The organism is Geodermatophilus sp. SYSU D00758 (assembly GCF_054049955.1).
This window is the reverse complement of record NZ_JBJGYK010000003.1, coordinates 57067-114737: the sequence shown is the minus strand read 5'-3', so window position 1 is coordinate 114737 and position 57671 is coordinate 57067. Positions and strand designations below refer to the sequence as shown.

Genomic DNA, 57671 nt, shown 5'->3' with positions numbered 1-57671 from the left:
CCCTGCTCGCCGTCGAGGCCATCGGCAGCGACGACCCGGCCGCGGCGTTCGCGCTGCTCGAGCAGGCGGACCGGCAGTTCGCCCGGGACGGCGACGCCTGGTGCGCGGCGCTGGCGGACTTCGTCCGGCTGGAGCTGCACGCCGGCTCCGGCGACCTGACCGCGGCCACCACCGTCGGGCACCGGGCGCTGCTGGCCTTCCGGGAGCTCGGCGACCGGTGGGGGGTGTCGGCCATCCAGTTCCACCTCGGCATGGCCCTCCACCGCGCCGGTCGGCTCGAGGAGGCGCTGGCCATGTACGAGGGTGCGCTGGCCGGCGTCCGCGACGTCGGCCCCGCGAACACCGTCCAGTACGCCCTGGCCGGTGCCGGGCACGTCACCCTGCTGCTCGGCGATCCCGACCGGGCCGCCGCGCTGTTGGCCGAGTCCCACGAGGTCGCCCACCGGCTCGGCGCGGACGGCAACCCCCGCGCCGCCGTCGGGGAGGGTCTGCTGGCCCGCGAGCGCGGCGACCTGGCGGCCGCGCGGGAGCGGTTCACGGCCGCGCAGCAGCTGCTGGCCGGGCTGGACGAGCCGGAGTGGACCGCCGCAGCCCTGGTCGGCCTGGGGCACGTCGCCGAGGCCGGCGGCGACCTCGACAGCGCCGCGCTCTCCCACGGCCGGGCGTGGCAGACCGCCCCGGGGCACGCCGCCGCGCTGGAGGGGCTGGCCTGCGTGGCCGCCGCCAGGGGGGATGACGCCGCCGCGGCGCGGTTCCTCGGCGCGGCGCAGGTCTGGCGGGAGCGGCGGCACCGGCCGGCCGACCGGCTGCAACGCGCCGACGCCGACCGGGCCGAGCGCTCCGCCCGCTGGAGGCTGGGCGACGCCGGGTTCGAGGAGGAGCGCCGCGCGGGCGCGGCCCGGCCGACCACGGTCCTCGACGAGGCGGACCTCGTCCCGGCGCGGCGCTGAGCGGGCCGGCGATGACCACGACCGGACCGCTGCACGAGGAGACCATCCGGACGCCGGACCAGCGGATCCGGGTCTTCGTCAGCTCCACCCTCGGTGAGCTCGCCGACGAGCGGCGCGCGGTGCGCGCCGCGATCGAACGGCTGCACCTGGCGCCGGTGATGTTCGAGCTCGGCGCCCGCCCGCACCCACCGCGCGAGCTGTACCGGGCCTACCTCCGGCAGTCCCACGTGTTCCTCGGCGTCTACCACCAGCGCTACGGCTGGGTGGCGCCCGGAGAGGCGATCTCGGGCCTGGAGGACGAGTTCCGGCTCAGCGAGGGCATGCCCCGGTTGCTCTACCTCAAGCGCCCGGCGCGGGCGGTCGAGCCGCGGCTGCAGGCCATGCTCGACGAGGTCGGCGAGCACGGCAGCGCCTCCTACCGGCACTTCACCGACCCCGCCGAGCTCGCCGCCCTCGTGGAGGACGACCTCGCCGCCCTGCTCAGCGAGCGGTTCATGGCACCGGCCGCACGCGCCGCCGAGCTCCCCGGCGAGCAGCGGCCCCGGCCCGCTGCGATGCCGGTGCCGCTGACGGCGACCGTGGGCCGGGAGGCCGACATCGCCGCTGTCGCCGACCTGCTCGGCGGCGACGTGCGGCTGGTGACGCTCACCGGACCGGGCGGGGTCGGCAAGACCCGGCTGGCCCTGGAGGTGGCCCGCGTGGTGGGCGGGCGCTTCCCCGACGGGGTCGCCTTCGTGCCGCTGGAGGACGTCCCCTCGCCCGACCTGGTGCTGCCGGCCCTCGCCGCCGCGCTCCGCGTGCCCGAGGCCGGCACCCGCCCGCTGCTGGACCGGCTGGTCGACGCGCTGACCGGCCGCCGGTCGCTGGTGGTGGCCGACAACATGGAGCACCTGCGTGCCGCCGGGCCGGACCTGGCCGCCCTGCTCGGCCGCTGCCCGCGGCTGGCGCTGCTGGTCACCAGCCGGCAGGCGCTGCGGCTGCGTGGCGAACGGGAGCACCCCGTGCCGCCCCTGCCCGTCCCCGACGGGGACGCGGAGGTCGACACCCCGGCGGCCGTACGGCTGTTCGTCGAGCGGGCGGCCGACGTCCGCCCAGGCTTCGCGCTCACCGAGGACAACCGCGCTGCGGTCGCCGGGATCGTGCGGCTGCTGGACGGGCTGCCGCTGGCCATCGAGCTGGCCGCGGCCCGGTCCCGGCTGTTCTCCCCCGCTGCACTGGCCGACCGGCTGACCGAGCGGCTGGACGTGCTGGGAGGCGGGGCCGACGACCTCCCGGCCCGTCAGCGAACGCTGCGGGCCACCCTGGACTGGAGCTGCCGGCTGCTCACCCCCGCCGAGCAGGCGCTGTTCGCACGGATGAGCGTGTTCGCCGGCACGGCGACCCTGGAGGCGGTCGAGGCCGTCTGCGGTGACGACACGGTCCGGGACGTCGTCGACGGGGTCTCCTCGTTGCTGGAGAAGAACCTGCTGGGCGCCGATGCGACCGACGACCCGCGGGTGGGCATGCTGCACGTCGTCCGCGCCTACGCTGTCGACCTGCTCGGCGAGCGCGGGGAGGCCGAGCGCCTGCGCGACCGGCACGCCCGCTGGTACGCCGACCTGATCGAGCCCGCCGACGTCCTCGACCACGACGACGCGCCCCGGCACTGGTCGCTGCTGCAGCGGGAGGCCGACAACCTGCTCGCCGCCGCCCGGTGGGCGGCGGCCCGCGGGAACGTCGGGGTCCTCGCCGCCCTCGCCCGGCGCCTGTGGCCGTGGCTGAGCTACACCGGCCGGGTCGGTGAGCTGCGGAACGCGGTGCCTGCCGCGAGCGACGCCGCCGAGGACGACCTCGAGGGGCGCGAGCGGGCGTTCCTGCACCACCTGGCCGCCTGCTACGCGCAGACGCAGACCGGCGACCACGCCGCCGCGCTGGCCTCCGCCGAGCGTGCCCTCCGCCTGGCCGGGGACACCTCGGACCGGGAAACAGCGCTGCTGGCCTCCGCGGTGCGACTGCTGCGCGGCGCCCTGCGCCTGTACCTCGGCCGGACCTCCGGGGTCGCCGACGACCTCGACGCGGCCCTGGCCACGGCCCGCCGGGAGGGCAACGCCTGGCTGCTGGGCCACGCGACCCTGCACCGCGGCGTCTGGCGATCGCTGACCGGCGACACCCCGGGGGCACGGGCCGACCTCGACGAGGCCGCCGCGGTCGCCACCGCGATGGGCCACGACGTCCTCCTCGCCCAGGCGGTCGGGCACCTGGCCGCCCTCGACCTGCTCGCCGGTGACCTCGCTGCGTCCCTGGGCCGCCTGCACGAGCAGATCGAGCACCTGCGGCGGGCCGGGAACCTGGAAGGCCTGGCCACCGCCCTCGACACGACCGCCGCGCTGGCGGCGCAGCAGGCCCGGTGGGCGGTAGCGGCCCGGGCCGCGACCGCCGCCGCGGCACTGCGCCGGCGCATCGGGTTGCCCGCCCGGCCGCTGACCCGGGACCTCCACGACGCCGCCGTGGCCGCCACCCTGCACCGCCTCGGCGACCGGGAACCGGCGATCCGGGCGGCGGCGACCGCCGCCGACCCGTGGGCGGTCGTCGACGAGGCGCTGACCGAACTCGGCGAGGACCCGGACGTCCGCCGCGATGGCTGACCGGGGTCTCGAAGCTGACGGACTGACGGCGAACCGGGTGAACCGGTGGTCCGCCGTGGCCGGGCCCCGGTACGGCCGGCCCCCGGTGGCGGCGCGGCGCGGCGCCGTCCGCGACGATCGACCCGGCCGCCCGGGGTCCCGTGGGGACGTCGGAGCCGCGACCCCCACCCGGATGCCGGAGGAGCCCTCGTGACCACCACCGCCCGCGACACCGCCCCCGGCCCGCCGGCAGCCCGGCAGCGGGTGATCGGGATGCTCGGCGGGATGAGCTGGGAGTCGACCGCCGAGTACTACCGGCTCGCCAACGAGCTCGTGCGCGACCGGCTCGGCGGTCTGCACTCCGCCCGGCTGGTCCTCAGCTCGGTGGACTTCGCCGAGGTCGAGCAGCTCCAGGTCGCCGGGGACTGGGACCGCGCCGGGCGGCTGCTGGCCGGGGAGGCGACCCGGCTGGAGGCGGCGGGCGCCGAGCTGCTGGTGCTGTGCACCAACACCATGCACCGGGTGGCCGACCAGGTGCAGGCGGCCGTGGGCATCCCGCTGCTGCACCTGGCCGACGCCACCGCTGCCGCCGTGCACGCCGCCTCGCTGTCCACGGTGGGGCTGCTCGGCACGGCCTTCACCATGGAGCAGGCGTTCTACCGCGACCGGCTCACCCGGCACGGCCTGCGGGTCCTGGTGCCCGGTGCCGACGACCGGGCCGCGGTGCACCGGGTCGTCTACGAGGAGCTCTGCCTCGGGATCGTTCGGGAGGAGTCCCGCCGGGTGTACCGGCAGGTCATCGACCGGCTCGTCGCGGCCGGGGCCGAGGGCGTGGTCCTCGGCTGCACCGAGATCGAGCTGCTGGTCGGCGCCGGGGACAGCCCCGTCCCGGTCTTCCCCACCACCCGGCTGCACGTCGAGGCCGCGGTCGCCGCCGCGCTCGACGGCGTGCCGGTGGGCTGAGCGGCGGCCCCGGTGGCACCCACCCGACCCGACCTGCTGGGCAGCGCGCTGCCCCTCGTCGCCGCCCCCATGGCGGGCGGCCCGACCACCCCCGGCCTGGCCGCAGCGGTCGCCGCGGCCGGCGCGTTCCCGTTCCTGGCCGGCGGCTACCAGACCCCCGAGGCCCTGGCCGCCGACATCGCGGCGGTGCGCGGGACGGGCGCGGCGTTCGGCGTGAACCTGTTCGTCCCCACGCCCTGCCCGGTCGACGCGGAGGAGTACCGCCGGTACGCCCGGGAGCTGCAGCCCGAGGCCGACCGCCACGGCCTGGACCTGTCCGCGGTCCCGCCGACGGAGGACGACGACCGGTGGCGGGGCAAGCTGGACCTGCTGCTCGCCGACCCGGTGCCGGTCGTGTCGGTGACCTTCGGGCTGCCCCGGCCGGCGGAGCTCGCGGCCCTGCGCCGGGCCGGGAGCCGGGTCCTGGTGACGGTGACGACCGTCGGCGAGGCCCGGGCGGCCGCCGAGGCCGGCGCCGACGGCCTGGTCGTGCAGGGCAGCGACGCCGGCGGCCACAGCGGCACCCACGACCCCCTGCGGCCCATCACGCCGGCTCCGACCGGGGAGCTCACCCGCGCCGTCCTCGCGGCGACCGCGCTGCCGGTCGTGGCCACCGGCGGCGTCGACGGCCCGCGGGCCGCCGCGGCGCTGCTGGCCGCGGGGGCGTCGGCCGTCGCCGTCGGCACGCTGCTGCTGCGCACCGACGAGAGCGGTGCCTCCCGGACCCACAAGGACGCCCTCGCCGACCCGGCCTTCCCCGGCACCGTGGTCACCCGCGCCTTCACCGGCCGCCCTGCCCGCGCGCTGCGCAACCGGTTCACCGACCGCCACGACGCCTCCGCCCCGGCCGGCTACCCGGCGGTGCACCACCTGACCCGGGGCCTGCGCCGGGCCGCCGCCGCGGCCGGGGACCCCCACGGCCTGCACCTGTGGGCGGGCACCGGCCACCGCAGCGCCCCCACCGGGCCGGCGCGCGCCGTCGTCGAGTGGCTGGCCGCCGGCCTCTGAGCGCCGGGGACCGGAGGCGTCCGGGCGGTCGGCCGCGCGTCCGGTGGGTACGGAGCGGGGGCCGACCGCAGGGCCCGAGCAGCGGAGGAGGGCACCCGATGCCAGTGACGACGTCTCCTGACGGGGACGGCATGACCGGGTTCGTCGCCTACCCGATGGTCGAGGAGGGCGAGGCCACCGGGGTGGTCGCCGGCGTCTACGCGCGACTGCTGGAGTCGATGCCCTTCGTCCCCAGTCTGTTCAAGTCGCTGGCCCTGTGCCCGGGCTACCTGGTGCTCGCCGCGGAGCAGGCCACCGCGGTGCTGCCCGACCCGTCCTTCGCGGAGGCCGCAGGGGACCTGGTCTCCTCCGCGCGCGACGCGGCCAGGCCCCCGGTGGACGCCGAGGTCCGGGAGGCGCTGTCCGGCTTCACGGGCCCGCTCGGCCGCATGCTGCTCCTGGCCGCCGGTCTCCGGCTGGCGCTGGACGGGGACCTCGACGTCCCGCCGGCGCCCGGGCGCGCTCCCCGGGCGCGACCGGTCGAGCCACGGGACCCCGCGCCGTCGCCGGCCGATGCGCCGGCGGCGGCGCTGTACGGGGACATCCGCGCCGCCCTCGACACCCCGGTGGTCAACAGCGTCTGGCGCTCCCTGGCCGGGCGCGGGCTGCTCGAGGCCGCCTGGGACGTCCTCGGGCCGCAGGCCGGGGCCACCCGGCCGGCCGCCGACCGGCTCCAGGAACGAGCGCTCGCCCGCGCGCGGCAGGTGCCCTGGCAGGTGGCGGCCGGCCCCGCCGCCCTGACCGCGTCCGGCCTCGACGACGCCCGCCCCGGCATCGCCGCCGTCCTCGACGCCTACGTCACCACCCTGCCGCGCGTCCTGGTGCTCGTCGCCTCGAGCAGCGACGCCGCATGACACCCTCTCCCGGTCCGCGACGGTCCTCGGCGCCGTCGACCGCCGGCCCGGGTCACGACCTGCCGACCGGCTCCCGCTCGGCCCCCTCGCCCTCGTCGGGCTCGCGCTCCTTGCGGCGCAGCAGCCAGGCGGCCACGGCGAGCAGCAGCACCAGCACCCCGAGGACGCCGATCTCGGTCAGCCGGTCGTCGAACTGGGACCCGCGGCCGACGGCGTCCGCGGCCTCCACGGACAGCACCACGATCTCCTTGATCGAGGCGATCACCCCGATGACGAGGAACGGCTCGGCGACCAGCTCGCGCCTCTCGACCGTCGTCCGGACGGCGAACAGCAGCTCGACCACGATGAACACCAGCAGCAGCACGTCGAGCAGCTCGATGACCGGCGTGGTCGTGAACCCGGTGACCACGTCCCAGGTCGTGCGCCCGGCGAGGGCGAGCAGCAGCAGCCCGGTGACCACCAGCAGCAGCGCGATGCCGGCGTAGACCACGTTCTCCGCGACCTCGAGGGCGCGGGTGCCCACCCTCCCGAAGCCGGGGGGTGCCACGCGCTGCTCGGGGTCGGCGCGCCGTCGCTGGGTCACCCGGGCATGGTCCGCCCACCCGGCGGTGCGGACCTCCCGGCGGCAGCCCATCCCACCCGAAGGGGGCGGACGCCGGCGCGCCGGAGCGGACGGCGCCGGCACCGCGGGTGGTGACGCGGACCCACCCCGGCTTCACTGACCCCGACGCCCGTCCCCGCCGTCCGGGACCCACCGCGGCGCCGGCCACCGAGAGGAGAGGACCCGATGCCCGACTTCATCGGCGCAGTTGACCAGGGCACCACCAGCACCCGCTTCATGGTCTTCGACCACGACGGGCGCGAGGTGGCCCGCCACCAGCTCGAGCACCAGCAGCTCCTGCCGCGGTCGGGATGGGTGGAGCACGACCCGATCGAGGTCGCCGAGCGCACGGAGTCGGTCATCCGCACGGTGATGACCCGGATGGGGATCACCGCGGCGGACCTCGGCGCGGTCGGCATCGCCAACCAGCGCGAGACGACCGTCGTGTGGGACCGGCGCACCGGCCGCCCGCTCTACAACGCGATCGTCTGGCAGGACACCCGCACCGACCGGATCGCCAGCCGGCTGGAGCGCGAGGGCAAGGGCGAGGTCATCCGGCACCGCGCCGGGTTGCCCCCGGCCACCTACTTCGCCGGCGGGAAGGTCCAGTGGATCCTGGAGAACGTCGACGGGGTCCGGGCGCTGGCGGAGCGGGGCGACGCGCTGTTCGGCACCATCGAGACCTGGCTGCTGTGGAACCTCACCGGCGGGACCGACGGCGGCATCCACGTCACCGACGTGACCAACGCCAGCCGCACCATGCTGATGGACCTCGAGACCCTCGAGTGGGATGACGAGCTGCTGTCCTTCTTCGGCGTCCCACGGGCGATGCTGCCGACGATCCGCCCGTCGTCGGACCCGGGCGGCTACGGGACCACCCGTGCCGCCGGGCCCCTGGGCGGCGAGGTGCTGCTCTGCGCGGCGCTCGGCGACCAGCAGGCGGCGACCGTGGGCCAGGTCTGCTTCGACGTGGGCGAGGCCAAGAACACCTACGGCACCGGCAACTTCCTGCTCCTCAACACCGGCGGCGAGCTGGTGCGCTCCGAGGCCGGGCTGGTCAGCACGGTCTGCTACCGGTTCGGGGACCAGCCGGTCACCTACGCCCTCGAGGGCTCGATCGCGGTCACCGGCTCGGCGGTGCAGTGGCTGCGCGACCAGCTCGGCATCATCAGCGGGGCCGCGCAGAGCGAGTCGCTGGCCCGCCAGGTGCCCGACAACGGCGGCGTCTACTTCGTGCCCGCGTTCTCCGGGCTGTTCGCGCCGCACTGGCGCTCCGACGCCCGCGGCGCCATCGTGGGCCTGTCCCGGTTTAACAACAACGCCCACATCGCCCGGGCCACCCTCGAGGCGATCTGCTACCAGAGCCAGGACGTCGCTGAGGCGATGGAGGCCGACTCCGGGGTGCACCTGGACGTGCTGAAGGTCGACGGCGGGGTGACCGCCAACGAGCTGTGCATGCAGCTGCAGGCCGACATCCTCGGCGTCCCGGTCAGCCGCCCCGTGGTCGCCGAGACCACCGCGCTCGGCGCGGCGTACGCCGCCGGCCTGGCCTGCGGCTTCTGGTCGGGGACCGACGAGCTGCGGGCCAACTGGGCCGAGGACCGGCGCTGGGAGCCGCAGTGGGACGACGCCCGGCGCGCCGCCGGCCACGCCGGCTGGCGCAAGGCCGTGCAGCGCAGCCTGGACTGGGTCGAGGTGGATTGACCGGAGGGCACCGCGACCGGGCACGCGGGGACGATGGACCCGAGCACGCCGGGACCGAGCCCGCCGGTCGTGCGGCCGAGGGACGTGGAGACGAGGGACCCGTGAACGCAGCAGACCTGTCCGACGCCGCCCGCAGCGAGGCGCTGCGCCGCATGTCCGAGGAGGGCGAGCTGGACGTCCTGGTGGTCGGTGGCGGGGTGGTCGGGTCCGGCTGCGCCCTCGACGCCGCCACCCGCGGGCTGCGGGTCGGCATCGTCGAGGCCCGCGACTGGGCCAGCGGCACCTCCAGCCGCTCCAGCAAGCTGGTGCACGGCGGCCTGCGCTACCTCGAGATGCTCGACTTCGGGCTGGTGTTCGAGGCCCTGCGGGAGCGCGGCCTGCTGCTCGAGCGGCTGGCCGCGCACCTGGTCCGGCCGGTCACCTTCCTGTACCCGCTGCAGCACCGGATCTGGGAGCGGCCCTACGTGGGGGCCGGCATCGCGCTCTACGACGGGATGGCCTCGGCGTCGGGACGGCGGGCCGGCCTGCCGCGGCACCGCCACCTGACCCGGCGGGGCGCCCGCAAGCTGGCCCCGGCCCTCCGGCCCGACGCGCTGGTCGGGGCGATTCGCTACTCGGACGCCCAGATCGACGACGCCCGGCACACCATGGAGATCGTGCGGACGGCCGCCGCCTACGGCGCCCTGGCCGCCAACCGGGCGCGGGTGACCTCGTTCCTCAAGGAGGGCGAGCGCGTGGTGGGCGCGACGGTGACCGACGCCGACACCGGCCGCGAGCTGGAGGTCCGCGCGCGCCAGGTCATCAACGCCACCGGGGTCTGGACCGACGACACCCAGGCCATGGTGGGCGAGCGGGGGCAGATCCGGGTGCGGGCCAGCAAGGGCGTGCACCTCGTCGTCCCCCGCGACCGCGTCCACTCCTCCACCGGGCTCATCCTGCGCACCGACAAGAGCGTGCTGTTCGTCATCCCGTGGGGCCGGCACTGGATCGTGGGCACCACCGACACCCCGTGGGATCTGGACAAGGCGCACCCCGCGGCGACCGCGGCCGACATCGACTACGTGCTCACCGAGGTCAACCGGGTGCTCGCCGTCCCGCTGACGCGGGAGGACGTCGAGGGCGTGTACGCCGGGCTGCGGCCGCTGCTGTACGGGGAGTCGGACAGCACGTCGATGCTGTCCCGCGAGCACACCGTCGCGCACGCGGCCCCGGGGCTGGTCGTGGTCGCCGGCGGCAAGTACACGACCTACCGGGTCATGGCCGCGGACGCCGTCGACGAGGCGGTGCACGGGCTCGACCGGAACGTCGGGCCCTCGGTCACCGAGAACGTGCCCCTGCTCGGCGCGGTCGGGTGGCCGGCGCCGTGGAACCAGCGGCAGGCCCTCGCCCAGCGCTCGGGTGTGCACGTGGCCCGCGTCGAGCACCTGCTGCGCCGGTACGGGGCGCTGACCGGAGAGGTGCTGGCCCTCGTGGAGGCCGACCCGGAGCTCGCCCGGCCGCTGCCGGAGGCCGACGACTACCTGGGGGCCGAGGCCGTCTACGCCGCCCGCGCCGAGGGCGCCCGCCACCTCGACGACTTCCTCACCCGCCGGAGCCGCATCTCGATCGAGAGCTGGGACCGCGGCCTGGCGGCGGCACCGGTGGTGGCCGAGCTGATGGGCGACGTGCTGGGCTGGTCCCCGGAGCGGCGGGAACGGGAGGTGCGGCACTACCGGGAGCGGGTGGCCGCCGAGCGGGCCTCGCAGGCACTGCCCGACGACGAGTCCGCCGATGCCGCCCGGCTCGCCGCGAAGGAGATCACCCTCACCGCGTGACCGCGGGCGCGAGCGGCTCATGACCTGCAGCACAGGTGCCGTGACGAATCGAGCAGGCGCGCCGGGGCGATGTCGACTTGTGCTCCTCCGATGCTCCGAGCTTTGGCGAGTGGGCGCAAGGGAAGCGCTGGTGATCGCTCGGCGCGTCGGCGGATCCTGACGAACGCCGCACCGACGCGGTCCGACGTCACGAAGGGATCTGCCATGACCCGCACCCGCACCCTCGTCGCCCTCGCCTCGGCCCTGACCGCGCTGGGGGTGGCCGCTCCCGCCGTCGCGAACGCCGGGACCGGCTGCTCGGTCGACTGGGGGTCGCTGCCCGAGCAGGTGGCGACGCACACCTCCGCACCGGTCACCGGCCTGCGCAGCGGTGAGCACGCGTGCTTCGACCGGCTGGTGGTCGACCTCGGCGCCGGCACCGGGGACGTCGGCTACCGCATCGGCTATGTCGACCGCGTGGTCCAGGACGGCTCCGGCACGCCCGTCCCGCTGCGCGGGGCAGCCGACCTGCAGGTCGTCGTCCTGGCGCCGGCCCACGACGAGGACGGCGACGCGACCTACGACCCGCGCCGCGACGCCGTGGCGCTCGACGTCACCGGCTACGACACCTTCCGGCAGGTCGCCTGGGCCGGCTCGTTCGAGGGCCAGAGCACGATCGGCCTCGGCGTCCGGGCGCGGCTGCCGTTCCGGGCGTTCGTCCTCGACGGCCCCGGCGACGGGCAGCGCCTCGTCGTCGACGTGGCGCACCGCTGGTAGGACCCGGCGGCGGCCGGCCGGTCAGCCCTGCGGGCGGTCCGGCCGGCCCTCGGGCCGCGGGGGCTCGATGGCCCGCGGCGCACGGCGGAGGGTGTCGAGCAGTTCCTGCCCGGGGCGCTGCTCCACGAGCTCGGCGGGGGTGTCGGGGACGACGACGGCCGGGGCGTCCGGCTCGTCGAAGCTGCGCGGCAGCTTCTTCAGGTGCCGCGACATCGACCGGACCAGCAGGGCCGTGGCGATGAGCAGCACGAGGATGAGCGTCAGCCCCAGCGGGCCGGACTTGCCGACGTCCTCCGGCAGCTGCTCGGTGCCCTGGGCGACGACGTCCAGCACGGTCATCGGACTCCCACCTCACTGCGCACGCCGGCGAACAGGTCGTCCTCCGGGACGGGCGCGTCGACGACCGACCGGGCCAGCTCGTAGTCCTCGGTCGGCCACACCTCCTGCTGGACCTCCAGGGGGCAGGCGAACCACCGGCCCTGGGGGTCGATCTGCGTGGCGTGCGCGATGAGCGCCGCGTCGCGGACGGCGAAGTAGTCCGAGCAGTGCACCTTCGTCGTCACCCGGTGCGACAGGTCGCGGTCGGGGTCCCAGTTCTCCAGCCACTCGGCGTAGGGCGACTCCTTGCCGGAGGCCAGGATCGCCTCGTGCAGCGCTCGTGTGCGGGGAAGGGTGAAGCCCATGTGGTAGTAGAGCTTCAGCGGCTGCCAGGGCTCACCGAGCCGGGGGTAGCGGTCCGGGTCGCCGGCCGCCTCGAACGCGTGCACCGAGACCTCGTGGGTCTTGATGTGGTCGGGGTGCGGGTAGCCGCCGCGCTCGTCGTAGGTGGTGATCACGTGCGGCTTGAACCGGCGGATCAGCTCCACCAGCGGGGCCGCCGCCTCCTCGGTGGGCACGAGCGCGAAACATCCCTCCGGCAGCGGCGGCAGGGGGTCGCCCTCGGGCAGGCCCGAGTCGACGAACCCGAGGAACTCCTGCTCGACGCCGAGGATCTCCCGCGCCCGGGCCATCTCCTCGACCCGGATCTGCGGCAGCCGCTCCCGGACGTCGGGGCGGTCCAGCGCGGGGTTGAGCACCGAACCGCGCTCACCCCCGGTGCAGGTCGCCACCATGACGCGGACGCCCTCCGCGACGTACTTCGCCATCGTCGCGGCGCCCTTGCTCGACTCGTCGTCGGGGTGGGCGTGCACGGCGAGCAGGCGCAACGGGTCTGCTTCGGTCACCGGGACATCATCCCCCGCCCCGGGGACACCGCGCCGCCGTCGGCGGCCACGAACGGGTGGACGTGGCGCGGGTCACGCGCCGATCCGGTACCGTTCCGTCCGCACCGCGGGGCGGAGCGGAACACCGACCCAGCGAGAAGTGTTACGTTGACCGTTCTGAACGAGGCCGTCCCCCACCGTGGGGGGCGGCCACCGACATTTCAGGAGCAACCACCGTGTCCACCCCCACTGACGAGCAGCCCCAGGGCGTCTGGCTGACCCAGGAGGCCCACGACCGGCTGAAGGCCGAGCTCGACCAGCTGGTGGCGGGCCGTCCGGCCATGGCCGCCGAGATCAACGCCCGCCGCGAGGAGGGCGACCTCCGCGAGAACGGCGGCTACCACGCCGCCAAGGACGAGCAGGGCAAGCAGGAAGCCCGCATCCGGCAGCTGGAGGACCTGCTGCGCAAGGCCCGGGTCGGGGACGCCCCGACGACGGCGACGCACGCGGCCACCGGCACCGTCATCACGATCAGGTTCGCCGGCGACGACGAGACCGAGAAGTTCCTGCTGGGCTCGCGCGAGATCGCCGGCACCACGGACCTGCAGGTCTACTCGCCGGAGTCCGCGCTCGGCTCGGCGATCCTGGGTGCCGCGCCCGGGACGACGGTCAGCTACGAGGCGCCCAACGGCAGGCAGATGACCGTCGAGGTCGTGGCGGTCGAGCCGTTCGTCCCCTGACCCGGGCCGGCCCGGCCGGGGTGGCGGCGTGAGCCGCCCGGCCCGCTCCCGGCGGGCGGAGAACACCGCGTTCGTCTGCGTGCACTGCGCGGCCCCGGTGCCGGCCAACACCGACGGGCACTACCGCAACCACTGCCCGGTGTGCCTGTGGTCGCTGCACGTCGACGACCTGCCCGGGGACCGGGCCAGCGACTGCGGCGCCCCGATGGAGCCGGTCGGCCTGGTGGAGAAGTCGGGCAAGGGCTGGCAGGTGGTCCACCGCTGCACCGCGTGCGGCCACCGCCAGCCCAACCGGCTGGTGCGCGAGGGCGCGGCCCCCGACGACCTCGACGAGGTGCTGCGCCTCCCCTGGCTGTGACTCGGGCGGCCTCCTCGGCGGTGAGGAGCGGGGGCCGCAGGCTCCCCGACGAACCGTCTCCCGCCGGGGCTCCGCGCAGGCCGGGACGGCACCTGGCCGCGGTTGGAGGCCGGCAGGCCGACCGATCAGCACAGCCCCCGGCGGCGGAGGAGGGGCGCGGGGTCGGCGTCCCGGCCCCGGACCGCGCGGAAGGCGGCCATCGGGTCCACCGAGCCGCCCACCGACAGCAGCCGCTCCCGGAAGACGTCGCCGTTCTCGCGGCGCAGCCCGCCGTTCTCCCGGAACCACTCGACGGTGTCCGCGTCGAGGACCTCCGACCAGATGTAGGAGTAGTACCCGGCCGCGTACCCGCCGGCGAAGACGTGCTGGAAGTAGGTGGTCCGGTAGCGCGGGGGCACCAGGTCGAGGGCGATCCCGGCCGCCTCCAGGGCGGCCTGCTCGAAGCCCGCCGGGTCGCCGACCTCCGTCTCCGGGGTGATCCGGTGCCAGGCCTGGTCGAGCAGCGTGGCCGCGAGGTACTCGACGGTCGCGAACCCCTCGCCCCACAGCCGGGCGGCGTCGAGCGCGGCCACCGCCGCCTCGGGCAGCGGCTCCCCGGTGTCGACGTGGCGGGCGTAGCCGGTCAGCACCTCCGGCCAGAGCGCCCACATCTCGTTGACCTGGCTGGGGAACTCGACGAAGTCCCGGGGCACGCTGGTGCCGGCGAAGCGCGGGTAGGTGACCGCCGAGCTCAGGCCGTGCAGCGTGTGCCCGAACTCGTGGAACAGCGTGTTCACCTCGTCGAGGGTCAGCAGCGTCGGCTGCCCCTCCCCGCCCGGGGTGACGTTGAGGACGTTGACGACCACCGGCCGGGTGCCCAGCAGCCGGGACTGGCTGACGAACGAGCTCATCCACGCCCCGCCGCGCTTGCCGTCGCGGGCGAGGAAGTCGCCGAGGTAGAGACCGACGGTCCCGCCGTCCGCGTCGGTCACCTCCCACACCCGGACGTCGGGGTGGTAGCCGACCAGGTCCGGGCGCGGGGTGAACCGGTAGCCGTAGAGCAGCTCGGCGGCGCGGAAGACCCCGTCGACCAGCACCCGGTCCAGCTCGAACCACGACCGCAGCGCCGCGGTGTCGACGGCGTAGCGCTCGGCCCGGACCCGCTCGGCGTAGTACGCCCAGTCCCACGGCGCGAGGTCGGTGACCCCGTCGCGCGCGGCGTGCTCGGCGAGCACCCGGGCCTCGGCCCGGGCGTTGGCCACCGCGGCCGGGACCATCGGGCCCAGCATGGCGTCGATCGCGGCCGTGCTGCCCGCGGTCTGGTCGGCCAGCACGAGGTCGGCGTGGGTGGCGAAGCCCAGCAGCCGGGCCCGCTCGGCGCGCAGGCGGGCGATCCGCGCGGCGACCGGCCCGTTGTCGTGCTCACCCGCCGAGGCCCGGCCGACCGAGGCCCGGTGGAGCCGTTCCCGGAGACCCCGGTCGCGCAGCCGGGCGAGCACCGGCTGGCCGGTGGGCAGCACGAGGGTGAGCAGGTACCCGGTCAGCCCGCGGTCGGCGGCCGCCCGCGCGGCGGCGGCGACCGCCTCCTCCCCGAGCCCGTCGAGCTCGGCCGGGTCGGTCACCAGGACGGCGGCGGCCCCGGTGGCCAGCAGCAGGTTCTGGCCGAACGTCGTGGACAGCTCCGACAGCTCCCGGTTCAGCGCCGACAGCCGGGTGCGCCCCTCGTCGTCGAGCCGGGCGCCGGAGAGCACGAAGTCGGTGTGGTACCGCTCGACCAGCCGGACCGACTCCGCGTCGAGGCCCAGGTCGTGGCGGGCGGCGTGCACGGCGTCGACCCGGGCGAACAGCGCGGGGTCCAGCCGCAGGGCGTCGGCGTGCGCCGACTCCAGCGGGGCGAGCTCGCGCTCGACCTCCCGGAGCCGGTCGGTGGCCAGGGAGGAGGCGAGGTTGTGGAACACCGCCGCGGCGCGGCGGTACAGCCGGCCGGAGCGCTCGAGCGCCACGAGGGTGTTCTCGAACGTCGGCGGCTCGGGTGAGCCGGCGATCGCGGCGACCTCGGCGCGCTGCTCGGCCATCCCGGCCAGCAGCGCCTCGCGGCAGTCCTCCACGGTGATCGCCGCGAACGGCGGCAGCTCGAGCGGCAGGGCCGAGGGGCGAGCCAGCGGGTTGTCGGCGGGCAGGGCGGCGGGGGCGAGGTCGGCGCTCATCGCCGTCCATCCTGCGCTGCCCCGCCACCCCGGCCCCGTCCCGGGGCCCGGCCCGGGACGGGGCCGGGCGGACCCGGGACGGGGCCCGCGCTCACCGGGTCGCCGTGCGCTGGTAGAGCCGCACCGACAGCGGCACGAACACCGCGAGGATGACCGCGGCCCAGATCAGCGTGTAGAGCACCGGGTTCTGCAGCGACCAGACGTCGGGCACCGGGGCGCTCGACGGCACGTTGCCGAACAGCTGTCGCGACGCCAGGGCGACCGCCGAGACGGGGTTCCACTCGGCGAACACCCGGAGCACCGACGGGAAGGTCTCCAGCGGGACGAAGGTGTTCGCGATGAACGTCAGCGGGAAGATGACGATGAAGCTGGCGTTCTGGACCACCTCCGGCGTCCGGACCAGCAGCCCGACCACCGCCATCAGCCACGAGATGGCGTAGGCGAAGACCAGCAGCACGAGGAACCCCGCGGCCGCCTCCCCGATCGACGAGTTGATCCGCCAGCCCACCACCAGGCCGGTCAGCGCCATCACCGCGATGGAGATGACGTTGAGCCCCGCGTCGGCGACCGTCCGCCCGATGAGGACGGCCGACCGGGACATCGGCAGCGAGCGGAACCGGTCGATCAGGCCCTTCTGCAGGTCGTCGGCGAGGCTGGCCCCGGTGATCGTGCTCCCGAACACCACCGTCTGCGCGAAGATCCCGGGCAGCAGGAACTCCGCGTAGCTGATGCCCTCGGGCAGCCCGCCGATCGCCCCGCCGAACACGTAGCGGAACAGCACCACGAACATGATCGGCGACAGCGTGGCGAAGACGATCAGGTCGGGCACCCGCTTGACCTTGATGAGGTTGCGCTTGGTGACCGTGGCGCTGTCGGCCAGCGTCTGCGTGAGCGTGGTCATCGGGCAGCACCTCCGGTGACCGCCGGCGTCCGGTCGTGCTCGCCCCCGGCCGGCTCCTCCTCGGCGGCGTGCCCGGTGAGGGTGAGGAAGACGTCGTCGAGGTCGGGCCGGCGCAGGGCCAGGTCGAGCACCTCGACCCCGGTGCCGTCGAGCCGCCGGACCGCCTCGGCGATCACGTCGATGCCGCCGCTCACCGGCAGGCTGAGCCGGCGGGTCGAGTCGTCGAGGTGCGGCTCGTCGGTGCCCAGCGGCCGGAGCCGCTCGGCGGCCGGCACGAGGTCCCCCGCGCTGGCCAGGGTCAGCTCCAGCCGCTGGCCGCCGACCTGGGCCTTGAGCTCGTCGGCGCTGCCGCGGGCGATCACCCGGCCGCGGTCGATGACCACCATGCGGTCGGCCAGGCGGTCGGCCTCCTCCAGGTACTGCGTGGTGAGCAGGACCGTCGTCCCACCGGTGGCCAGGTCGGCGATGAACTCCCACATCGCCAGCCGGCTGCGTGGGTCCAGCCCCGTCGTCGGCTCGTCGAGGAAGACGATGCGCGGCCGGGCGATGAGGGAGGCGGCGATGTCGAGCCGGCGGCGCATGCCGCCGGAGTAGGTCTTCGCCGGCCGGTCCGCCGCGCCGGTGAGGTCGAACCGCTCGAGCAGCTCGCGGGAGCGCACCCGCGCCTCCCGCTTCCCGAGCCGGTAGAGCCGGCCGACCATCTCGAGGTTCTCGAACCCGGTCAGGTACTCGTCCACGGCGGCGTACTGGCCGGTCAGGCCGATCGAGGAACGCACCGCATCCGGGTCGCGGAGGACGTCGACCCCTGCGACCTGCACCCGGCCGGCGTCCGGCCGCAGCAGCGTCGTCAGGATCCGCACCACGGTCGTCTTGCCCGCCCCGTTGGGGCCGAGCAGACCGAGCACCGTCCCCTCGGTCACGGTCAGGTCCACCCCGTCGAGGGCGGTGGTCGCGCCGAAGCGCTTCACCAGGCCCTCGACGACTATCGCGTCGGTCATGACCACCACGCTAGGACCGGGTGCGGACGACTCCCGACCGCTTTTCCACCGCTCCACGCGGTGTTCGCCAACAGCTGACCCACGGTTCTCCCTCACCACGCCCCGGCCGGTGCGGGGCTCCGGCGGTAGGACCGGTGCGGCGCCCGGAACTGAGCGCCGCCCGGCCCCGGCAGGGGTTCTCCCTCAGCCGCGGGTCACCGGCCACCCGGCGCGGTCGAGGACGGCGACGACGTCGTCGGCGTGATCGGGGCCGCGGGTCTCCACGACGACGAGGACCTCGACCTCGCCGAGGTCCAGGCGGGTCGACGTCCGCTCGTGCCCGACCTCCAGGACGTTGGCGCCGACGGCGGCCAGCTCGGCCAGCACCGCCACCAGGGAGCCCGGCCGGTCGGGCACCCGCAACCGCAGCCGCAGGTAGCGGCCGGCCGCCGCCATGCCGTGCTGGACCACCTTGAGCAGCAGCACCGGGTCGACGTTGCCGCCGGAGACCACCGCGACGACCGGCGGCGGGAAGGCGGTGGGGTCGGCCAGCACCGCCGCGACCGCGGCCGCGCCGGCCGGCTCGACGACCAGCTTGGCCCGCTCCAGGCAGAACAGCAGCGCGCGGGAGAGGTCCTCCTCGCTGACGGTGCGCACCTCGTCGACGAGGTCCGCGACGTGCGCGAGGGTCAGCTCACCGGGCGCGCCCACGGCGATGCCGTCGGCCATCGTCGCCATCGACGCCAGCGGCACCGGGCGCCCGGCGGCCAGCGAGGCGGGGAACGCGGCGGCCGCGGCGGCCTGGACGGCGACCACGCGGACGTCGGGACGGCGGCCCTTGACGGCGGCCGCGATGCCGGAGACCAGCCCGCCCCCGCCGGTGCACACCACCACCGTGGCGACGTCCGGGCACTGGTGGAGCAGCTCGATGCCGACCGAGCCCTGGCCGGCGATCACGTCGGGGTGGTCGAAGGGGTGGATGAACACCGCGCCGGTGCGCTCGGCGTGCTCGCCGGCGGCGGCCAGCGCCTCGGTGAGGGTGGCCCCGCCGAGGCGGGCGTCGGCGCCGTAACCGCGGGTCGCCGCCACCTTCGGCAGCGGGGCGGCCTCGGGCATGAAGACGGTGGCCCGGATGCCCAGCATCTGCGCGGCCAGCGCCACCCCCTGCGCGTGGTTGCCCGCGCTCGCCGCGACCACCCCCCGCGCCCGCTCGGCCGGGCCCAGCCGGGAGAGCCGCGTGTACGCGCCGCGGAACTTGAACGACCCGGTGCGCTGCAGGTTCTCGCACTTGAGCCAGACCGGGCCCCCGACCCGCGCGGCCAGGGCCCGCGAGTGCTCCAGCGGGGTCCGCCGGGCGACGTCCTCCAGCAGCGCGGCGGCCACCGCCACGTCGGCGGCGCTGACGAGGGGCACCGGGGCAGCGGCCATGGCCGGATCCTCGCAGGCGGCAGGCGGGGGACGGTGCCCGACGGGCGCCGGGAGTCGTACCGTGGCGGGGGTGACGGACCCCGGCACCACCGCCTCCGCTCCTCCCCCTCCGACCACCCTCGGCGAGCTCCGCGCCGCCGGCGCCGCCTTCCGGCCCGTCAAGGCCGAGATCCGCGCCAACCTGCTGGCCCGCCTCGCCGACGGCGAGCCCACCCTCCCCGGCATCGTCGGCTTCGAGGACACCGTCGTCCCCGAGGTCGAGCGGGCCCTCATCGCCGGCCACGACCTCGTCCTGCTCGGCGAGCGCGGCCAGGGCAAGACCCGGCTGATCCGCACCCTCGTCGGCCTCCTCGACGAGTGGACGCCGGTGCTGGTCGGCAGCGAGCTCAACGAGCACCCCCTGCACCCGATCAGCGTGTGGGCGCACCGGCAGATCGCCGAGCACGGCGACGACACCCCCGTCGGGTGGCTGCACCGCAGCGACCGCTTCGGCGAGAAGCTGGCCACCCCCGACACCTCCGTCGGCGACCTCATCGGGGACGTGGACCCGATCAAGGTCGCCGAGGGCCGCACCCTCGGCGACCCGGAGACCGTCCACTACGGCCTGGTCCCGCGCACCAACCGCGGCATCTTCAGCGTCAACGAGCTGCCGGACCTCGCCGAGCGCATCCAGGTCGCGCTGCTCAACGTGCTCGAGGAGCGCGACATCCAGATCCGCGGCTACCGGGTGCGGCTGCCGCTGGACCTGCTGCTGGTCGCCAGCGCCAACCCCGAGGACTACACCAACCGGGGGCGGATCATCACCCCGCTCAAGGACCGGTTCGGCACCGAGGTGCGCACCCACTACCCCATCGAGCTGGCCGACGAGCTCCGCCTGCTGCACCAGGAGGCCGACGTCAGCTGGCGGGGCCGCGGCGGGGGCGAGGCCGGGACGGACGCACCGATCGTCCCGGAGCACCTGGCCGAGATCGTCGCCCGCTTCACCCGGCTGGTGCGCGAGTCCAGCCACGTCGACCAGCGGTCGGGGGTCAGCGCCCGCTTCGCCATCGCCGCCCTGGAGACCGTGGCGGCCTCCGCCGTCCGCCGGGCCGCGGTGGCCGGGGAGACCCGGCCGGTGGCACGCGTGGTCGACCTGGCCGGGATCGTGCCCGCCAGCCGCGGCAAGGTCGAGTTCGCCGACGCCGGCAGCGACCCGGACGACGAACGGGAGCTGGAGGTCCTCGACCACCTGCTGCGCCAGGCGACCGCGCAGACCTTCCGCGCCCGCTGCGCCGGGCTGGACCTCACCGGGCTGCAGGAGCACTTCACCGGCGGCGAGACGGTGGAGTCCGGCGACCTGGTGCCGGCCGCGGCGCTGCTGGGCCAGCTGGGCACCGTCCCGCGGCTGGCCGAGCTGCTCGGCCGGCTCGGCGTCCCCGAGAGCGAGCAGTCGGCCGAGCAGGCCGCCGCCGCGGTGGAGTTCGCCCTCGAGGGCCTCTACCTGACCAGGCGGCTGGCCAAGGACACCGACGGCGGCCGCACGGTGTACGGGGCCTGACCGTGGTGAGGCGGCCCGGGAAGGGCTACCGGTACGGACGCTGGCGGGGCGGGCCCGACCCGCTGGCCCCGCCCTACGACCTGGGCGAGGCCGTCGACGAGATCGGTGACTCGGTGCTGGCCGGCAGCGGCGTGCGGGAGGCGCTGCGCGAGCTGCTCCGGCGCGGCATGGACGGCCGGCGCGGCCTGGACGAGCTGCGCCGCTCGGTGCGCGAGCGGCTGCGGCAGGCGCGCAGCGCCGGGCGCATGGACGGCACGCTCGAGGAGGTCCGGGAGCTGCTGGACCGGGCGGTGGAGGCCGAGCGGCGCGAGCTGTTCCCCGACCCGGACGACGCCGCCCGCCTGGCCGAGGCCGAGCTCGACGCCCTGCCCGACGACACCGCCGGAGCGGTCCGCGCGCTCAAGGAGTACCCGTGGCGGTCCGACGAGGCCCGCCAGGCCTACGACCGGATCCAGGACCTGCTCCGCCGGGAGGTGCTCGACAGCTCCTTCCAGGGCATGAAGCAGGCGCTGCAGGCCATGCAGGACGGCGACTCCGCCGCGATGCAGCAGGTGAAGGACATGGTCGCCGACCTCTCGGCGCTGCTCGACGCGCACAACCGCGGCGAGGACACCGACCAGCAGTTCGCCGACTTCATGGACAAGCACGGCCAGTTCTTCCCCGACGACCCGCAGTCGGTCGACGAGCTGATCGACTCCCTGGCCCGCCGGGCGGCCGCGCAGGAGCGGATGATGGCCGGCCTCTCCCCCGAGCAGCGGGCCGAGCTGGCCGACCTCATGGCGCAGACCATGCAGGACATGGGGCTGGCCAGCGAGATGGCCCACCTGCAGGACGCCCTGCGCCAGGCCCGCCCCGACCTGCCCTGGGGTCAGCGCGGGCAGGTGCCCGACGGCGAGCAGGGCCTCGGCCTGGGCGACGCGACCAGCGCGGTCGCCGAGCTGGCCGACCTGGAGGCGCTGTCCAACCAGCTCTCCCAGGGCTACGCCGGCGCCTCGCTGGCCGACGTCGACGAGGAGCTGCTGGAGCGGGCGCTGGGCCGCCCGGCCGTCGACGACCTCGCGGCGCTGCGGCAGATGGAGCGCGAGCTGGAGCGGCAGGGCTACCTCAACCGCACCGACGGCCGGCTCGAGCTCTCCCCCAAGGCGGTGCGCCGGCTCGGGGCGACGGCGCTGCGCCGGGTGTTCGCCGAGCTCGACGCCACCGGCCGCGGCGAGCACGACGTCGCCGACGCCGGCGCCGCCGGGGAGCTGACCGGTGCCTCGCGGGAGTGGCACTTCGGCGACGAGCAGCCGCTGGACGTCGTCCGCACGGTGCGCAACGCCGTGCTGCGCACCGCCGGTGACCCCCGGTCGGACGCCGACCGCGGCGTCCGCATCGCCGTCGAGGACTTCGAGGTCGTGGAGACCGAGCGGCGCACCGGCGCCGCCGTGGCCCTGCTCGTCGACCTCTCCTACTCGATGGCGCTGCGCGGCACGTGGGGCGCGGCCAAGTCCACGGCGATGGCCCTGCACTCGCTGGTGACGACCCGTTTCCCGCAGGACGCCATCCAGATCATCGGCTTCTCCTCGACCGCCCAGGTGCTGCGCCCGGAGACGCTCGCCGAGCTGAGCGTGGACACGCTGCAGGGCACCAACCTGCAGCACGGGCTGATCCTGGCCCGGCGGTTCCTGGCCCGGCACCGGGACGCCGAGCCGGTGGTCCTGGTGGTCACCGACGGCGAGCCGACCGCGCACCTCGAGGACGACGGGACGCCGTTCTTCTGCTGGCCGCCGATGCCGGAGACCATCGCCCGCACCGTCGCGGAGGTGGAGCGGGTCGCCCGGTCGGGGGCGACCATGAACGTCTTCGCGCTCGACCCGGAGCCGGGGCTGGTGCACTTCGTCCACGACATCACCCAGCGGGCCGGCGGCCGGGTGTTCACCCCCGACAGCAACCGGCTCGGCGAGTACGTCGTCGCGGACTACCTGCGCACGCGGCGCGGACGGCGCGCCCGCTGAACACGTCGAGATCGCGCGATCTCGCACGCCCGCCGCTCCGGGGGCGGCGAGATCGCGCGCTCCCGGCGAGGAGACTGGGCGGGTGACCTCCGACGCGAGCACCGCCCCGACCGTCGACGAGGTGCCCGTCGACGTCGTCCTCCCGCTGCGCAGCGCCGTCCTGCGCGGCGGCGGGCCGGCCGGGCTCCCGGGGGACGACGACCCCGCGACCGTGCACCTGGCCGCACGCGCCGGCGACGGGCGCGTGGCCGGCGTCGTCCGGCTCGCGCCGGCGGCCTGCCCCTGGCGGCCGCACGCCCGGGCACCCTGGCAGCTGCGCGGCATGGCGACCGACCCCGAGGTGCGCGGCAGCGGCGCCGGCCGGCTGCTGGTCGAGGCCGCAATGGCGCTGGTGGCCGGGCGCGGCGGCGACCTGGTGTGGTGCAACGCCCGGGTCACCGCGGCCGGCTTCTACACCCGGATGGGGTTCGCGACCGTCACCGGCGAGTTCGACGTCCCCGGCATCGGCCCGCACGTCGGGATGGTGGCGGACGCCCTGCCGGGGGCAGGCGCCCTGCCGGGGGCAGGCGCCCTGCCGGGGGCATAGGAAGCTTCTCCCGCGTCAGGGCGCCGCGGACGCGGGCAGAGCTTCCCATGCCTCTGAGCTCTGGGTCACCGCACCACCGGGTGGGCCCCGCTCGAGCTGATGCCGGGGATCAGCCCGGCGCGGAAGGCGTCGACGAACGACCGGTGGTCCTCCTGCGTCCGCCGCGCGTAGTCGTGGGCGAAGGCGACCATGTCCTCGACGAACTCGGCGCGCCGGTCCCCGATCATCGCGGTGATCGCCTCCTCGGTCTGGAAGGGCACCAGCGCGTGGTCGGCGTCGACGTCCCCGACGCAGTGCATCTTCGCCGTGGCCCGCCCCAGCTGGGTCATCACCGGGGCGATCTCCTCCGGCTCGGTCAGGTCGTCCCACTCCAGGTCGGACTCGTACGGCGAGAGCTCCTTGACCACGAACCCGACGCCGTCGATCTCGGTCCAGCCCAGGAACTGGGAGGCGTTGGCCTGCAGCGCCCGCTCGGAGACCGCCGTCCGGTGCCCCTCGTGCTCGAAGGCGGCGCGGATGCCCGGGTCCCGGACCACCCGGCTCGGCGCGGCCACGTTGCCCTGCTTGAGCGAGAGCACCACGTCGTTCTCCAGCGCCTGGTCGTAGCCCTCCAGGAGCACGTTGTAGGCGGGCAGGCCGGCGCTGCCGATGCCGAAGCCGCCGGTGGCGACGACGTCCTTCACGTCGTAGGCGACGTCGCGGCGGCGGGCCGGCGGGCGCACCGTCCCCTTCCAGCGCTCGAGGGCGTCGAGCACCCGCGCCCGCTCCTCCTCGCCCAGCCGCCGGGTGCGCGGGCCGTCGGCGAAGCGGCGCTCGAAGTCCTCGACGACGGTCGTGCGGGCCAGCAGGTCCAGGCGGGTGCGCGCGGCGGTCTCGAGGATGACGTCGTGCACCGCGCCCTCGGTGTTCTCCCGGACCAGCGCGAACGAGCGGTCGTCGGCGGTGCGCGTGAACGCGGCGACCTGGTCGAGGTAGGCACCCAGGTAGCGGCGGAGCAGGTCGGCGATGACGTCGTCGGAGAACGCCTTGCGCCAGGCCAGCAGTGCGAAGCTGGCGCAGAACCGGCGCAGGTCCCAGCTGACGTGGCCCAGGTACGCCTCGTCGAAGTCGTTGACGTCGAAGACGATCCGGCCGGTGCCGTCCATGTAGGTGCCGAAGTTCTCCGCGTGCAGGTCACCCTGGATCCACACCCGCCGGGTCCGCTCGTCGCTCCAGCGGTCCTCGGCCTCGGCCATGTCGGCGTAGAACAGGCAGGCGCTGCCGCGGTAGAAGGCGAACGGGTCGGCGGCCATCTTGCGGAACTTGGTCCGGAAGGCGTCGGCGTCGGCCCGCATGAGGTCGGAGAACGCCTCGACGAGGACGTCGACGATCCGGCGGGTGCGGGCGTCGGGGGCCCCCGAGGGCACCCCTGCGGGGGAAGCGGTCACGGGCTGCACCGTAGGGGCGGCTAGCCTGCGGGGACAGGAGGAGCAGCGGGACGGGGGCGGCGGTGACGCGGGCGAGCACGGCACGCAGGCTGGCCACCGGGGCCGCCTACGGCAGCGGCGGCCTGGGCCTGGCCGGGGCCGGGGTGGTCGCCCTGCTGCGCCAGCAGGCCCGCTCGGCGCGCCGCCGCGTGGAGGCCCGCAAGGAGGCCGACCCGCCCTCGGGCGACGGCGTCTACGGCCACGCCGCCGGGAGGGGCCGGGGCAAGCCGATCGTGTTCGCCGTGCTCGGCGACTCCAGCGCGGTCGGGCTGGGCGTGCGGCGGGCCGCCGAGACGCCCGGGGTGCTGCTGGCCGCCGCACTGGCGGAGCTGGCCGAGCAGCCCGTGCGGCTGGTCCGCCTGGCCCGGTCGGGGGCGAAGTCGCCGGACCTCGACGGGCAGGTCGAGCGGGCGCTGGCCGAGCGGCCCGACCTGGTACTGGTGATGATCGGCGCCAACGACGTCACCTCCCGGACCTCCCTCGCGGTCTCCGTGCGGCACCTGCGCGACGCGGTGCGCCGCCTCACCGCGGCCGGCGCGGAGGTCGTCGTCGGCACCTGCCCCGACCTCGGCACGGTCCGGCCGATCGGCCAGCCGCTGCGGGGGCTGGCCCGCCGCTGGAGCCGGCAGATGGCCGCCGCCCAGACGATCGCCGTGGTCGAGGAGGGCGGCCGCACCGTCTCGCTCGGGTCGGTGCTCGGCCCGCGGTTCGCCGAGGACAGCGGGTTGTTCAGCGGCGACGAGTTCCACCCCAGCGCGGCCGGCTACGCCGCGGCCGCCGCGGTGCTGCTGCCCTCGCTGGCCGATGCGATCGGCGTGTGGCCGGCGGCGGCCGACCGCGGGCTGCGCAACCTGCGCCGGGACACCATCCGCCCCGTCGACCGGGCCGCGGTCCGCGCCGCAGGGCGGACCGGCACCGAGGTCCAGCCGACCGCGGTGCGCGGCTCGGAGACCGGCCCCCGCGGACCGTGGGCGCGGCTGCGCCGCCGGCGGCCACCGGACCTGCCCACTCCCGGCCGGGCCGAGGACGCCACCCCCGCGCCGGGTACCGCACGCGTTACCGCGGAGTAGGTTCAGGGGGACAGCACCGCCCCGGCCCACCCGTGCCGGGCACCCCTCGCCGTGGAGGACCCATGCCCGAAGCAGTCATCGTCTCGACCGCCCGCTCGCCGATCGGCCGGGCGTTCAAGGGGTCGCTGAAGGACCTGCGCCCCGACGACCTGACCGCCACGATCGTGCGCGCCGCGCTGGACAAGGTGCCGGCGCTGGACCCGACCGACATCGACGACCTGATCCTCGGCTGCGGCCTGCCCGGCGGGGAGCAGGGCTACAACATGGGTCGGGTGGTCAGCGTGCTGCTCGGCATGGACCACCTGCCCGGGACGACGATCACCCGCTACTGCTCCTCCTCGCTGCAGTCGACCCGCATGGCCATGCACGCGATCAAGGCCGGCGAGGGCGACGTGTTCATCTCGGCGGGCGTGGAGATGGTGTCCCGCTTCGTGAAGGGCAACTCGGACTCGCTGCCCGAGACCCACAACCCGGTGTTCGCCGACGCCCAGGCCCGGGTGGCCAAGACCGCCGAGAGCGGCGCGGACTCCTGGACCGACCCGCGGGAGAACGGCGAGATCCCCGACATCTACGTCGCGATGGGGCAGACGGCCGAGAACCTGGCCCTGCTCAAGGACGTCTCCCGCCAGGAGATGGACGAGTTCGCCGTGCGCAGCCAGAACCTGGCCGAGCAGGCGATCGCCGACGGCTTCTGGGCCCGGGAGATCACCCCGGTGACCACGCCGGACGGCACCGTGGTCAGCACCGACGACGGCCCCCGGCCCGGCGTCACCCTCGAGGGCGTCTCGCAGCTCAAGCCGGTGTTCCGCCCCGACGGCCGGGTCACCGCCGGCAACGCCTGCCCGCTCAACGACGGCGCCGCCGCGGTGGTCGTCATGAGCGACGCCAAGGCCCGCGACCTCGGCCTGACCCCGCTGGCCCGGATCGTCTCCACCGCGGTCACCGGCCTGTCGCCGGAGATCATGGGGTACGGCCCGGTCGAGGCCTCGAAGCTGGCCCTGCAGCGGGCCGGGATGAGCATCGGCGACATCGACCTCGTCGAGATCAACGAGGCCTTCGCCGCCCAGGTCATCCCGAGCTACCGCGATCTGGGCATCGACATCGACCGGCTCAACGTGCACGGCGGGGCCATCGCGGTCGGCCACCCGTTCGGCATGACGGGCGCCCGCATCACCGGCACGCTGCTCAACGGGCTGCAGACCAAGGACAAGACCTTCGGCCTGGAGACCATGTGCGTCGGCGGCGGCATGGGCATGGCGATGGTGCTCGAGCGCCTGAGCTGAGCCCCTACCCCCCCTCCCCGGCGATCATGAAGTCCGGGACGTGGCACGCCGGCGACCCGCGGCGTGCCCGTTCCCGGGCTTCATGATCGCCGGCGTCCGTCCGGCGTCCGGGCTGCGCCCGCGGCGGGGGTGTCCGCCGTCCCGCGTCGGGGGTAGGGACCCGCCATGAGCGTGGCCCCGGATCCCTCGGACATCTACCGGCGCGCCCAGGAGGAGGGACGCCGCCGGCTCGGCCTGTCCTTCCTGGAGCAGGTCGCCACCGGGTTCATCGCCGGGTTCACGATCGTCTTCGGCATCGTGGCGCTCGGCGTGGTGACCGCCGAACTCGAGGCGACCGTCCCCTTCGAGACCGCCGAGCTCGGCGGCGCGCTCGCCTTCGCGCTCGGGCTGGTCTTCCTGATCGTGGGCCGCACCGAGCTGTTCAGCGAGAACTTCTTCGATCCGGTCGCCGCGGCCATCTCGGAACGGGGACGCCGCGTCTGGCTGCGGCTGCTCCGGCTGTGGGTGCTCATCCTGGCCCTGAACCTCATGGGCGGGGCGGTGCTCGTCGCCCTGATGACCGTGCAGGGGGCCCTGCCGGGGGCGTCCGACGAGGTCCTCGTACGGATCGCGGAGAACATCGCGGCCAAGGGGTGGGCGGCCACCCTCGTCCGGGCCGTCTTCGCCGGCGCGCTGCTGAGCCTGCTCTCCTACATGCTCCACGCCACCGACACGGTCGTCGCCCGGATCCTCCTCGCCTTCCTGGTGGGGTTCCTCCTGGCCCTCGGGACGTTCGACCACGTCGTGGTGTCGGTCCTGCACATCCTCTTCGGCATCTGGCTCGGCGGTGCGGTCGGCTACGGCGACCTGCTGCTCAACCTCGGGCTGGCGACGGTCGGCAACCTCGTGGGCGGGGTGCTGCTGATGACCCTCACGCACACCGCCCAGGAGAAGGGCTGAACCCTCCCGCCGATCCCCTCCCCGACGATCATGGACTGCGGGAGGTGACCCGCCGGCAGATCGCGGCGTGCCCCTTCCGGGACTTCATGACCGCGGGGCACGGGCACCCCGGACAGACCGGTGGCCCGGCCCCTCGTGGGGACCGGGCCACCGTCGCGTGCCGCTGCGGTCAGCTCACTCGTTCTGGAAGTAGGACAGCAGCCGCAGGATCTCCAGGTACAGCCAGACGACCGTCACCAGCAGGCCGAAGGCGATGTACCAGGCGAACTTCGCCGGGGCGCCGCGGCGGATGGCCTCGTCGGCCATGTCGAAGTCGAGCAGCAGCGAGAAGGCCGCCACACCGATCACGACCAGGCTGAACACGATCGCCAGCGGGCCGCCGTCCCGCAGGCCCAGACCACCCTCGACGAAGAAGCCGGCGACCAGGTTGACCAGCACCAGGGCGAGCACGCCGAACAGCGCGCCGACGATCCACCGGGTCAGCTTCGGGGTGACGCGGATGGCGCCGGTCTTGTAGATCACCAGCATCCCGGCGAAGACACCGAAGGTGCCTACGAGCGCCTGGGCGACGATGCCCGGGTAGATGCTGTTGAACGCCTCGCTGATGGCGCCGAGGGCGATGCCGTAGAGCGCGCCGTACGACAGCGTGGCCACCGGATTGGCGATCTGCTTGAAGGCGATCACCAGGCCGAGGACCAGCGCCACGAGCACGGCCGGCAGGGTCAGGCCCCAGGCCAGCGACTCGGGGAGGACCGCCCACGTCACGGCCGCCGAGAGCACCGTGACGAGGAACGACAGACCCGTCTTCTGGACGACGTCGTCCATCGTCATGTACTGGGTGGTGGTGCGGGTGTAGGGCGCCTGCTGGTAGGGCGCCGGCGCACCGTACTGCTGCGGGGCCCCGTACTGGGGGGCGCCGTACTGCGGGGCACCGTACTGGGGGGCGCCCCACTGGCCGTACTGCTGGGCCTGCGGGCGGCCGTTACCGGCGTCGCCGAAGGCCCGGCTGAAGGCCGGGTTCTTGCTGGGCATCGTCATCTCCTCGAGGTGACCGGCGGTCCGTGGGGTCTACGGTCCTGCACCCCACTCGATGAGGTCAACGCCGGAAGTGGCCTGCGCGTTCCTGGGTGTCGCAGGGACACCCGGACGGGGGGATCCCGGCGCGCCAGGACGCCCTGCGCACCCCCGGCACGCGACCACGGCGCCGCCCCGGGATCGGGGACGGCGCCGCGGCCGCGCACTCAGCAGGTCAGACCTCGACCCCGCCGTGGTCGTGGTCGTGGTCCGGCGAGAGCCCGCCACCGCCGGCCTTCTGCTCCGCGGTCACCCGGAACTGGCGGTCGGTCGGGTCCTCCTGGAACGTGCCGCCCGGCACCGGCCGGCCCTGGACGCCGTTGACCCGCGAGGTGTCGTAGGCCAGCGTCAGCACCGCGTAGGCGATGGCGTCGGAGTTCGTGTCGAGCGCCTTCGGGTCGACGTTGTCGATCGTGTCGCCGACCTGGTGGTAGTTCGGGTCGTAGGCGACGCCGGCGGTACCGCCGTACAGCGGCACCTGGTACTCCTCCTTGAGGACCTCCGCCCCGGTGAACAGGCCGCCGGAGGGGATGCCGTTCTCGATGAAGGCCTGGTAGTCGCTGCGGCCGCTGAACTCGCTGCCCTCGTACCACAGGCCGTTGGCCTCGAAGTAGTCCTCGAGGACGTACTCGATCTCCTCCGAGCCCGCGGGGACCTCGACCGGCGCCTCGAAGTCCGACTGGTCGCCGTCGTAGATGAACCGGGCGAAGTTCGGCGAGCCGACCATGTCGAAGTTCAGGTACAGCCCGATGTCGGCCTTCTGGTCCTCGCTCAGCTGGGACACGTAGTGCTCGGAGCCGAGCAGGCCCAGCTCCTCGGCACCCCACCAGGCGAAGCGGACCGTGTTGGGCAGCTCGGCCTTGGCGATGTTCTCGGCCACCTCGAGGATCGCCGCGCTGCCGGAGCCGTTGTCGTTGATGCCCGGGCCCGCGAGCACGGAGTCCAGGTGCGCGCCGGCCATGACGACGTTGTCCGACGTGCGGCCGGGCAGCTCGGCGATCACGTTGTGGGTGGTGCGGGTCTCGCTGGTCGAGTCGACGGCGAGGTCGACGGTCGTGCCGGTGGCGGCGAGCTCCTGGCCCGTCTCCGGCGTGACCCCGACGACCGGGATGCCGGTGCCGGGAGCCCCCAGGGTGCCGTTGAGCAGCCCGGGCACGTTGTTGACGACGATGACCGCGCTCGCCCCGACCGCCTGGGCGTTCTGCGCCTTGACGGCGAAGGCGCAGGCGCCGCGGTCGACGAGGGCGACCGTGCCGGCGGGGAAGCCGGTGAAGTCCGCGGCCTCGCAGCCGCTGTTGCCGGAGCCGAGGTCGACCGGGGTGACGGCGCCGTCGTCCACCGTCCCGGCGCCGGTGTAGGTCATCGGGGCGTAGTGGGTGTCCACGGCGTACGTCGCCGCGGTGGGGGCGACCCGGCTGAACGAGCTGCTCCGCAGCTCGAAGAACGGGAACTGGAACGGCTGGCGGGTGACCTCGTAACCGGCCGCCTCCAGCCGCTCCTCGACGTAGCCGACGGAGGCGTCGTAGCCCGAGGTGCCCGAGGCCCGGTTGCCGCCGTTGGCGTCGGCGATGGCCTGGAACGCCTCGAGGTGCTCGGTGACGCCGTCGACCGTGACGCACTCGGTCAGCTTGGCGACGGTGTTGTTGTTCCGGTGCTCGCAGCCCTTGGCCGCGGACGCCGGCAGCGCGGTGACCACGCTGCCCGCGAGTGCCAGCACACCGGCCGTCCCGGCCACGGCGAACCGTGACCGCCGGAGGTGGGCTCGGGTCATGGACTTCCCCCTCGTTCCGTTGCGTCACGCCGTTGCGACGCCCTGTGCAGAACCTTGCGGACCTGTTGCGCGGCGCGTCAAGCCCTGGATTTCCTCCCGCCGATCGGGTATCGGCCCGGAGGAAGTCGTTACCGGCGCGAACCTCGGCTGGTGGTGACGTGGGTGCCGGGGTAACGTCCCGGCCCGGACGGCGACCGGGTCGGGACGCGCCGGTGCGCACGGCCATGCTGCACCGGACGCCCCCTTCCCGCGACTCGACGAGGGGGAGCCATGACGCAGGGTGACCGAAAGGAGGGGCCGCGGAGCCGCGTGCGGGGACGCCGCGGGGACCGCGCAGGGCGGGACGGGGTGCCCCCGGTGGGGTTCGAACCCACACTCGGACCCTTTTAAGGGGCCTGCCTCTGCCGGTTGGGCTACGGGGGCGGTCGGGACGGCGGGGCGGTCGGTGACGGCGGGGAGCTCAGCCCGCCTTGGCCGCGCCGCCCCCCGACTGGGCCTTGTCCTCCGCCGACGGTGGCGGCAGCTGCCCGGTGCGCCCGCTGCCCGCCGCGGCCACGAACTCCTGGCGCGGGTTCTGCAGCTGCCCGAGCGAGATGACCTCGCGGCGGAACAGCAGGGCCTGGGTCCAGTCGGCGACCACCCGCGCCTTGCGGTTGAACGTCGGCACCCGGCTCACGTGGTAGGTGCGGTGCATGAACCAGGCGGGGAAGCCCTTGAGCTTGACGCCGTACACCTGGGCGACGCCCTTGTACAGCCCGAGGCTGGCGACCGAGCCGGCGTAGGAGTGCCGGTAGGGCACCGGCTGCTCGCCCCGCAGCGTCAGCACGATGTTGTCGGCCAGCCGCTTGGCCTGCCGGACGGCGTGCTGGGCGTTGGGCGCGGTGGTGGCCCCGTCCGACCCCTTGGTCAGGTCGGGGACGGCGGCGAGGTCCCCCGCGGACCAGGCGTCGGGCAGGCCGCGCACCTGCAGCGTGGGCTCGCAGACGACCCGCCCGCGCTCGTCGAGGGGGAGGTCGGTGTTCGCCAGCATCGGGTTCGGCTTGGTCCCCGCCGTCCACACCAGGGTGTCGCTGGCGAAGGAGTCGCCGTCCGAGAGCCGGACGACGCAGCCCTCCGACACCGACTCCAGGCGGGTGTTGAGCCGGACGTCCATGCCGCGGGCGGTGAGCTCCTTGACCGTCCAGGCGGCCATGTCCAGGTCGACCTCGGGCAGGATGCGGCCCATCGCCTCGACCAGCACCCAGTGCATGTCGGCGGTCGAGAGCCGCGGGTAGTAGTGCTCGATGGCGTAGCGGGCCATGTCCTCGAGCTCGGCGAAGGCCTCGACGCCGGCGTACCCGCCGCCGACGAACGTGAAGGTGAGCGCGCGGCGGCGCACCTCCGGGTCGTCGGTGGAGCTGGCCGCGTCGAGCCGGGCGAGCACGTGGTTGCGCAGGAAGATGGCCTCGCCGACGTTCTTGAACCCGATGCCGTGCTCGGCCAGGCCGGGGATCGGGAGGGTGCGGGCGACCGAACCCGCGGCCATGACCAGGACGTCGTAGGAGAGCTCGAAGGTCTCGCCCTCGATGGGGGCGACCGTCGCCCGCTTCTCCGCGTGCGACAGGCCGGTCACCGCGCCGGTGATGACGCGGCAGCGGGGCAGGGTGCGCCGCAGCGGCACGACCACGTGCCGCGGCTCCACGGACCCGGCGGCCGCCTCGGGGAGGAAGGGCTGGTAGGTCATGTGCGGCTGGGGGTCGACCACGACGACCTCCGCCCGCCCGCGGGAGAGCTTCTTCTGCAGCCGCAGGGCGGTGTAGAGACCGACGTAGCCGCCACCGACGACCAGGACCACGGGACGCTGCGCCATGCCTGCGAGCCTAGGGGCGCGGGCGGGGGTCGGGCACGGTCGCGGCCAACTCGGTGGCCCGGGCCAGGACGGCGTCGAGCATCGGCTCGGTCAACCGCCCGGTGAAGGTGTTCTGCTGGCTGACGTGGTAGCTGCCCAGCAGGGTCAGCGACCCCCGGGGGCCCTCGAGGGCCACCTCCACGCCGTGACCGAACGCCGGCCGCGGCCGCGGCAGCGCGTGCCCGGCCTCGGCCAGCACCGGCCACAGCGCGCTCCAGCCGAACCCGCCGAGGACGACGACGACCCGCAGCCGCGGCAGCAGGGCCAGCTCGCGCGCCAGCCACGGCGAGCAGGTGTCCCGCTCCGCGGGCGTCGGCGCGTTGGCCGGCGGCGCGCACCGGACGGCGGCGGCCACGCGGACGTCGTGCAGCTGCAGCCCGTCCCCGACGTGCGTGGACGTCGGCTGGTTGGCCAGCCCCGCCCGCCACAGCGCCGCGAAGATCCAGTCGCCGCTGCGGTCGCCGGTGAAGACCCGGCCGGTGCGGTTGCCGCCGTGCGCGGCCGGGGCCAGCCCGACGACGGCGATGCGGGCGTCCGCGGGGCCCAGGCCGGGCACCGGGCGGCCCCAGTAGTCCTGGTCGCGGAAGGCGGCCCGCTTGACCCGGGCGACCTCCTCGCGCCAGGCCACCAGCCGGGGGCAGGCGCGGCAGCCGGAGACGCGGGCGTCGAGGGCGGCGAGGTCGCGGGCAGCTCTGGCAGCGCGGGGAACGCCGGCCGGGGTGCGGGTCACGGGGAAGCCGGCGGGGTCGGTGGCCACGGCGGACAGCAGACCAGACGCCCACCGGGTGCCGGCAGCGGACCCGGGGCATGATCACCCCGTGGCCAGGAAGACGACACCCAAGCCGCCGAAGGCGCCGATGACCTGGAAGCTGCTCTCGGCGGGGTTCGCGGTGCCCGCCGGGATCGCCGTCCGCAAGCTGACCGACGCCGCCTGGTACGGCGTGCGCGGCACGACACCGCCCAAGAACCCCGCCGCACCGGGCGTCAGCTGGGGTGACGCCCTGGCGTGGGCCGCGGTGTCGGGGCTGGCCGTCGCCGGCGGCCGCCTCCTGGCGGCCCGCGGCGCCGCGGCGAGCTACGAGAAGCTGACCGGGAAGCTGCCGCCGGGGCTGAACCAGGGCACGACCTGAGTCAGCGGCCGGCCAGCCGCAGCGCGATGCCGTCGAGGATGTCGTGCTCGCTGACGACCACGTCGTCGATCGCGAGGGCGTCCATCACCACCCGCAGCACCAGCGAACCGGCGCCGATGACGTCGACCCGCCCCGGGTGCATGACCGGCTCGGCGGCCCGCCGCGCCCGGGTGGCGGTCAGCAGGCCGGCGGTGACCGACCGGACGGCGGCCACCGGGATCCGCGAGCCGTGGATGGCGACCGGGTCGTAGGCGGGCAGGCCCAGGGCGAGCGCGGCCACGGTGGTGACCGAGCCGGCCAGCCCGACGAGGGTGGCCGCCTCGCCGACGGGCACGGCCGCGACGACCTCGGCGAGGGCGGCGCGGATGTCGGTCTCGGCCCGGCCGATCTCGTCGGGGGTCGGCGGGTCGCCGTGCAGGTGCCGCTCGGTGAGCCGGACGCAGCCGACGTCCACCGATCGGGCGGCGCGGACCCCGCCGGCGTCGCCGAGCACGAACTCGGTGGACCCGCCCCCGATGTCGACCACCAGGTACGGCGGGCGCGGCGCGGGCTGCCCGTGCGCGGCGACCGCGGCGTCGAGCGAGGCCGTGGCGCCGAGGAAGGACAGCCGCGCCTCCTCGTCACCGGGCACCACGTCGGGCGGCTGGCCGAGGGTGGCCAGCACCATGTCCTCGAAGTCGGCGCGGTTGGCGGCGTCCCGGCTGGCGCTGGTGGCGACCATCCGGACCGCCGTCACGCCGAGGTCGCGGGCCTGGGCGGCGTACTCGGCGAGCACGCGGCGGGTGCGCTCGATGGCCTGGGGGGCCAGCCGGCCGGTGGCGTCGACCCCCTCGCCGAGCCGGACGACCTCCATGCGGCGCAGCAGGTCGGTGTGCGGCCCCTCCGGGGGGACGTCGGCCACCAGCAGCCGGATCGAGTTCGTGCCGCAGTCGACGGCGGCCACCCGGCTCATCGGTCCTCCTCGGGGAGCGCGCACGGGCCGGCAGCCCACCACTCCCCCATCTCGGTGACGGCGCGGTCGCCGACCGGGTTCACCCCCGGGCCGGCGGCCAGCGCGTGCCCGGCGAGCGCGTGCAGGCACTTGACCCGGTCGGGCATGCCGCCGGCGGTGTTCCGGGTGGGCAGCTCCCCGAGGGCGTCGCGCTCGGCGAGGTACTGCTCGTGGGCGGCCCGGTAGCCGGCGGCCAGGGCGGGGTCCTCGGCCAGGTCGGCCTGCCACTCGCGCATCCGGCCGGCCGACTCGAGCCGGCTGGCGGCCGCGGCGGCCCGCGGGCAGGTCAGGTAGTACAGCGTCGGGAACGGGGTGCCGTCCTCCAGCCGCGGGGAGGTCTGCACCACGTCGGGCTGGCCGCAGGGGCAGCGGTGCGCGACGGCGTGCAGGGCCCGCGGGGGCCGGCCGAGCTGCCGGGCGACGACGTCCCGGTCCTCGGGGCCGACGGGCTCGCGCTCCCGCCGCCCGGGGTGCTCAGCCACCCGGGCCCCCGCCGGGGGTGTTCCCGTCCGCCGTCGCCACCGACCCCATCAGCGCCTCGTACCAGGGCACCTCGGCGGCCGGCTGCTCGGGCAGGGTGCCGGCGTCCCCCTCGGCGGTCTCGCCGTCGACCACGACGACCAGCCGGTCACCGGGCAGCACGTAGCTGAGCCGGTCCCGGGCCTCCCGCGCGGTCCAGTCGGGGTCGGCCTGCCGGTCCAGCTCGTCCTGGAGGTCCTCGATCCGCTGGTCGAGCGCGGCGCCCTCCGCGGCCAGCCGGGTGAGCTCCGCGCGGCCGGAGAGGTACTGCCGCACCGGCCCGGCGAGGGTGAGCGCCAGGAGCAGCACGAGACCGGCGAGCAGCACCGCCCGGCCGGTGAACAGCGGCCGCCGGGGCTGCCCCGCCGGCGTCGCGCCCCGGGCGGTGCGGCGGACGGGACGGCGCTGGTCCGGCCGGCTGCCCGCCCCGGAGCGGGTGCCGGCCGGGACCGGGCGGGAGGCCGCGGAGGCCAGCGGCCTCCCGGTGGCGCGCCGGCCGCCGCGGCGGCCGCGCGGACCGCTCATCGGGGAACCGGGCTCACCGGCCGCCCAGGCGCGGGAAGGCCCCGGCGCCGGCGTACCGGGCGGCGTCGTCCAGCTCCTCCTCCAGGCGCAGCAGCTGGTTGTACTTGGCCACCCGCTCGCTGCGGGCGGGGGCGCCGGTCTTGATCTGGCCGCAGTCGGTGGCCACCGCGAGGTCGGCGATCGTGGTGTCCTCGGTCTCGCCGGAGCGGTGGCTCATCATGCAGCGGTAGCCGCTGCGGTGGGCCAGGCCGACCGCGTCGAGGGTCTCGGTCAGCGTGCCGATCTGGTTGACCTTGACCAGCAGGGCGTTCGCGGCGCCGCGGGCGATGCCGTCGGCCAGCCGGGTCGGGTTGGTGACGAACAGGTCGTCGCCGACCAGCTGGACGCGGTCGCCGAGGGCCGCGGTGAGGGCGACCCAGCCGTCCCAGTCCTCCTCGTCGAGCGGGTCCTCGATGGAGACGACCGGGTAGGAGTCGACCAGGTCGCGGTAGTAGTCGGTGAGGTACTCCGCCGAGCGGGTCTGGCCCTCGAAGTCGTAGCCGCCGTCGCCGTGGAACTCGGTCGCGGCCACGTCCAGGGCGAAGGCGATGTCCGCGCCCAGGGTGTAGCCGGCCTTCTCCACGGCCTCGGCGATGAGGTCGAGCGCGTCGCGGTTGCTGGGCAGGTCGGGGGCGAAGCCGCCCTCGTCGCCGAGGCCGGTGGACAGCCCACGGCCCTTCAGCACGGCCTTGAGCGCGTGGTACGTCTCGGTGCCCATGGCCAGCGCCTCGGAGAAGGTCGCCGCGCCGATGGGGGCGATCATGAACTCCTGCACGTCGACGTTGCTGTCGGCGTGGGCACCGCCGTTGAGGATGTTCATCATCGGCACCGGCAGCAGGTGGCTCGCAGGGCCGCCGACGTAGCGGAACAGCGGCAGGCCGGCCGACTCCGCGGCCGCCTTGGCCACGGCGAGGCTCACCCCGAGGATCGCGTTGGCGCCGAGCCGGGACTTGTCCGGCGTCCCGTCGAGGTCGATCAGCCGCTGGTCGATGAGCCGCTGCTCGCTGGCGTCGTAGCCCACGAGCTCCGGGCCGATGACGTCGAGGACGCCGTCGACGGCCTTGGTGACGCCCTTCCCGCCGTACCGCTCACCCCCGTCGCGCAGCTCGACGGCCTCGAAGGCGCCGGTCGAGGCGCCGCTGGGGACGGCGGCGCGGGTGATCGTCCCGTCGTCGAGGGCGACCTCGACCTCCACGGTGGGGTTTCCGCGCGAGTCGAGGATCTCCCGCGCGCCTACGGCGTCGATGCTGGCCACGGTGGGCAGCCTAGCCAGCCACCGCGCGGCCCACCGCCTGCCGTGCCGCACCGCCGGCGGCGGTGGCCCGGGACCGCCGGGGCCCGCCCGCCGCCGGGCCCGGTGCCGGGTGGCCGGGCTACGGTGCCGCGGTGGTCACGCTCGCCGCGGTGGTCGCCACCGCCCTGCTCGTCGCCCTGGCGGCGCTGCAGGTCGCGCTGGCCGCGGGCGCGCCGCTCGGCCGTCTCGCGTGGGGCGGCCACCACCGCGTCCTGCCCACCCGGCTGCGGATCGGCAGCGCCGTGTCGGTCCTGCTGTACGCGCTGTTCGCCTGGCTGGTGTGGCGGGCCGCCGCGATCGCCGCCCGGCCCGGCGAGGAGCCCGCCGGCGTGGCGATCTGGGCGCTCACCGTCTACTTCGCCGTCGGCGTGGTCGCCAACGCACTGTCCCGGAGCCGCCCCGAGCGGGCGGTGATGACGCCGGTGGCCGCGGTGCTCGCCGTCTGCTGCCTGGTCGTCGCGCTCGGCTGAGCCGGGTCGTCGCGCTCGGCTGAGCCCGGCGCGCCTGGGCCGCGCGGTCAGTCCGCCGCGCGCTCCAGCGCCGCGGCGTCCAGCTCGCCGGCGTACCGGCGCACCGCCTCCCGCAGCGCGTCCTCGACGTCCCAGCCGCGCCCGGCCGCCGCGCTGACCACCGCCAGGAGCCGCTCCCCCAGCTCCTCCGGGCTGCGGGCGGCGAGGTCGGCCGGCTCCGGCACCGGGAGCCCGGCCCGGCCCGCCCGCCGCACCAGGGCCGCGCCCCATGCGGCCGCGGGCTGCGAGCGGGACACCCCCTCGGTCGGCGACCGGCGCTGCTTCTCGGCCTTCTTGATCTCCTCCCAGCCGGCCTCGACCGCGGCCGTGTCAGGGCGTGGCCCCGCGCCCCCGGCGTCCCCGAACACGTGCGGGTGCCGGCGCACCAGCTTGCCGACCAGCTCCCCGGCCACGTCGTCGACGTCGAAGCGCCGGTCGGGAGCGGCCTCCGCGGCCACGCGGGCGTGGAACACCACCTGGAGCAGCACGTCGCCGAGCTCCTCGCGCATGGCGACCGGGTCGTCGTCCACGATCGCGTCGTAGGCCTCGTGCGCCTCCTCCAGGAGGTAGCCGCGCAGCGAGGAGTGGGTCTGCTCGGCGTCCCACGGGCAGCCACCCGGCGAGCGCAGCCGGTCCATCACGGCCACCACGTCGAGCAGGCCGGCGCCGGGCGGCTCGGGCGCGCCCTCGACGACCTCGGCGCCCTCGGGTCGCTCGTCGCCCACGAGGGCCACGACCGCGTCGGGCCGGGCCTCGGCGGCGGCGGCGCCGGGGAGGTCGGTCACCGCCCAGCCGGCGGCCCGCAGGGCGTCGGCCGTGGCGGCGGCGCCCGGGAGCGCCACGACCGGGCGCTCGCCGGTCAGCGCCCGCCAGCCGGCGGGGCCGAGCAGTCCGGGCAGGCGGGGGCTGACGGTGACGGCGAGGACGACGGGCACGCCGTCAGTCTCCGGCACCCGCCGCGCCGGCCCCGTCCCCGGTCCCGAGGATGTCCACGACCTCCTGGTCGGCCGGCACGACCTCCCCCTCGGAGATCGTCCCGAACCGGGGGTTCACGGTGATGTCGACGTCGGCGCGCAGGCCCTCGACGACCTCCCGGGCCGCGGCCTCGGCGGAGGAGCGCGCCGCCTCCTCGAGGTCGGGCCGGACCTCCTCGAAGGAGGGCACGACCGGCTCGCCGACGAAGACCACCAGGACGCCGCCGATGCCGGGGTCGGTCACGGTGAACGCGGTGTTGGGCGCGGCGGCCGCCACCTGGTCGGCCAGCACGCTCGGCACCTGGTCGGCCGGGCGCGGCTCGACCGCCGGCAGCGTGGTGGGGCCCGGGTACTGCGCCGCGACCGCCGGGTAGGCGCCCGGGTCGGCCTGCAGCTGGGCGACGACGGCGTCCGCCGTGGCCTGGTCGGGCACGGTGACGTACCCGAGGCTGGTCCGGGTGAGCCCGGGCAGCGCCTCCTCGTAGGCCGCCCGCAGCTCCGCCTCCGAGGTCCCCTGGACCAGCCCCTCCTCCTCGGCGATGCGCTGCCGGACCAGCTGCTGGCGCACCGTCGCCAGGACGTCCTCCCGGCTGACGCCCTGGGCCGCGGCCTGCGCGTAGAGGGCCTCGGGGTCCTGGCCCTCCAGCAGCTGCTCCAGGCGGTCGCGCACCTCGGCGTCGGTCGGCGCGACGCCGTACCGCTCGGCGACCTCCTCGTAGACCTCGGCCTCCACGAGCCGGGTGAGCACCAGGCGGGTGTACTCGTCCTCGCGGCCGGCGACCGCCTCGGCCAGGTCGGGGTCCTCCAGGCGCTGCTCGACGGCGGCGTCGAGCTCGTCGACGGTGACCGTCTCCTCGCCCACGTAGGCGGCGACCGACGGTGAGGTCCGGCAACCGGAGAGCCCGGCGAGCGCCACCAGGCCGGCGGCCAGCGATGCGGTCAGGCGTCGGGTGCGCACCAGCGGAGGGTGCCACACCGGGTGTGACCCGCGACGCAGGCGGCCCACCCCCCGGCGAGGGTGTCCCGAGGCCCGTCCCCCCGGCGGGGGATCCGGGCGGCGGGCGCCGCTGCCAGCATGCGCGCGTGACCGCCCTGCTCCCCGTGCCACCGGGCCCCGCGACCGCCGTGCCCCGGGTCGCCGTGCGCTGGGTCGACGTGCGGCTCGTGCACCTCGGCGGCGCCGCCGACCTCGCCGCCGCCGAGCGGGTGCTCGCCCCGGCCGAGCTGGCACGCGCCCGCCGGGGCACGGCCCCGGTGCACCGCCGCCGCGTCCTCCTCCGCGCCGCGCTGCGCGGCGCCGCGGCCCGGCACCTCGGCTGCCGGCCGCGGGAGGTCCCCCTCGACCGCACCCCGGCCGGCCGGCCGCACCTGCCCGGCACCGGCCTCGACGTCAGCTGCTCGGCGAGCGGGGCGGTGGGCCTGGTCGCCGTGGCCGCCGGCTGCCGCGTCGGGGTGGACGTGGAGGCGCTGGCGCCGTGGTCCGACGACGTCCTCGACGAGGGCTGGCTGGCACCGGCCGAGCAGCGGGCGCTGCGGGCGCTGACTCCGGCCGGCCGGCCGCACGCCGCCGCCCGCGCCTGGACGGTCAAGGAGGCCGTGCTCAAGGCCCGCGGGACCGGGCTGGCCGGCGGCCCGGCCTCCGTGGTCACCACCGACCCCCTCGGCGCCGGCTGGGCGCTGCAGCAGGTCCCCGTCCCCGACGGCTGGGTGGCCAGCCTCGTCACCGCACCGGAGCAGGAGCCGAAGGCATGACCCAGCAGCCCAAGCCATGACCCAGGAGCCCAAGCCATGACCCAGGAGCCCAAGGCATGACCCTCGCCCCCGCCGCCCCCGTCCCGGTGCCCGGCCGCCCGACCCCCCAGCTGGCCGATTTCCGCGCCCGCTGCGCCGAGGTGGCCGGCGTGCCGCTGGAGGCCCCCGGCGCCCTGCACGCCTGGTCGGTCGGCTCCCCGGAACCGTTCTGGCGGACGTTGCTGGGGTGGAGCGGGCTGCCCTGGTCCGGCTCGGCCGACGTGGTCCGCACCGGGGACGACGTGCGGACCGCCCGCTTCTTCCCCGGCGTCTCGCTCAACTACGCCGAGGCGCTGCTGCGGCCGCTGCCCGGCGCGGGGGACGACGCCCCGGCGCTGACCGCCGTGCACGCCGACCGCCCGGCCGAGCACCGCACCCGCGGGCAGCTGCGCGCGGAGGTCGAGGCCGCCGCCGCGGCGCTGGCCGGGGCCGGCCTGTCCGCGGGCGACCGCGTCGTCCTCGTCGCCCCGCACGCCCTGCCGGCCACCGTCGTCGCCCTGGCCGTGGCCGCGCTCGGCGCCGCCGTCGCCACGGCCGCCCCGGACATGGGGGCACCCGCGCTGCTGGGCCGGTTCGCCCAGGTGGACCCGGCGTTCCTGGTGGTCGACCGGGCCGCCGCGGGGCAGGGGACGGCGGACGCGCTGCTCGCCGGGCTGCCCACCGTGCGCCGCCTGGTGGTCCTCGACGACCTGCCGCTGCCGGCCGCGGACCTGCCGGCCGACCGGCTCGCCGACCTGGTGGCGGGCGCGGGCCCGGCTCCGGCGTGGGAGCGCCGGCCGTTCGACACCCCGCTGTTCGTGATGTTCTCCTCCGGCACCACCGGCCCGCCCAAGGCCATGGTGCACGGCGCCGGCGGCACGCTGCTCGAGCACGTGAAGGAGCACCGGCTGCACGGGGACCTCTCCCCCGCCGACACCCTGTACTTCCACACCACCACCGCCTGGATGATGTGGAACTGGCAGCTCTCCGCCCTGGCCGTCGGCGCCCACGTGGTCAGCTACGACGGCCCGGTGAGCGGCCCGGGGACGCTGTGGGAGCTGGTCGCCGGGCACGGCGTCACCGTCCTCGGCACCAGCCCGGCCTACCTGCAGCTGTGCCAGGACGCCGGCTACCGGCCCGCCGACCGGGTCGACCTCTCGCGGCTGCGCGCCGTCCTGTCCACCGGCGCGGTGCTGCACGACTGGCAGTTCGACTGGGTGGCCGCCGCGGTGGGCCCGGTCCCGCTGCAGTCGATCTCCGGCGGCACGGACATCATCGGCTGCTTCGTGCTCGGCGACCCCGAGGCGCCGGTCCGCCGCGGCCGCTGCCAGACCCGGAGCCTGGGCCTGGACGTCGCCGCGGTCGACGGGGACGGCGCCGAGGTCGTCGGCGCGGTCGGCGACCTGGTCTGCCGCAACCCGTTCCCCTCCCGCCCGCTGGGCTTCCTGCGCGACCCGGACGGCGCCCGCTTCCGGGCCGCCTACTTCAGCGAGCACCCCGGCACGTGGACCCACGGCGACCTCGTCGAGTTCGACGCCGACGGGTCGGCCCGGCTGCACGGCCGCTCCGACGGGGTGCTCAACGTCGACGGCGTCCGGATCGGCCCGAGCGAGATCTACACCGTGCTGCGCGGCCTGCCCGAGGTCGCCGACGCCATGGCGGTGGAGCAGCGCGACCCCGGGCGGCCGGGCGCGGCCCGCATGGTGCTGCTCGTGGTGCCGCGCGAGGGCGCGGCCGTCGACCGGGAGCTGGCCCGGCGGATCCGGCGCACCCTGCGCGAGCGGGCGTCGGCCGCGCACGTGCCGGCGCTGGTGGTCGGCGTCCCCGAGCTGCCGCACACGCACAACGGCAAGCGCTCGGAGCGGGCGGCGCGGGACGCCGTCAACGGCGACCCGGTGGCCAACGCGAGCGCGCTGCGCTCCCCCGGCTGCCTGGACGCCATCCGCGCCGCGGTGGCCGCGGCGACCACCGCACCGCCGGCGACCCGGACTCCCGGCGACGACGTGCTCGCCGCCGTCACCGCGCTGTTCGGGGAGCTGCTCGGCACCGCGGACGTCGGGCCGGACGACGACCTCGGCGACCTCGGCGGCACGTCGCGCCAGGTGCTGAGCCTGCTGCGCCGGGTCCGGCTGGACCTGGGCGCCGAGGTGCCCGTCGAGGTGTTCGCGCAGGCGCCGACGCCGCGCGGGCTCGCGGCCGCGGTCGAGGCGGCCGCCGGGTCCCCGGCCGAGGACGTCGTCGTCCTGCGCCCCGGCACCGGCCGGCCGGTGTGGCTGCTCCCGGACGCCTGGGGTCAGCTCAACCTGTACGCCGGTCTCGTGCAGCGGCTGGCGACCGGCCGCCCCCTGCTCGGCCTGCGGCTGCGGCTCACCGGCGCCGACGGGGTGCACCTGCCCGTCGAGGACGTCGCGGCGCAGGCCGTCGAGCGGATCCGCGGCCACCAGCCGGAGGGACCGGTCAGCCTGCTCGGCTACTCCTTCGGCGGCCTGGTCGCCTGGGCGGCGGCGACCTCGCTGGGCGAGGGCGGCGCGGAGGTGGCCTGGGTCGGGCTGCTCGACGTCCGCCCGCCGCGGGCCGCGCTCACCCCGGGGGAGCTGGCCCGGCAGCGCTGGACGGCGCGGGCGCGGGCGCTGACCTCCCGCCGGGCGCTGGCCAGGCGGCTGGGCCGGTCCACCCCGCGCCCCGCCGTCGCCGCCCCGGCCGACCCCGAGCTGGCGTTCTTCACCGGGTCGGAGGCGGTCGGGGAGTCCTTCCGCCCCGGCCGGTTCGACGGGCCGGTGACGTACTACCTGGCCGAGGGCTCGTGGGGCGCCGTCCGCGGCACGCTGCGCGCCTGGCGCCGGGTGGCCCCGGGGCTGGCGGTGGTCGACGTCCCCGGCCACCACGGCGACGTCGACGACGACCGGGTCGGCATGCTCAGCGAGCAGCACGTGGGCACGCTGGCGGCCCGGGTCTCGGCCACCCTGCGCTGAGCTGGACGCGCTCAGCGGAGTGCCACGGGCGCGGGAACCGCGCCGTGGCACTCCGCTCAGGCGGCGACGGGCTGGTCCAGGAGGGCCGTGAGCAGGGCGTGCAGGTTCTCCAGCAGGGCGACGTCGCGCAGCGGGGTCCGCCGGTCCGGGCCGACCGGGACCTTGAGCGAGATCGTGTCGACGGCGGACTTGTAGGTGGCGCCGTCGGCGAGCCGGGCCAGCCGCATCTGCTTGGACTCCGGCAGCGGCACGGGGCTGATGCGGATCGTGCGCCCCTGCATCGACACCTCGGTGATGCCGAAGCGCCGCACCGCCGCCCGGAAGCGCGCGACGGCGAGCAGGTTGAGCACCGGCGCCGGCGGGGCCCCGTAGCGGTCGGTCAGCTCGTCGAGGACCGCCTGCGCCTGCTCGTCGGACTGCACCGAGGCCACCTTGCGGTAGGCCTCCATGCGCAGCCGCTCGCCGGGCACGTAGTCGTGCGGCAGGTGCGCGTCGACCGGGAGGTCCACCCGCACCTCGACCGGCTCGGCCGGGGCCTGCTCGTCGGTCACCTGGGCGCGGTAGTCGGCGACCGCCTCGCCGACCAGCCGCACGTAGAGGTCGAACCCGACCCCGGCGATGTGCCCGGACTGCTCGCCGCCGAGGAGGTTGCCCGACCCGCGGATCTCGAGGTCCTTCATCGCCACGGCCATGCCGGCGCCGAGGTCGGTGTTGTGCGCGATCGTGGTCAGCCGGTCCACCGAGGTCTCGGTGAGCGGCCGGGTGGGGTCGTAGGTGAAGTAGGCGTAGGCCCGCTCCCGGCCACGGCCCACCCGGCCCCGGATCTGGTGCAGCTGGGAGAGGCCGAAGGTGTCGGCCCGGTCGACGATCAGGGTGTTGGCGTTCGGGATGTCCAGGCCGGACTCGACGATGGTCGTGGCGACCAGGACGTCGTACTCCTTCTCCCAGAAGCCGACCATGATCCGCTCGAGCTCGGCCTCCTTCATCTGGCCGTGCCCGACCGCCACCCGGGCCTCGGGCACGAGCGCCCGGATCTTCGCCGCCGCCTTGTCGATGGACTGCACCCGGTTGTGGATGACGAAGACCTGCCCGTCGCGCAGCAGCTCGCGGCGGACCGCCGCGGCCATCTGCTTGTCGTCCCAGGCCCCGACGTAGGTCAGCACCGGGTGCCGCTCCTCCGGCGGGGTGAGGATCGTGGACATCTCCCGGATGCCGGTCAGGCTCATCTCCAGGGTGCGCGGGATCGGGGTGGCCGACATCGACAGGACGTCGACCGCCGTCCGCACGGTCTTCAGGTACTCCTTGTGCTCGACGCCGAAGCGCTGCTCCTCGTCGACGATGACCAGCCCGAGGTCCTTGAACCGGGTGGTCGGCTGCAGCAGCCGGTGGGTGCCGACGAGGATGTCGACCTCGCCGTCGGCCAGCTCGCGCAGGATCTGCGCGGTCTCCGCGTCGGACTGGAACCGGGAGAGCACCCGCACCTTCACCGGGAACTGGGCGACCCGCTCGGAGAAGGTCTTGTAGTGCTGGTTGGCCAGCAGCGTCGTCGGCACCAGGACGGCGACCTGCTTGCCGTCCTGCACCGCCTTGAACGCCGCCCGCACCGCGATCTCGGTCTTCCCGTAGCCGACGTCGCCGCAGATGATCCGGTCCATCGGCACCGGGTTCTGCATGTCGGCCTTGACCTCGTCGATCGCCGCCAGCTGGTCGGGGGTCTCCTGGAACGGGAAGGCGTCCTCGAGCTCGCGCTGCCACACGGTGTCCGGGCCGTAGGCGTGGCCCCTGGTGGCCATCCGCGCGGAGTACAGCCGGATCAGCTCCGCGGCGATCTGCTTGACCGCCTTGCGGGCCTGCCCCTTGGTCTTCTGCCAGTCGGCGCCGCCGAGCTTGGACAGCGCGGGGGTCTCCCCGCCGACGTAGCGGGTGAGCTGGTCGAGGGCGTCGGTCGGCACGAACAGCCGGTCCGGCGGCTGGTTCCGCTTGCCCGGCGCGTACTCGACGATCAGGTAGTCGCGCTGCCCGCCGTTGACCGTGCGGCTCACCATCTCCACGTACCGGCCGATGCCGTGCTGCTCGTGGACGACGAGATCCCCGGGCTGCAGCTGCACCAGGTCGACGGCGTTGCGACGCCGCGCCGGCATCTTCACGGCGTCGCGCATCGTCGTGCCGCGCTGGCCGGTGATGTCGTGCTCGGTGAGCAGCGCCAGGCCGATCCCGGGGAAGGCGAACCCGGCCTCCAGCGTGGCCGTGGTGACGTGCACCGGGCCGGGCGCCGGCTCGTGCGCGACGTCGGGCACCAGCCGGACGCCGAGGTCGGACTCGGTGAGCCGGTCGGCCGCCCGTTGCGCCGGGCCGTGGCCCGGGAAGGTGAGGACGGTGCGCCAGCGCGACCGGTGCCAGTTGTGCAGCTGCGCCAGCACCTTCACCTGGTCGCCGTGGAAGCGCTCCACGGCGGTGGCGTCGAGGGTGACGTGGGTGTCGTCGTCCTCGGCCTGGAGCGTGAAGGCGCCGGTGGTCCACCACGGCAGGCCGCGGCCGCGCGCGGCGGCCTCCACGTCGGCGAGGTCGCGGAAGGACGACGCCCCGAGGTCCAGCGGCGCCTCGCCGGCCTCCGCGGCGTTCGCCCAGGAGGCGGCGAGGAACTCCTCGGCGGTGCGCACCAGGTCCGCGGCCCGGCCGCGCACCCGCTCGGGGTCGCAGACCAGCACGTGCGTCCCGGCCGGCACCAGGTCGGTGAGCAGCTGCAACTGCCCCTCGACGAGCGCGGGGGTCAGCGACTCCATGCCCTCCACCGCGATGCCCTCGGCCAGCTTGCCGAGCAGCTCGGCCAGGCCCGGGTGCTCCGCCGCCAGCTCGACGGCCCGCGCCCGGACGGCGTCGGTGAGCAGCAGCTCGCGGCACGGCGGCGCCCACAGCCGCTCGGGCCGCTCGTCGAGGGAGCGCTGGTCGGCCGCCGAGAAGTAGCGCAGCTCGTCGACCTCGTCGCCCCAGAACTCGACGCGCACCGGGTGCGGCTCGGTGGGCGGGAAGACGTCGAGCAGGCCCCCGCGGAGGGCGAACTCGCCGCGCTTCTCGACCAGCTCGACGCGGGTGTAGGCGGCGTCGGCCAGCGCCCGGGCGACGTCGTCCAGCTCGGCGCTGTCGCCGGCCCGCAGCTCCACCGGGACGAGGTCGCCGAGGCCGGGGGCCAGCGGCTGGAGCACGCTGCGCACCGGGGCGACGAGGACGTCGATGCCCTGCTCCCCGGGGTGGGTGAGGTCGCGCAGCACCGCCAGCCGGCGGCCGACGGTGTCCGCGCGCGGGGAGAGCCGCTCGTGGGGCAGCGTCTCCCAGGCCGGGAAGACCTCGGTGCGCCGCTCGGGCACGAAGCAGCGCAGCTGGTCGGCGACGGCGTCGGCGTCCCGCTCGCCGGCGGTGACCACCAGGACGGGGACGCCGCCGTCCCGGCCGCGCGCGAGGGCGGCCGCGACCAGCGGCTGCACCGGCGGCGGGGCGGTGACGGCCAGCTCCGCGCTGCCGGTGGCGGCCACGACGCGGGCCATCCGGGGGTCGGTGAGGACGACGTCGAGCACGCCGCGCAACGTCACTGGGGCACTCCTGGGGTCCGGGGGCCGCGCACGACCGCCTGGTGCGGTGGGGGCCGGCTCCCCAGGTTAGTCGCGCGCCACCGGTCCCGCGCCCGCCCGGCCCGGGACCGCGCCCGCCCGGCTCAGGAGGGCACCGGCCGCCACACCCGGACCCAGTCGACGAGCACCGCGCTGCCCGGCTCCGGCTGCTTGCCGGCGTACACGGCCAGGTTGAGGATCACGTAGTGCGGCAGGTCGTCGGCGCGGATGGGCACGCCCACCTCCGGCTGCGGCTGCCCGTCGAGGTGGACGGTGATCCGGCCGTTCACCCGGTACATGCCGTAGGTGTGCCAGCCCTCGCGGTAGTCGGTGCCCGCGTCGCCGTAGACCCCGCGGCTGGTCTCCCCGCGGAAGCCGATCCGCCCGGGGAAGTGGTAGACGAACGTCGGCCGGCTGTCGAGCGTGGTGTCGAAGTACTCGAAGACGTCGATCTCCGGCGGCCAGCGGTCGAGCGGGTGGGTCCAGAACGCCGGCCACAGCCCGTCGCCGGTGGGCACCCGGACCCGCGCCTCGAGGTAGTCGCCGTCCTGCAGGGCGAAGGTGCCCTCGGTGGTGATGACGCCGGACGAGTGCGTGTGGTCGACGCCCTCCACGGTCGCCGGCTCCGGCCGCACCTCCAGCACCGCGGAGCCGTCGCGCACGGAGACGTTGTCCTCGGAGTAGTAGGCGCCCTCGACCGTCGGGTTGTACGGGCCGTCGTCGTCCCCGTCGTCGTAGCGGCTGGGCCGCCAGCGGCTGCGGTCGAGGGTGTCGCCGTCGAACTCGTCGCCGAAGACCTGCACCCAGCCGGCCGGGTCGCCGGGCGGCCCGTCGGTGCGCGGGGGCTCGGTGGGGGCGGCGGTGGCGGTCGGCGCCCCGCGGCCGGCGTCCGCGTGGCGGGGGTCGTCCACGACCCGGCCGAAGGCGAGCACCAGGGCGATCCCGGCGAGCGAGGCGAGCAGGGGTGCGCCCCAGCGGCGGGCGCGGCGCAGGGGCGTCGCCGGCGGGACCGGGTCGCCCTCCACAGCGCCGTCGTCGTCTGCCACCGATCCCCTCGGTCCCGCCACCACCGGTTCTCACGCAATGTGGCAGGAGGATGACGCACGGCTCAAGTCGGGCCGTCGGTGTTCACCCGATCGGGAGCCGGCCGGTCAGGGCGCCACCGGGACCGGCGCGGCGCCGGCCACCGGCACCGGCGCGGGCGCGCTGCGCGGCCGCGCCGACCACCGGCGGCCGAGCCGGATGAACGGCGTCTCCACCAGCCGGTGCGCCAGGTCGGCGGCCAGCAGCGTGAGGGCGAGGCACCCGAGCCCGGCCCACAGCTCGTGGGCGGGCAGCCCGGCGGGGAGCGCCTTCGCGCAGGCGGTGAGGGCCAGCGGGTGGACCAGGTAGATGCCGTAGCTGCGCCGGCCGAGCCACCGCATCGCCGGGGTGCCGAGGAACCGGACCACGGCCGAGCGGCCGTGCACGAGGTGCAGCAGCAGGACGGCCACCAGCGGGCACAGCACCAGGTACACGGTGCGGTCGTCGCCCGGCAGGTTGGCGCCGAGGAGGACGGCGACGACGGCCAGCGCGGCCGCCCAGCCGGCCACCGGCCGGGCGAGCGGTCCGCGCATCCCGGCCCCGGTCCAGCCGCAGCGGCGCTCGAGGAGGGCGACCGCGGCCCCCACCAGCAGGCCGGCGTAGCCGGCGAGCCCCGGGACCGGGAGCAGGACGGCGGTGACCAGGCCCAGCGCCGCGGCGGCCGCCGTGAGCTGCAGGCGGGCGCGGCGGCCGGCCAGCAGCGCGAAGGCCACGACCGGCCAGAGGAGGTAGAACTTCTCCTCGATGCCCAGCGACCAGGCGACGCTCATCGGGCCGTCGGCGACGAACTCCCCGTTGAACGTCAGGTAGTAGGGCAGGGTCCGCGCGACCGCCGACCAGCCGCCGCCGTCCTCGCCGAGGAAGGGCAGCACCGTGTAGGCGCTCACCGCGAGCACGTACAGCGGCACGATGCGGGTGACCCGGCGGATCCAGAAGGACCGGAAGGAGAAGCCCGGCCCCGCCTCGTCGGCCAGCGACAACCGGGTGATGAGGTAACCGCTCAGGACGAAGAAGACCGCCACCCCGGCCCAGCCGACGTCGAGCGGCCAGGTCGTCAGGGCGGCGTGGTACCCGACGACGAGCAGCGCGGCGACGGCGCGGAGCCCGTCGAGCGCCGGGAGGAGGCGCCCGTGGACCCCGGGGTCCGCCGTCGGCACCGCACTCGTGACCGCGGCCACCCGCTCAGCTCCCCACCGGGGCACCGTGCATGCGCACGCGGTACCGGACGAGCTTGGCCACCAGGTGCGGCACGCCGTCGCGGGGTGCGACGTAGGCCCGCGGGAGGGTGAAGCGGTCCCCCGGCAGGTGGTCGCCGGTGACGCAGGCGTGGTCGTAGCCCGCCGCACGGGCCGCGTCGGTGGCGGCCGCGTCGAACCGGCCCCACGGGTAGCAGAACCCGGGCACCTCGTCCTGCAGCACGTCCTCGAGCACCCGGCGGCTGCCGGCCACCTCCCGCTCCAGCGTCGCCGCGTCCGCCCCGCGGAGGTCGACGTGGGAGAGGGTGTGGCTGCCGACCTCGTGCCCCGCGGCGGCCACGGCCCGGACGCCGTCGGCGTCGAGCAGGTCGAGGCGGGGGCCGTCGTCCCAGGCGTTGGTGCCCCCGAGCCGACCGGCGACGACGTAGAGCGTGCCGGCCATGCCGAACCGGGCGAGGACGGGGACGGCGTGCTCGAGGAAGTCGGCGTAGCCGTCGTCGAAGGTCAGCCCGACCAGCCCCGCCGCCCGACCCCGCTGCCGTTCCCGCAGCAGCTCGCGCAGCGGGACGCCGCGCAGGCCCAGCCGGCGCAGCGTCCGCAGGTGGCCGGCCAGGCGGTCGGGGTGCACGCGCACCCGGTGCGGGTCCGGCAGCCGCGACGGGCTGACCGAGTGGTACATCAGGACCGGCGGGATCCGCAGCCGCCGTCCGCACACGGCGCCCGCGGCAGGTGGCGCGGTGCTCACCGGCCACCGTCGCGGGGGCGGACGAGGGCGGGGGCCGGGCGCTCGTCCAGGGCCGCCAGCGCGCGGCGCAGCGCGGTGCTGGACGTGTGCACCGTGTACGGGAAGTACCGCACCTGCACGCCCACGGTGGCGAAGTCGCGCTCGAGCCGGTCCCCCTTGGGGGTGCCGCGCCAGTCGTCGCCCTTGAAGATCACGTCGAACCCGACCTCGCGCCAGGTGACCAGCTTGTCCGGGACGGTCTCGGCGTGCACCGCGTCGACGAAGCGCAGGTTGCGCACGATCTCCAGCCGCTCGGCCAGCGGGATCACCGGGAGCCGGCCCTTCGTGGCCAGCAGCACCTCGTCGGAGACCACCCCGGCGACGAGGCGGTCGCAGTGCTCCGCCGCGTGCCGGAGCAGGTTGAGGTGGCCGATGTGGAAGAGGTCGTACGCGCCGGGCGCGTAGCCGATCACTGACATGTCCTGTTTCCCCCGTGTGCGTCCAGAACGGACTCCGCGTGCAGTCGACCAGCAGGTGTGACGCTCCGTCATCACCCTCTCGGAGGGTTCACCCGAAGGGGCCCGGTCCGTGCGCCGCTCGCCTCGGCACCGGTCACCCAGGGTGCGGCCCGGCCGGTGCCAGCCGGTCGACGAGGACGCCGACCGCGGCGGCGATCCGGCCGAGCACCGCGGCGAACACGGCGTCGGGGCGCCGGTAGGGGTCCTCGATGTCGTCCGCTCCCGGTCGCGCCACACGAGCTCCCCGGGCCCGTGGGACCGCGGAGACCAGGGCCGCCAGGCGTTCGGCGGGACGACCACCGTCCACGGGCACGTCGACCGCGACGGCCAGGTCGGCGAACTCGCGGAGCGTGAAGGTGCGCCGCAGCACCGCCGGGGCGCGGGAGACCACGGCGGCCCGCTGCTCCGCGGTCATGGTGAGCACCACGGTGGCGGCACGCAGGAGGTCCGGGGTCACCTGCCGGGCGGCGAAGGACCCCGGCGGGACACCCCGGTCCCCCAGCATCCGCGCCATGGGCGCGGCCACCGGCTCACCGACGCGCGCGGCCAGGCCGGCGCTGGAGACGGCGAGGCCGGCGTCCGGCCCCAGTCCGTCGCGCAGGAGCATCTCGGCGGCCGGCGAGCGGCAGACGTTGCCCGTGCAGACCAGCAGGACGCCGGGCCGTGCCGCCGTCACGCGACCGGAATCCGGTCCGGCGCCGGGACCGCGGGACCGGCACCGGAGACCTCACCCGCCCGGTACGCGTACTCCTCGCGGCTGCCCGGCACCCGGTTGAGGACGAGTCCGAGCACCCGTGCCGACACCTGCTCGAGGCCGTTCAGGGCCTCGGCGAGCTGGTGCCGGCGGACCCGTCCGGCCTGGGCCACGACGACCGTGCCGTCGACCACGCGGGACAGCACCGCGGCATCGGCCACCGGCAGGAGCGGTGCGGTGTCGAGGAGCACGTAGTCGTAGGAGCGGCGCAGGTCCTCGACGAGCCGGTGCATGGCCGGCGAGCCGAGGAGCTCCGCGGGGTTGGGCGGCACCGCGCCCGACGTCAGCACGTGCAGGCCCGCGGAGCCCCAGTCCTGGACCACCTCGTCCACCGCGGCCCGGCCGAGCAGCACGGTCGTGAGGCCGACCGCACCCTCCATCCCGAGGACACCCGCGACGGCGGGCCGGCGCAGGTCGGCGTCGACGAGCAGGACCCGGGCGCCGGTCTCGGCCAGCGCGGCGGCGAGGTTGCTGGAGACGGTCGACTTCCCCTCACCGGGCAGCGACGAGGTCAGGGCGAGGACGAGGGCGCGGCCGTCCCCGACGGACGGGTCCTCGGGCACCCTGAGGAACTGCAGGTTGGTCCGCAGCTGGCGGAAGCTCTCGGCCTGGGGGCTGTGCGGAGCCGCGGCGACGGGCACCCTGCCGGCGTCCCCCGTCGACCACGTCGGGACGGAGCCGATCAGCGGCGAGGCGCTCACCTCGGCCACCCCTGCGGCATCGCGGACGCGGGTGTCCAGGGAGTCGCGGGCCCACGCCAGACCGCAGCCGGCCACCAGCCCGGCCACCAGGGCGACCGCCACGGCGAGGGGGACGTCCGGTGATGCCGGGGACGACGGCACCTCGGCCGGGGACACGGTCGTCGCGACGACGGTGGGCTCACCGGCGGCGTTCGCCGGCGCGACCTCCTCCACCACCGCACCGAGCGAGGTGGCGACGGCGTCGGCCAGTTCGGCGCTGCGCACCGGGGAGCCGTCGGTGACGGTGATCTCCACGATGACCGTGCCGACGGGGACGGCCGCCTCGACCTGCCGGGCCAGCGTGGTGGCGCGGACGTCGAGGCCCAGCTCGTCGACGACCGGCTGCAGCACCTCGGGCGTCGTGGCCAGCCGCGCGAAGGACTCGACCTGGTTCTGGGTGTACGTCGACCCCTGCACCAGGTCGGCGGCGGAGTTCCCGGCGACCAGGGAGAAGAAGACGTCGGCCTGGGACCGGTAGACCACCGGCGCGGTCAGGACGTGCACGACCGCGGTCAGCAGGGCCAGCAGCGTCACGACGAGGACCGAGATCCATCGCCGACGGAGGACCTGCAACGGCCCGCGGGTGCTCACAGCTCGTTCTCCTCCAGTCGGGTCCGGTGCCAGGGGCAGTCTGTGGGGCCGCGCGGATCCGGGACGCCGACCGGCGGCGTCCCCCACCCGAAGGGGTCAGGACCAGGCCCCATCTCGATCGCAGCGCAGGGTTTTCCGCTGGTTCCCGGGACACGATGGCCGCTCGCACGTCAGGGGGAGGGACCGAGGATGGAGCTGCGGGACTGGGCCCGGGCGATCGCGCATCGCTGGGTCGTGGTGGTCGCCGGTGCCGTGACCGGCCTGGTCCTCGCCGGGGCCGTCGCCCTGTTGACCCCGGTCTCGTACGCGTCGAGCGTCTCCCTGTACGTGGGTGCGGCCGTGGTGGACGGTCCGCAGGATCCCGCCTACGCCGCTCTCGTCGAGACCGAGGTCCTCCCGTCGATCGCGGCCCTGACCAGGTCGGCACGGGTGCTGGCGCCGGTCGCGGACCGGCTGGGGCGCTCCACCGCGCCCGCCGATCTGGCCGGCCGGGTGGACGTCGCCGTGTCGGCCGCGCAGAACCTGGTGACGGTCACGGCCACCGACCGGTCCCCCCGGGGAGCGGAGACGGTGGCGGAATCGATCGGTGAGGAGCTGCCGGGGCGCGTCGCCGAGGCCTACCCGGGGGTCGCGGGACCGCTGCTGAACGTCACCGTGGTCGAACCCGCCGGGACCGCGCGCCCGGCGGCGCCGGCTCCGTCGAGGGTCGCCGTGCTCGGTGCGGGCGCCGGAGCCGGCCTCGCCGTGGTGGTCGTCGGACTGCTGGAACTCGCCCGGCCGCGGGTCCGCGGCCGGCGCGACGTGGCCGGGGCGGGATCCACCCCCGTCCTGGCCCAGCTGCCGCAGCAGCGCCCTCCCGGCCGGTCCGGCTCACCGGACGCCCGGCGGGAGCGGGCCGAACAGGTCGTCCGGCTGCGGGAGGCGCTGCGGCCCCGGCTCGACCGAGGCACGCTCGGTCTCGTCGCTGCCGGCCGCCCCGCCACGGCCACCGCCCTGGCGGACGACCTGCGCGGCCTCGGCGTTGCGGGAGCGGAGCCCGTCGTGCTGCCGGCGCCCCCGCGACCGCAGGGGACCCCGCCGCCCGTGGGAGGCGTCGTGGTGGTGGCCGACGGCCGGGCGACGACACGTGCGGAGCTCCAGGCGGCGCTCGCCTCCGCGGCGGCGCGCGGCACGCCGGTGCTCGGTGTCGTCGTCGACGGGCTGCTGCCGCGCCGGGCCGGCTGGCGGGCGCGGCTGCGGGCCGGGCTGCACGGGGACGGGAACTGGCGCCCGGAGGCGACCCGGCCCCGCGACGGCCGGCAGGCAGGTGGCGCCGGCCCGGTCGCGGCCTTGGCCGTCGCCGCCGTCGGTTTCGACCGGCCGCTCCCGATGGCGCTGTCCACCGGGCTGCTGGTCGCGGCGGTCCTCGTGCCGGTCTGGGCGCCGGTCGTCCGGCGCTCCCGCGGGGGCACCGCCTTGTTCGTCCTCGCGGGCACGGGCCTGCTCTCGGGGCTGCTGCTGGCGTGGACCTCCTCGGGCGACCACGGCGTCGCCCCCCACGAGGCGGTGGCGCAGGCGTCGGCGGTGCTGACCACCGTGTGCGGGATCGGGTTGCTGCTCTGGGCGCGCACGCTGCTGCCGGTGCCCGCGATCGGGGTCGCCTTCGGCGCCGGCGGGCTGGCGGCCGGGCTCCTCTCGGCCGCGGGGTCGTCGAACGCCTGGAAGTTCGAGCTGTCGTTCCCCGTGGCGGTCATCGTGCTGTCGCTGGTCGCCGCCCGGGCCCGGCCGCTGGCCACGGTCGCCGCGCTGGGGCTGCTGGGAGTGGTCGACGTCCTGCACGACTACCGCAGCGCCTTCGCCTTCTGCGCCCTGGCCGCGGTCCTCGTCCTGTGGCAGGCACGACCGAACAGCGGGAGCTCCCCGCCGCGCCGGTGGGTGTCTCTGGCCCTGCTGGGCGCGCTCGCCGTCGGCGGCTACCTGGCGCTCCGCCAGCTGCTGCTGACCGGCGCCCTCGGGGCGGAACTGCAGGCGCGCACCGTCACCCAGATCGCCCAGAGCGGCTCCCTGCTGCTGGGCGGCCGACCGGAGTGGACGGCCACCTGGGCGCTGATGGAGCGCTCCCCGCTCGGCTTCGGGCTCGGGGTGGTCCCCTCGGCCGTGGACCTCGCCACCGCCCGCCAGGGGATCGCGGCGACCCGCATCCCCACGGTCGACGGTTACCTGGAGCACCAGCTCCTGGCCGGGGCGTTCCAGCTGCACTCGGCGATCGCCGACCTGTGGGCGGCCCTGGGGCCGGTCGGCGTGCTGCTCGGCCTGGCGATGGGCGCGCTCATGGTCCTCGGCCTCGTCGACCGCTTGGCCCACCGGCAGGCCTCGGGCCTGGTCTGCTTCCTGGTCCCCCTCGGACTGTGGAGCCTGGCGTTCGGGCCGCTGTCGACCGACGCGCGGATCCTGACCCTCGCCCTGGGGCTGCTCCTGGTCACCCGTCGGCCCGCGCCTCCGACCCGGGCGGGCGAGGTCTCAAGTCCTCCCCCCGCCGTGTCGATGGGACGGGGAGCGGGTCGGTGACGGAGGAGGACCGGGTGGACGGCGGAGCACACGCCCGCGGGACGGGGGTGGTCGTCGCCGTGCTCACGTACCGGCGCACCGGGCAGCTGCCCGAGCTGCTCGGCGCGCTCGCCGTGCAGGCCGGCACGGTGTCCCCGCGGGCCGGCGTCCTGCTGGTCGACAACGACCCTGACGGCAGCGCCGCGGGGGTGGCCGCCGCGTGGGCGGCGCGGGGGGTCCGGTACCTGCACGAGCCGCGGCCGGGCATCTCCGCGGCCCGCAACCGCGCCCTGGCCGAGGCCGCGGACGCCGACCTGCTGGTGTTCCTCGACGACGACGAGCTGCCCGGCCCGGGCTGGCTGGCCGCGCTGGTCGGTGCCTGGCGGGACTGGGGCTGCGCCGCCGTCGCCGGGCCGGTGCCCGCCCGGCTGCTCGGCCCGGCGGACGACTGGGTGACCGGCTCGGGCGCCTTCGACCGGCCGCGCCGGGCCACCGGGACCCGCGTCGGCGGGGCCGGGGCGGGGAACCTGCTGCTGGACCTGCGCCAGGTCCGCGCGCTGGGCCTCGCGTTCGACGAGCGCTTCGGCCTGACCGGCGGCGAGGACACGCTGTTCACCCACCAGCTGGTGCACGGCGGGGGCGAGATCCGCTGGTGCGACGAGGCCGAGGCGGTGGAGTCGATCCCCGCGGCGCGCCTCACCCGGCGGTGGGTGCTGCAGCGCTGCCTGCGCTCCGGTAGCTCCTGGGCCCGGGCGGAGGTGCACCTGGCCGGCGGCGCAGTCGCCCGGTGGCGGCTGCGCGGCGTCCTGACCACCCGGGCGCTGGTCCGGGCGGGGCAGGCGGTGCCGCTGCTGCTGGGCGCCGTCCTCCGCCGCGACGTGGCGGGGCGGGCGCGCGCCGAGTGCACCGTGGCGAGCTACGCCGGGCTCGTGGTGGGGGCGTTCGGCCACGTCCGCGAGGAGTACGCGCGCACCGGCGACGCCGGTGCCGCCCCGGCGCCCGGGGAGCTGCGGCATGCCGTCGCCGGCTGACCCGGCCACCGCGCCGGTCGCCGCCGTCCCGGCGGCCCATCCGCCGGCCGGCACCGCCGCCGGCGGTCTCGGGCGGATCGCCGCGCGGGGCGCCGGGGTCACCCTCGCCGCGCAGGCGGCCCGCATCGTGCTGCAGCTGGCCTCCGTCGTCGTGCTGGCGCGGCTGCTCGGCCCCCGCGACTACGGCCTGTTCGCCGTCGGCCTGGTGGTGGTCGGGCTCGGCGAGGTGGTGCGCGACCTGGGCCTGACCACGGCCGCCATCCGCGCCCCCCACCTCACCCCCGCCCAGCGCGACGGGCTGTTCTGGGTGAGCGCCGCCGCCGGGGCCGCCCTCGCCGTGCTGGCCGTGGCGGGCTCCGGCGCGATCGCGACCGCCTTCGGCGAGCCCGCGGTCGAGGTCATCGTGCAGGTCCTCGCGCTCACCTTCCTCCTCAACGGCCTCTCCGCCCAGTACCGCGCCGGCCTCAGCCGCGACCTCCGGTTCGGCACGGTGGCCGCCGGCGACCTGGTCGCGCAGCTGCTGGCCTTCGGCGCCGCGGTGGGCGCCGCCGCCGCGGGGTCCGGGTACTGGGCGCTGGTCGCGCAGCAGCTGGTGCAGGGCGCGGTGGTGCTCGCCTGGGCCGTCGCCGCCGCCCGCTGGCTCCCCGGCCGGCCGCGCCGCGGGGTGGGCCTGGGCCCGTTCCTGCGCTTCGGCGGCGGTGTCGCCGGGACCCAGGTCGTGCACCACCTCGGCCAGAACCTGGACAACCTGGTCCTCGGGCTGCGGGCCGGCCCGGCCGACCTCGGGGTCTACAGCCGCGGCTTCCAGCTCCTGATGACCCCGCTCAACCAGCTGCGCTCCCCGGCCACGACGGTCGCCGTCCCCGTGCTCGCCCGCCTCCAGGACGACGTGGGCCGTGCCGGCGACTACCTCCGGCGCGGCCAGCTGGCGCTGGGGTACCCCCTCGTCGGCGCGCTGGCGGTCGCAGCGGGCGCCGCCGTCCCGCTGGTCGACCTGCTGCTCGGCGACCGGTGGCACGCCGTCGCCCCTGTCCTGGCGCTGCTGGCCGTCGCGGGTAGCGCGCAGACGCTGGCCTTGGTGGGCTCCTGGGTCTACCTGTCGCGGGGCCTGTCCGGGGCGCTGCTGCGCTACACCCTGCTGGCCCTGGTGCTGAAGGCCGCCGGCATCCTCGGCGGCAGCGGCTACGGCCTGGTCGGCGTGGCCGCCGGCTACGCCGCCGCCGCGCTGCTGGAGTGGCCGCTGTCGCTGTGGTGGCTGTCGCGGGTCACGGTGCTGCCGGTGCGCGCACTGCTCGGCGGGGCGCTGCGGATCTGCGCCTGCGGCACCGCGGCGGGCACGGCGTGCTTCCTGGCCACCGAGGTGTGCGCCTCCTGGCCCTCGGTGGGCCGGCTGGCCGCGGGTGCGGTCGCCGGCCTGGCGACCTACGGCCTGGCCGCGCTGGTGCC

The 57671-nt window shown here is 76.0% G+C and carries 48 protein-coding genes and 1 tRNA gene (2 of these 49 only partly in view); 23 read left to right on the top strand and 26 right to left on the bottom strand.

From position 1 onward, the window contains the following. The 5 genes from ACI8AC_RS03570 to ACI8AC_RS03550 all read left to right on the top strand — a co-directional run. Positions 1-950, top strand: the end of a protein-coding gene (locus ACI8AC_RS03570; protein ID WP_456895256.1) for an AfsR/SARP family transcriptional regulator. It extends 2299 nt beyond the left edge of the window; 950 of the gene's 3249 nt are visible here — the last part of the coding sequence; the start codon falls outside the window, past its left edge; it ends in the stop codon at positions 948-950. An 11-nt stretch (positions 951-961) separates the two neighbouring features. After that, the gene (locus ACI8AC_RS03565) at positions 962-3574 is read left to right on the top strand and encodes an ATP-binding protein (protein WP_456895254.1); all 2613 of its coding nucleotides are present in this window, start codon (positions 962-964) and stop codon (positions 3572-3574) included. A 189-nt stretch (positions 3575-3763) separates the two neighbouring features. Continuing rightward, positions 3764-4516, top strand: coding sequence for an aspartate/glutamate racemase family protein (locus ACI8AC_RS03560; protein WP_456895252.1), 753 nt, complete (start codon positions 3764-3766; stop codon positions 4514-4516). Between the two features lie 12 nt (positions 4517-4528). Further along, the gene (locus tag ACI8AC_RS03555) at positions 4529-5563 is read left to right on the top strand and encodes a nitronate monooxygenase (RefSeq protein ID WP_456895250.1); all 1035 of its coding nucleotides are present in this window, start codon (positions 4529-4531) and stop codon (positions 5561-5563) included. Between the two features lie 98 nt (positions 5564-5661). Continuing rightward, positions 5662-6456 (top strand): hypothetical protein, encoded by a 795-nt coding sequence (locus tag ACI8AC_RS03550; protein ID WP_456895248.1) that lies wholly within the window; start codon positions 5662-5664, stop codon positions 6454-6456. 52 nt (positions 6457-6508) lie between these two features. Here ACI8AC_RS03550 and ACI8AC_RS03545 read toward each other — a convergent pair whose 3' ends face one another. Next, the gene (locus tag ACI8AC_RS03545; protein WP_456895246.1) at positions 6509-7039 is read right to left on the bottom strand and encodes a phosphate-starvation-inducible PsiE family protein; all 531 of its coding nucleotides are present in this window, start codon (positions 7037-7039) and stop codon (positions 6509-6511) included. 204 nt (positions 7040-7243) lie between these two features. On the opposite strand from ACI8AC_RS03545, the gene glpK reads away from it, so the two are divergent. The 3 genes from glpK to ACI8AC_RS03530 all read left to right on the top strand — a co-directional run bounded on the left by glpK (position 7244) and on the right by ACI8AC_RS03530 (position 11331). After that, the gene (gene glpK / locus ACI8AC_RS03540; protein WP_456895244.1) at positions 7244-8761 is read left to right on the top strand and encodes a glycerol kinase GlpK; all 1518 of its coding nucleotides are present in this window, start codon (positions 7244-7246) and stop codon (positions 8759-8761) included. Positions 8762-8862: 101 nt separating this feature from the next. After that, positions 8863-10575, top strand: a complete 1713-nt coding sequence (locus ACI8AC_RS03535; RefSeq protein ID WP_456895242.1) for a glycerol-3-phosphate dehydrogenase/oxidase — start codon at positions 8863-8865, stop codon at positions 10573-10575. Positions 10576-10779: 204 nt separating this feature from the next. Beyond that, positions 10780-11331 (top strand): AMIN-like domain-containing (lipo)protein, encoded by a 552-nt coding sequence (locus ACI8AC_RS03530; protein WP_456895240.1) that lies wholly within the window; start codon positions 10780-10782, stop codon positions 11329-11331. Between the two features lie 21 nt (positions 11332-11352). Here ACI8AC_RS03530 and ACI8AC_RS03525 read toward each other — a convergent pair whose 3' ends face one another. Both ACI8AC_RS03525 and mca read right to left on the bottom strand, forming a co-directional pair. Further along, positions 11353-11670 carry a hypothetical protein gene (locus ACI8AC_RS03525; RefSeq protein ID WP_456895238.1) on the bottom strand — a complete coding sequence of 106 codons (318 nt, stop codon included), beginning with the start codon at positions 11668-11670 and terminating at the stop codon, positions 11353-11355. Beyond that, positions 11667-12554, bottom strand: a complete 888-nt coding sequence (gene mca / locus ACI8AC_RS03520) for a mycothiol conjugate amidase Mca (RefSeq protein WP_456895236.1) — start codon at positions 12552-12554, stop codon at positions 11667-11669. Before mca ends, ACI8AC_RS03525 begins: the two co-directional genes overlap by 4 nt. A gap of 215 nt (positions 12555-12769) precedes the next feature. Here mca and greA point away from each other — a divergent pair, with 215 nt between their 5' ends. Together greA and ACI8AC_RS03510 are read left to right on the top strand one after the other, a co-directional pair. Continuing rightward, positions 12770-13273, top strand: a complete 504-nt coding sequence (gene greA / locus ACI8AC_RS03515) for a transcription elongation factor GreA (protein WP_456895234.1) — start codon at positions 12770-12772, stop codon at positions 13271-13273. A gap of 28 nt (positions 13274-13301) precedes the next feature. Then, a complete protein-coding gene (locus ACI8AC_RS03510; RefSeq protein WP_456895232.1) occupies positions 13302-13631 on the top strand; it encodes an RNHCP domain-containing protein in 330 nt (109 codons plus the stop codon). Positions 13632-13756: 125 nt separating this feature from the next. Here ACI8AC_RS03510 and ACI8AC_RS03505 read toward each other — a convergent pair whose 3' ends face one another. The 4 genes from ACI8AC_RS03505 to ilvA all read right to left on the bottom strand — a co-directional run bounded on the left by ACI8AC_RS03505 (position 13757) and on the right by ilvA (position 19123). After that, on the bottom strand, positions 13757-15817 hold the full coding sequence (locus ACI8AC_RS03505; RefSeq protein WP_456895230.1) for a M3 family metallopeptidase: 2061 nt from the start codon (positions 15815-15817) through the stop codon (positions 13757-13759). A 91-nt stretch (positions 15818-15908) separates the two neighbouring features. Continuing rightward, a complete protein-coding gene (locus tag ACI8AC_RS03500; protein WP_456895228.1) occupies positions 15909-16718 on the bottom strand; it encodes an ABC transporter permease in 810 nt (269 codons plus the stop codon). Next, entirely contained in the window at positions 16715-17716 is a 1002-nt protein-coding gene (locus ACI8AC_RS03495) for an ATP-binding cassette domain-containing protein (protein ID WP_456895225.1), read from the bottom strand. The genes ACI8AC_RS03500 and ACI8AC_RS03495 overlap by 4 nt, the downstream gene beginning before the upstream one ends. 183 nt (positions 17717-17899) lie before the next feature. Next, the gene (ilvA, locus tag ACI8AC_RS03490) at positions 17900-19123 is read right to left on the bottom strand and encodes a threonine ammonia-lyase (RefSeq protein WP_456895223.1); all 1224 of its coding nucleotides are present in this window, start codon (positions 19121-19123) and stop codon (positions 17900-17902) included. 70 nt (positions 19124-19193) lie between these two features. Here ilvA and ACI8AC_RS03485 point away from each other — a divergent pair, with 70 nt between their 5' ends. The 3 genes from ACI8AC_RS03485 (at position 19194) to ACI8AC_RS03475 (ending at position 23243) form a co-directional block, all read left to right on the top strand. Continuing rightward, positions 19194-20660 (top strand): sigma 54-interacting transcriptional regulator, encoded by a 1467-nt coding sequence (locus tag ACI8AC_RS03485; RefSeq protein ID WP_456895221.1) that lies wholly within the window; start codon positions 19194-19196, stop codon positions 20658-20660. Positions 20661-20665: 5 nt separating this feature from the next. Next, on the top strand, positions 20666-22657 hold the full coding sequence (locus ACI8AC_RS03480; protein ID WP_456895219.1) for a VWA domain-containing protein: 1992 nt from the start codon (positions 20666-20668) through the stop codon (positions 22655-22657). A gap of 82 nt (positions 22658-22739) precedes the next feature. Next, on the top strand, positions 22740-23243 hold the full coding sequence (locus tag ACI8AC_RS03475; RefSeq protein WP_456895217.1) for a GNAT family N-acetyltransferase: 504 nt from the start codon (positions 22740-22742) through the stop codon (positions 23241-23243). Between the two features lie 65 nt (positions 23244-23308). Here ACI8AC_RS03475 and ACI8AC_RS03470 read toward each other — a convergent pair whose 3' ends face one another. After that, positions 23309-24670: a DUF2252 domain-containing protein gene (locus ACI8AC_RS03470; RefSeq protein ID WP_456895215.1), complete on the bottom strand. Its 1362-nt coding sequence runs from the start codon at positions 24668-24670 to the stop codon at positions 23309-23311. Between the two features lie 62 nt (positions 24671-24732). On the opposite strand from ACI8AC_RS03470, the gene ACI8AC_RS03465 reads away from it, so the two are divergent. From ACI8AC_RS03465 to ACI8AC_RS03455, 3 genes are all read left to right on the top strand, one after another. Next, the gene (locus ACI8AC_RS03465) at positions 24733-25779 is read left to right on the top strand and encodes an SGNH/GDSL hydrolase family protein (RefSeq protein ID WP_456895213.1); all 1047 of its coding nucleotides are present in this window, start codon (positions 24733-24735) and stop codon (positions 25777-25779) included. A gap of 62 nt (positions 25780-25841) precedes the next feature. Beyond that, positions 25842-27062, top strand: a complete 1221-nt coding sequence (locus ACI8AC_RS03460; protein WP_456895211.1) for an acetyl-CoA C-acetyltransferase — start codon at positions 25842-25844, stop codon at positions 27060-27062. A 165-nt stretch (positions 27063-27227) separates the two neighbouring features. After that, positions 27228-28001 (top strand): formate/nitrite transporter family protein, encoded by a 774-nt coding sequence (locus ACI8AC_RS03455; RefSeq protein WP_456895210.1) that lies wholly within the window; start codon positions 27228-27230, stop codon positions 27999-28001. A 174-nt stretch (positions 28002-28175) separates the two neighbouring features. On the opposite strand, the gene ACI8AC_RS03450 is transcribed toward ACI8AC_RS03455, so the two are convergent. From ACI8AC_RS03450 to ACI8AC_RS03430, 5 genes are all read right to left on the bottom strand, one after another. Beyond that, the gene (locus ACI8AC_RS03450) at positions 28176-29033 is read right to left on the bottom strand and encodes a Bax inhibitor-1/YccA family membrane protein (protein WP_456895208.1); all 858 of its coding nucleotides are present in this window, start codon (positions 29031-29033) and stop codon (positions 28176-28178) included. 217 nt (positions 29034-29250) lie between these two features. Continuing rightward, a complete protein-coding gene (locus ACI8AC_RS03445) occupies positions 29251-30846 on the bottom strand; it encodes a M28 family metallopeptidase (protein ID WP_456895206.1) in 1596 nt (531 codons plus the stop codon). Between the two features lie 349 nt (positions 30847-31195). Further along, positions 31196-31269 (bottom strand) — tRNA-Leu (locus tag ACI8AC_RS03440). Positions 31270-31306: 37 nt separating this feature from the next. After that, the gene (locus ACI8AC_RS03435; protein ID WP_456895204.1) at positions 31307-32695 is read right to left on the bottom strand and encodes an NAD(P)/FAD-dependent oxidoreductase; all 1389 of its coding nucleotides are present in this window, start codon (positions 32693-32695) and stop codon (positions 31307-31309) included. Between the two features lie 10 nt (positions 32696-32705). Further along, on the bottom strand, positions 32706-33491 hold the full coding sequence (locus ACI8AC_RS03430) for a uracil-DNA glycosylase (protein ID WP_456895203.1): 786 nt from the start codon (positions 33489-33491) through the stop codon (positions 32706-32708). A 61-nt stretch (positions 33492-33552) separates the two neighbouring features. Here ACI8AC_RS03430 and ACI8AC_RS03425 point away from each other — a divergent pair, with 61 nt between their 5' ends. Beyond that, entirely contained in the window at positions 33553-33864 is a 312-nt protein-coding gene (locus tag ACI8AC_RS03425) for a DUF4235 domain-containing protein (RefSeq protein WP_456895201.1), read from the top strand. A gap of 1 nt (position 33865) precedes the next feature. Here ACI8AC_RS03425 and ACI8AC_RS03420 read toward each other — a convergent pair whose 3' ends face one another. The 4 genes from ACI8AC_RS03420 to eno are packed head-to-tail and all read right to left on the bottom strand — an operon-like array spanning position 33866 to position 37193. Further along, entirely contained in the window at positions 33866-34816 is a 951-nt protein-coding gene (locus ACI8AC_RS03420; protein WP_456895199.1) for a Ppx/GppA phosphatase family protein, read from the bottom strand. Beyond that, positions 34813-35337 carry a DUF501 domain-containing protein gene (locus ACI8AC_RS03415; RefSeq protein WP_456895197.1) on the bottom strand — a complete coding sequence of 175 codons (525 nt, stop codon included), beginning with the start codon at positions 35335-35337 and terminating at the stop codon, positions 34813-34815. The genes ACI8AC_RS03420 and ACI8AC_RS03415 overlap by 4 nt, the downstream gene beginning before the upstream one ends. Beyond that, entirely contained in the window at positions 35330-35899 is a 570-nt protein-coding gene (locus ACI8AC_RS03410) for a septum formation initiator family protein (RefSeq protein WP_456895195.1), read from the bottom strand. Before ACI8AC_RS03410 ends, ACI8AC_RS03415 begins: the two co-directional genes overlap by 8 nt. A gap of 13 nt (positions 35900-35912) precedes the next feature. Next, a complete protein-coding gene (gene eno, locus ACI8AC_RS03405; protein ID WP_456895193.1) occupies positions 35913-37193 on the bottom strand; it encodes a phosphopyruvate hydratase in 1281 nt (426 codons plus the stop codon). Positions 37194-37324: 131 nt separating this feature from the next. Here eno and ACI8AC_RS03400 point away from each other — a divergent pair, with 131 nt between their 5' ends. Further along, positions 37325-37702, top strand: a complete 378-nt coding sequence (locus ACI8AC_RS03400) for a hypothetical protein (protein WP_456895191.1) — start codon at positions 37325-37327, stop codon at positions 37700-37702. A 47-nt stretch (positions 37703-37749) separates the two neighbouring features. On the opposite strand, the gene ACI8AC_RS03395 is transcribed toward ACI8AC_RS03400, so the two are convergent. Both ACI8AC_RS03395 and ACI8AC_RS03390 read right to left on the bottom strand, forming a co-directional pair. Beyond that, the gene (locus ACI8AC_RS03395) at positions 37750-38676 is read right to left on the bottom strand and encodes a MazG family protein (protein WP_456895189.1); all 927 of its coding nucleotides are present in this window, start codon (positions 38674-38676) and stop codon (positions 37750-37752) included. Positions 38677-38680: 4 nt separating this feature from the next. Then, a complete protein-coding gene (locus ACI8AC_RS03390) occupies positions 38681-39673 on the bottom strand; it encodes a peptidylprolyl isomerase (protein WP_456895187.1) in 993 nt (330 codons plus the stop codon). Positions 39674-39798: 125 nt separating this feature from the next. Between ACI8AC_RS03390 and ACI8AC_RS03385 the strand changes: the two genes are divergently transcribed. Both ACI8AC_RS03385 and ACI8AC_RS03380 read left to right on the top strand, forming a co-directional pair. Next, complete coding sequence (locus ACI8AC_RS03385; protein ID WP_456895185.1) at positions 39799-40467, top strand: 4'-phosphopantetheinyl transferase family protein; 669 nt, start codon at positions 39799-39801, stop codon at positions 40465-40467. Between the two features lie 56 nt (positions 40468-40523). Beyond that, positions 40524-43457: an acetoacetate--CoA ligase gene (locus ACI8AC_RS03380; RefSeq protein ID WP_456895183.1), complete on the top strand. Its 2934-nt coding sequence runs from the start codon at positions 40524-40526 to the stop codon at positions 43455-43457. Between the two features lie 56 nt (positions 43458-43513). Here ACI8AC_RS03380 and mfd read toward each other — a convergent pair whose 3' ends face one another. The 7 genes from mfd to ACI8AC_RS03345 all read right to left on the bottom strand — a co-directional run bounded on the left by mfd (position 43514) and on the right by ACI8AC_RS03345 (position 52668). Continuing rightward, a complete protein-coding gene (mfd, locus tag ACI8AC_RS03375; protein WP_456895182.1) occupies positions 43514-47044 on the bottom strand; it encodes a transcription-repair coupling factor in 3531 nt (1176 codons plus the stop codon). Positions 47045-47166: 122 nt separating this feature from the next. After that, positions 47167-48108: a glycoside hydrolase family 16 protein gene (locus ACI8AC_RS03370; RefSeq protein ID WP_456895181.1), complete on the bottom strand. Its 942-nt coding sequence runs from the start codon at positions 48106-48108 to the stop codon at positions 47167-47169. Positions 48109-48213: 105 nt separating this feature from the next. Further along, complete coding sequence (locus ACI8AC_RS03365) at positions 48214-49323, bottom strand: acyltransferase family protein (protein ID WP_456895179.1); 1110 nt, start codon at positions 49321-49323, stop codon at positions 48214-48216. Positions 49324-49327: 4 nt separating this feature from the next. Then, positions 49328-50086, bottom strand: a complete 759-nt coding sequence (locus tag ACI8AC_RS03360; protein ID WP_456895177.1) for a polysaccharide deacetylase family protein — start codon at positions 50084-50086, stop codon at positions 49328-49330. Continuing rightward, positions 50083-50544, bottom strand: coding sequence for an adenylyltransferase/cytidyltransferase family protein (locus tag ACI8AC_RS03355; RefSeq protein ID WP_456895175.1), 462 nt, complete (start codon positions 50542-50544; stop codon positions 50083-50085). Before ACI8AC_RS03355 ends, ACI8AC_RS03360 begins: the two co-directional genes overlap by 4 nt. 133 nt (positions 50545-50677) lie before the next feature. Continuing rightward, on the bottom strand, positions 50678-51259 hold the full coding sequence (locus ACI8AC_RS03350) for an arsenate reductase/protein-tyrosine-phosphatase family protein (RefSeq protein WP_456895173.1): 582 nt from the start codon (positions 51257-51259) through the stop codon (positions 50678-50680). Beyond that, complete coding sequence (locus tag ACI8AC_RS03345; RefSeq protein WP_456895171.1) at positions 51256-52668, bottom strand: polysaccharide biosynthesis tyrosine autokinase; 1413 nt, start codon at positions 52666-52668, stop codon at positions 51256-51258. The genes ACI8AC_RS03350 and ACI8AC_RS03345 overlap by 4 nt, the downstream gene beginning before the upstream one ends. 189 nt (positions 52669-52857) lie before the next feature. On the opposite strand from ACI8AC_RS03345, the gene ACI8AC_RS03340 reads away from it, so the two are divergent. The 3 genes in view from ACI8AC_RS03340 to ACI8AC_RS03330 are tightly spaced (at most 14 nt apart) and all read left to right on the top strand, a layout consistent with a single transcriptional unit that may run on beyond the window. Beyond that, entirely contained in the window at positions 52858-55215 is a 2358-nt protein-coding gene (locus ACI8AC_RS03340) for a hypothetical protein (RefSeq protein ID WP_456895169.1), read from the top strand. Between the two features lie 14 nt (positions 55216-55229). Next, entirely contained in the window at positions 55230-56225 is a 996-nt protein-coding gene (locus ACI8AC_RS03335) for a glycosyltransferase family 2 protein (protein WP_456895167.1), read from the top strand. Further along, positions 56209-57671, top strand: the 5' portion of a protein-coding gene (locus ACI8AC_RS03330; RefSeq protein ID WP_456895165.1) for a lipopolysaccharide biosynthesis protein. It continues 61 nt past the right edge of the window; the window shows 1463 of its 1524 coding nt (coding positions 1-1463); it begins with the start codon at positions 56209-56211; its stop codon lies off the right edge, out of view. Before ACI8AC_RS03335 ends, ACI8AC_RS03330 begins: the two co-directional genes overlap by 17 nt.

What these genes read in the sequence shown, in the direction of transcription:
- ACI8AC_RS03565 (WP_456895254.1), top strand. Translation starts at nt 962, where the DNA reads ATGACCACGACCGGACCGCTGCACGAGGAGACCATCCGGACGCCGGAC.
- ACI8AC_RS03550 (WP_456895248.1), top strand. Translation starts at nt 5,662, where the DNA reads ATGCCAGTGACGACGTCTCCTGACGGGGACGGCATGACCGGGTTCGTC.
- glpK (WP_456895244.1), top strand. Translation starts at nt 7,244, where the DNA reads ATGCCCGACTTCATCGGCGCAGTTGACCAGGGCACCACCAGCACCCGC.
- ACI8AC_RS03530 (WP_456895240.1), top strand. Translation starts at nt 10,780, where the DNA reads ATGACCCGCACCCGCACCCTCGTCGCCCTCGCCTCGGCCCTGACCGCG.
- ACI8AC_RS03525 (WP_456895238.1), bottom strand. Translation starts at nt 11,670, where the DNA reads ATGACCGTGCTGGACGTCGTCGCCCAGGGCACCGAGCAGCTGCCGGAG.
- ACI8AC_RS03505 (WP_456895230.1), bottom strand. Translation starts at nt 15,817, where the DNA reads ATGAGCGCCGACCTCGCCCCCGCCGCCCTGCCCGCCGACAACCCGCTG.
- ACI8AC_RS03500 (WP_456895228.1), bottom strand. Translation starts at nt 16,718, where the DNA reads ATGACCACGCTCACGCAGACGCTGGCCGACAGCGCCACGGTCACCAAG.
- ACI8AC_RS03495 (WP_456895225.1), bottom strand. Translation starts at nt 17,716, where the DNA reads ATGACCGACGCGATAGTCGTCGAGGGCCTGGTGAAGCGCTTCGGCGCG.
- ilvA (WP_456895223.1), bottom strand. Translation starts at nt 19,123, where the DNA reads ATGGCCGCTGCCCCGGTGCCCCTCGTCAGCGCCGCCGACGTGGCGGTG.
- ACI8AC_RS03460 (WP_456895211.1), top strand. Translation starts at nt 25,842, where the DNA reads ATGCCCGAAGCAGTCATCGTCTCGACCGCCCGCTCGCCGATCGGCCGG.
- ACI8AC_RS03455 (WP_456895210.1), top strand. Translation starts at nt 27,228, where the DNA reads ATGAGCGTGGCCCCGGATCCCTCGGACATCTACCGGCGCGCCCAGGAG.
- ACI8AC_RS03450 (WP_456895208.1), bottom strand. Translation starts at nt 29,033, where the DNA reads ATGCCCAGCAAGAACCCGGCCTTCAGCCGGGCCTTCGGCGACGCCGGT.
- ACI8AC_RS03445 (WP_456895206.1), bottom strand. Translation starts at nt 30,846, where the DNA reads ATGACCCGAGCCCACCTCCGGCGGTCACGGTTCGCCGTGGCCGGGACG.
- ACI8AC_RS03435 (WP_456895204.1), bottom strand. Translation starts at nt 32,695, where the DNA reads ATGGCGCAGCGTCCCGTGGTCCTGGTCGTCGGTGGCGGCTACGTCGGT.
- ACI8AC_RS03420 (WP_456895199.1), bottom strand. Translation starts at nt 34,816, where the DNA reads ATGAGCCGGGTGGCCGCCGTCGACTGCGGCACGAACTCGATCCGGCTG.
- ACI8AC_RS03410 (WP_456895195.1), bottom strand. Translation starts at nt 35,899, where the DNA reads ATGAGCGGTCCGCGCGGCCGCCGCGGCGGCCGGCGCGCCACCGGGAGG.
- ACI8AC_RS03380 (WP_456895183.1), top strand. Translation starts at nt 40,524, where the DNA reads ATGACCCTCGCCCCCGCCGCCCCCGTCCCGGTGCCCGGCCGCCCGACC.
- ACI8AC_RS03355 (WP_456895175.1), bottom strand. Translation starts at nt 50,544, where the DNA reads ATGTCAGTGATCGGCTACGCGCCCGGCGCGTACGACCTCTTCCACATC.
- ACI8AC_RS03340 (WP_456895169.1), top strand. Translation starts at nt 52,858, where the DNA reads ATGGAGCTGCGGGACTGGGCCCGGGCGATCGCGCATCGCTGGGTCGTG.